This is a genomic window from Streptomyces hamibioticus (assembly GCF_047946815.1).
Classification (GTDB): domain Bacteria; phylum Actinomycetota; class Actinomycetes; order Streptomycetales; family Streptomycetaceae; genus Streptomyces.
Map to the genome: position 1 here is coordinate 4,308,674 of NZ_JBKKQY010000001.1, position 56,594 is coordinate 4,365,267.

At 72.3% G+C, this 56,594-nt stretch carries 51 protein-coding genes, 1 tRNA gene and 1 pseudogene (2 of these 53 running past the window's edge); 28 read left to right on the plus strand and 25 right to left on the minus strand.

The annotated features are described in order from the left end of the window. From ACLGIH_RS19465 to ACLGIH_RS19480, 4 genes and pseudogenes are all read left to right on the plus strand, one after another. A protein-coding gene (locus ACLGIH_RS19465; protein ID WP_416526514.1) for an MMPL family transporter crosses the window boundary here: on the plus strand, positions 1-610 show its end. It extends 1,628 nt beyond the left edge of the window; only the last 610 of its 2,238 coding nucleotides appear in the window; its start codon lies off the left edge, out of view; its stop codon occupies positions 608-610. A 142-nt stretch (positions 611-752) separates the two neighbouring features. Beyond that, a pseudogene (locus ACLGIH_RS19470) lies at positions 753-896 on the plus strand (YbaK/EbsC family protein); the annotation flags it as partial. 59 nt (positions 897-955) lie between these two features. Then, complete coding sequence (locus ACLGIH_RS19475; protein ID WP_416526515.1) at positions 956-1,231, plus strand: DUF1876 domain-containing protein; 276 nt, start codon at positions 956-958, stop codon at positions 1,229-1,231. Positions 1,232-1,361: 130 nt separating this feature from the next. Beyond that, positions 1,362-2,174 (plus strand): hypothetical protein, encoded by an 813-nt coding sequence (locus ACLGIH_RS19480; protein ID WP_416526516.1) that lies wholly within the window; start codon positions 1,362-1,364, stop codon positions 2,172-2,174. A gap of 3 nt (positions 2,175-2,177) precedes the next feature. On the opposite strand, the gene ACLGIH_RS19485 is transcribed toward ACLGIH_RS19480, so the two are convergent. From ACLGIH_RS19485 to ACLGIH_RS19505, 5 genes are all read right to left on the minus strand, one after another. After that, on the minus strand, positions 2,178-3,365 hold the full coding sequence (locus tag ACLGIH_RS19485) for a serine hydrolase domain-containing protein (protein ID WP_416529432.1): 1,188 nt from the start codon (positions 3,363-3,365) through the stop codon (positions 2,178-2,180). 96 nt (positions 3,366-3,461) lie between these two features. After that, on the minus strand, positions 3,462-3,599 hold the full coding sequence (locus tag ACLGIH_RS19490; protein ID WP_416526517.1) for a hypothetical protein: 138 nt from the start codon (positions 3,597-3,599) through the stop codon (positions 3,462-3,464). Beyond that, a complete protein-coding gene (locus tag ACLGIH_RS19495; RefSeq protein WP_416526518.1) occupies positions 3,596-4,354 on the minus strand; it encodes an energy-coupling factor ABC transporter ATP-binding protein in 759 nt (252 codons plus the stop codon). Before ACLGIH_RS19495 ends, ACLGIH_RS19490 begins: the two co-directional genes overlap by 4 nt. Continuing rightward, positions 4,342-5,103 (minus strand): cobalt ECF transporter T component CbiQ, encoded by a 762-nt coding sequence (cbiQ, locus tag ACLGIH_RS19500; protein ID WP_416526519.1) that lies wholly within the window; start codon positions 5,101-5,103, stop codon positions 4,342-4,344. The genes ACLGIH_RS19495 and cbiQ overlap by 13 nt, the downstream gene beginning before the upstream one ends. 1 nt (position 5,104) lies before the next feature. Beyond that, positions 5,105-6,169, minus strand: a complete 1,065-nt coding sequence (locus ACLGIH_RS19505) for an energy-coupling factor ABC transporter permease (RefSeq protein ID WP_416526520.1) — start codon at positions 6,167-6,169, stop codon at positions 5,105-5,107. A gap of 179 nt (positions 6,170-6,348) precedes the next feature. On the opposite strand from ACLGIH_RS19505, the gene ACLGIH_RS19510 reads away from it, so the two are divergent. After that, complete coding sequence (locus ACLGIH_RS19510; RefSeq protein WP_416526521.1) at positions 6,349-6,732, plus strand: SsgA family sporulation/cell division regulator; 384 nt, start codon at positions 6,349-6,351, stop codon at positions 6,730-6,732. Between the two features lie 34 nt (positions 6,733-6,766). Here the strand turns inward: ACLGIH_RS19510 and ACLGIH_RS19515 are convergent, their stop codons facing one another. The 3 genes from ACLGIH_RS19515 to ACLGIH_RS19525 all read right to left on the minus strand — a co-directional run bounded on the left by ACLGIH_RS19515 (position 6,767) and on the right by ACLGIH_RS19525 (position 12,037). Continuing rightward, complete coding sequence (locus tag ACLGIH_RS19515; protein WP_416526522.1) at positions 6,767-8,440, minus strand: penicillin-binding transpeptidase domain-containing protein; 1,674 nt, start codon at positions 8,438-8,440, stop codon at positions 6,767-6,769. Positions 8,441-8,516: 76 nt separating this feature from the next. Beyond that, entirely contained in the window at positions 8,517-10,154 is a 1,638-nt protein-coding gene (locus ACLGIH_RS19520) for a penicillin-binding transpeptidase domain-containing protein (protein ID WP_416526523.1), read from the minus strand. Positions 10,155-10,294: 140 nt separating this feature from the next. After that, the gene (locus tag ACLGIH_RS19525) at positions 10,295-12,037 is read right to left on the minus strand and encodes a dolichyl-phosphate-mannose--protein mannosyltransferase (RefSeq protein WP_416526524.1); all 1,743 of its coding nucleotides are present in this window, start codon (positions 12,035-12,037) and stop codon (positions 10,295-10,297) included. A 108-nt stretch (positions 12,038-12,145) separates the two neighbouring features. Between ACLGIH_RS19525 and rsmI the strand changes: the two genes are divergently transcribed. The 6 genes from rsmI to ACLGIH_RS19555 all read left to right on the plus strand — a co-directional run bounded on the left by rsmI (position 12,146) and on the right by ACLGIH_RS19555 (position 18,122). Next, positions 12,146-13,003: a 16S rRNA (cytidine(1402)-2'-O)-methyltransferase gene (rsmI, locus tag ACLGIH_RS19530; protein ID WP_416526525.1), complete on the plus strand. Its 858-nt coding sequence runs from the start codon at positions 12,146-12,148 to the stop codon at positions 13,001-13,003. 127 nt (positions 13,004-13,130) lie between these two features. After that, a complete protein-coding gene (locus tag ACLGIH_RS19535; protein ID WP_416526526.1) occupies positions 13,131-13,571 on the plus strand; it encodes a hypothetical protein in 441 nt (146 codons plus the stop codon). A 46-nt stretch (positions 13,572-13,617) separates the two neighbouring features. After that, positions 13,618-14,511: a TatD family hydrolase gene (locus ACLGIH_RS19540; protein ID WP_416526527.1), complete on the plus strand. Its 894-nt coding sequence runs from the start codon at positions 13,618-13,620 to the stop codon at positions 14,509-14,511. 100 nt (positions 14,512-14,611) lie between these two features. Then, positions 14,612-16,069 (plus strand): ubiquitin-like domain-containing protein, encoded by a 1,458-nt coding sequence (locus ACLGIH_RS19545; RefSeq protein WP_416526528.1) that lies wholly within the window; start codon positions 14,612-14,614, stop codon positions 16,067-16,069. Between the two features lie 275 nt (positions 16,070-16,344). Continuing rightward, on the plus strand, positions 16,345-17,232 hold the full coding sequence (rsmA, locus tag ACLGIH_RS19550) for a 16S rRNA (adenine(1518)-N(6)/adenine(1519)-N(6))-dimethyltransferase RsmA (protein ID WP_416526529.1): 888 nt from the start codon (positions 16,345-16,347) through the stop codon (positions 17,230-17,232). Beyond that, the gene (locus tag ACLGIH_RS19555; protein ID WP_416526530.1) at positions 17,229-18,122 is read left to right on the plus strand and encodes a 4-(cytidine 5'-diphospho)-2-C-methyl-D-erythritol kinase; all 894 of its coding nucleotides are present in this window, start codon (positions 17,229-17,231) and stop codon (positions 18,120-18,122) included. The genes rsmA and ACLGIH_RS19555 overlap by 4 nt, the downstream gene beginning before the upstream one ends. A gap of 11 nt (positions 18,123-18,133) precedes the next feature. Here the strand turns inward: ACLGIH_RS19555 and ACLGIH_RS19560 are convergent, their stop codons facing one another. Next, entirely contained in the window at positions 18,134-18,289 is a 156-nt protein-coding gene (locus ACLGIH_RS19560) for a hypothetical protein (protein ID WP_416526531.1), read from the minus strand. Between the two features lie 116 nt (positions 18,290-18,405). Here ACLGIH_RS19560 and ACLGIH_RS19565 point away from each other — a divergent pair, with 116 nt between their 5' ends. From ACLGIH_RS19565 to ACLGIH_RS19580, 4 genes are all read left to right on the plus strand, one after another. After that, positions 18,406-20,214 (plus strand): ABC-F family ATP-binding cassette domain-containing protein, encoded by a 1,809-nt coding sequence (locus tag ACLGIH_RS19565; protein ID WP_416526532.1) that lies wholly within the window; start codon positions 18,406-18,408, stop codon positions 20,212-20,214. 255 nt (positions 20,215-20,469) lie between these two features. Continuing rightward, positions 20,470-22,275: an outer membrane protein assembly factor BamB family protein gene (locus tag ACLGIH_RS19570; RefSeq protein WP_416526533.1), complete on the plus strand. Its 1,806-nt coding sequence runs from the start codon at positions 20,470-20,472 to the stop codon at positions 22,273-22,275. 96 nt (positions 22,276-22,371) lie between these two features. Next, complete coding sequence (locus tag ACLGIH_RS19575; RefSeq protein ID WP_416526534.1) at positions 22,372-24,288, plus strand: outer membrane protein assembly factor BamB family protein; 1,917 nt, start codon at positions 22,372-22,374, stop codon at positions 24,286-24,288. Positions 24,289-24,499: 211 nt separating this feature from the next. Next, complete coding sequence (locus tag ACLGIH_RS19580) at positions 24,500-25,186, plus strand: helix-turn-helix transcriptional regulator (protein ID WP_416526535.1); 687 nt, start codon at positions 24,500-24,502, stop codon at positions 25,184-25,186. A 171-nt stretch (positions 25,187-25,357) separates the two neighbouring features. On the opposite strand, the gene ACLGIH_RS19585 is transcribed toward ACLGIH_RS19580, so the two are convergent. Both ACLGIH_RS19585 and ACLGIH_RS19590 read right to left on the minus strand, forming a co-directional pair. Further along, positions 25,358-25,669 (minus strand): hypothetical protein, encoded by a 312-nt coding sequence (locus ACLGIH_RS19585; RefSeq protein WP_416526536.1) that lies wholly within the window; start codon positions 25,667-25,669, stop codon positions 25,358-25,360. Positions 25,670-25,690: 21 nt separating this feature from the next. After that, the gene (locus tag ACLGIH_RS19590; protein WP_416526537.1) at positions 25,691-27,370 is read right to left on the minus strand and encodes a sodium:solute symporter family protein; all 1,680 of its coding nucleotides are present in this window, start codon (positions 27,368-27,370) and stop codon (positions 25,691-25,693) included. A gap of 191 nt (positions 27,371-27,561) precedes the next feature. Between ACLGIH_RS19590 and galT the strand changes: the two genes are divergently transcribed. From galT to galK, 3 genes are read left to right on the plus strand one after another with little or no spacing between them, the layout of a single operon-like run. After that, positions 27,562-28,620, plus strand: coding sequence for a galactose-1-phosphate uridylyltransferase (galT, locus tag ACLGIH_RS19595; RefSeq protein ID WP_416526538.1), 1,059 nt, complete (start codon positions 27,562-27,564; stop codon positions 28,618-28,620). After that, positions 28,620-29,615 carry a UDP-glucose 4-epimerase GalE gene (gene galE / locus ACLGIH_RS19600; protein ID WP_416526539.1) on the plus strand — a complete coding sequence of 332 codons (996 nt, stop codon included), beginning with the start codon at positions 28,620-28,622 and terminating at the stop codon, positions 29,613-29,615. The genes galT and galE overlap by 1 nt, the downstream gene beginning before the upstream one ends. Beyond that, a complete protein-coding gene (gene galK / locus ACLGIH_RS19605) occupies positions 29,612-30,775 on the plus strand; it encodes a galactokinase (protein ID WP_416526540.1) in 1,164 nt (387 codons plus the stop codon). Before galE ends, galK begins: the two co-directional genes overlap by 4 nt. Before the next feature lie 21 nt (positions 30,776-30,796). On the opposite strand, the gene ACLGIH_RS19610 is transcribed toward galK, so the two are convergent. Continuing rightward, positions 30,797-31,252: a GNAT family N-acetyltransferase gene (locus ACLGIH_RS19610; RefSeq protein ID WP_416529433.1), complete on the minus strand. Its 456-nt coding sequence runs from the start codon at positions 31,250-31,252 to the stop codon at positions 30,797-30,799. A 253-nt stretch (positions 31,253-31,505) separates the two neighbouring features. Between ACLGIH_RS19610 and ACLGIH_RS19615 the strand changes: the two genes are divergently transcribed. Next, positions 31,506-32,288 carry a LuxR C-terminal-related transcriptional regulator gene (locus tag ACLGIH_RS19615; RefSeq protein ID WP_416526541.1) on the plus strand — a complete coding sequence of 261 codons (783 nt, stop codon included), beginning with the start codon at positions 31,506-31,508 and terminating at the stop codon, positions 32,286-32,288. On the opposite strand, the gene tamR is transcribed toward ACLGIH_RS19615, so the two are convergent. After that, on the minus strand, positions 32,247-32,744 hold the full coding sequence (gene tamR, locus ACLGIH_RS19620; protein WP_116150630.1) for a MarR family transcriptional regulator TamR: 498 nt from the start codon (positions 32,742-32,744) through the stop codon (positions 32,247-32,249). The two genes, ACLGIH_RS19615 and tamR, sit on opposite strands and share 42 nt — an antisense overlap. 106 nt (positions 32,745-32,850) lie before the next feature. On the opposite strand from tamR, the gene ACLGIH_RS19625 reads away from it, so the two are divergent. Continuing rightward, positions 32,851-33,702 carry a trans-aconitate 2-methyltransferase gene (locus tag ACLGIH_RS19625; RefSeq protein ID WP_416526542.1) on the plus strand — a complete coding sequence of 284 codons (852 nt, stop codon included), beginning with the start codon at positions 32,851-32,853 and terminating at the stop codon, positions 33,700-33,702. A gap of 39 nt (positions 33,703-33,741) precedes the next feature. On the opposite strand, the gene ACLGIH_RS19630 is transcribed toward ACLGIH_RS19625, so the two are convergent. Beyond that, complete coding sequence (locus ACLGIH_RS19630) at positions 33,742-34,419, minus strand: TetR family transcriptional regulator (protein ID WP_416526543.1); 678 nt, start codon at positions 34,417-34,419, stop codon at positions 33,742-33,744. After that, complete coding sequence (locus ACLGIH_RS19635; protein WP_416526544.1) at positions 34,416-35,426, minus strand: acyl-CoA desaturase; 1,011 nt, start codon at positions 35,424-35,426, stop codon at positions 34,416-34,418. The genes ACLGIH_RS19630 and ACLGIH_RS19635 overlap by 4 nt, the downstream gene beginning before the upstream one ends. 294 nt (positions 35,427-35,720) lie before the next feature. On the opposite strand from ACLGIH_RS19635, the gene ppc reads away from it, so the two are divergent. Next, positions 35,721-38,456: a phosphoenolpyruvate carboxylase gene (gene ppc / locus ACLGIH_RS19640; RefSeq protein WP_416526545.1), complete on the plus strand. Its 2,736-nt coding sequence runs from the start codon at positions 35,721-35,723 to the stop codon at positions 38,454-38,456. Positions 38,457-38,544: 88 nt separating this feature from the next. Here ppc and ACLGIH_RS19645 read toward each other — a convergent pair whose 3' ends face one another. The 7 genes from ACLGIH_RS19645 to ACLGIH_RS19675 form a co-directional block, all read right to left on the minus strand. Then, entirely contained in the window at positions 38,545-39,270 is a 726-nt protein-coding gene (locus ACLGIH_RS19645; RefSeq protein ID WP_416526546.1) for an LPXTG cell wall anchor domain-containing protein, read from the minus strand. Between the two features lie 170 nt (positions 39,271-39,440). Further along, positions 39,441-39,929 (minus strand): hypothetical protein, encoded by a 489-nt coding sequence (locus ACLGIH_RS19650; RefSeq protein WP_416526547.1) that lies wholly within the window; start codon positions 39,927-39,929, stop codon positions 39,441-39,443. Between the two features lie 64 nt (positions 39,930-39,993). After that, a complete protein-coding gene (gene pth / locus ACLGIH_RS19655) occupies positions 39,994-40,596 on the minus strand; it encodes an aminoacyl-tRNA hydrolase (RefSeq protein WP_416526548.1) in 603 nt (200 codons plus the stop codon). 70 nt (positions 40,597-40,666) lie between these two features. Then, positions 40,667-41,269 carry a 50S ribosomal protein L25/general stress protein Ctc gene (locus ACLGIH_RS19660; RefSeq protein ID WP_416526549.1) on the minus strand — a complete coding sequence of 201 codons (603 nt, stop codon included), beginning with the start codon at positions 41,267-41,269 and terminating at the stop codon, positions 40,667-40,669. 273 nt (positions 41,270-41,542) lie between these two features. Further along, positions 41,543-42,517, minus strand: coding sequence for a ribose-phosphate diphosphokinase (locus ACLGIH_RS19665; RefSeq protein WP_416526550.1), 975 nt, complete (start codon positions 42,515-42,517; stop codon positions 41,543-41,545). A 110-nt stretch (positions 42,518-42,627) separates the two neighbouring features. Further along, positions 42,628-44,076 (minus strand): bifunctional UDP-N-acetylglucosamine diphosphorylase/glucosamine-1-phosphate N-acetyltransferase GlmU, encoded by a 1,449-nt coding sequence (gene glmU / locus ACLGIH_RS19670; RefSeq protein WP_416526551.1) that lies wholly within the window; start codon positions 44,074-44,076, stop codon positions 42,628-42,630. Positions 44,077-44,209: 133 nt separating this feature from the next. Continuing rightward, positions 44,210-44,280 (minus strand) — tRNA-Gln (locus ACLGIH_RS19675). Positions 44,281-44,580: 300 nt separating this feature from the next. Between ACLGIH_RS19675 and ACLGIH_RS19680 the strand changes: the two genes are divergently transcribed. Beyond that, the gene (locus ACLGIH_RS19680) at positions 44,581-45,888 is read left to right on the plus strand and encodes a sensor histidine kinase (protein ID WP_416526552.1); all 1,308 of its coding nucleotides are present in this window, start codon (positions 44,581-44,583) and stop codon (positions 45,886-45,888) included. 12 nt (positions 45,889-45,900) lie between these two features. Here ACLGIH_RS19680 and ACLGIH_RS19685 read toward each other — a convergent pair whose 3' ends face one another. Continuing rightward, positions 45,901-46,395: an SUKH-3 domain-containing protein gene (locus tag ACLGIH_RS19685; RefSeq protein ID WP_416526553.1), complete on the minus strand. Its 495-nt coding sequence runs from the start codon at positions 46,393-46,395 to the stop codon at positions 45,901-45,903. Between the two features lie 59 nt (positions 46,396-46,454). Continuing rightward, positions 46,455-47,030 carry a YwqJ-related putative deaminase gene (locus tag ACLGIH_RS19690; protein WP_416526554.1) on the minus strand — a complete coding sequence of 192 codons (576 nt, stop codon included), beginning with the start codon at positions 47,028-47,030 and terminating at the stop codon, positions 46,455-46,457. Positions 47,031-47,281: 251 nt separating this feature from the next. Between ACLGIH_RS19690 and ACLGIH_RS19695 the strand changes: the two genes are divergently transcribed. The 4 genes from ACLGIH_RS19695 to ACLGIH_RS19710 all read left to right on the plus strand — a co-directional run bounded on the left by ACLGIH_RS19695 (position 47,282) and on the right by ACLGIH_RS19710 (position 53,086). Next, a complete protein-coding gene (locus ACLGIH_RS19695; protein WP_416526555.1) occupies positions 47,282-48,301 on the plus strand; it encodes an SMI1/KNR4 family protein in 1,020 nt (339 codons plus the stop codon). Between the two features lie 7 nt (positions 48,302-48,308). After that, positions 48,309-51,071 (plus strand): SUKH-4 family immunity protein, encoded by a 2,763-nt coding sequence (locus tag ACLGIH_RS19700; protein ID WP_416526556.1) that lies wholly within the window; start codon positions 48,309-48,311, stop codon positions 51,069-51,071. A 201-nt stretch (positions 51,072-51,272) separates the two neighbouring features. Then, positions 51,273-52,163, plus strand: coding sequence for a coiled-coil domain-containing protein (locus tag ACLGIH_RS19705; protein WP_416526557.1), 891 nt, complete (start codon positions 51,273-51,275; stop codon positions 52,161-52,163). 194 nt (positions 52,164-52,357) lie between these two features. Then, entirely contained in the window at positions 52,358-53,086 is a 729-nt protein-coding gene (locus ACLGIH_RS19710) for a Type 1 glutamine amidotransferase-like domain-containing protein (RefSeq protein WP_416526558.1), read from the plus strand. Positions 53,087-53,117: 31 nt separating this feature from the next. Here ACLGIH_RS19710 and ACLGIH_RS19715 read toward each other — a convergent pair whose 3' ends face one another. Further along, entirely contained in the window at positions 53,118-54,659 is a 1,542-nt protein-coding gene (locus ACLGIH_RS19715; protein ID WP_416526559.1) for an MFS transporter, read from the minus strand. 425 nt (positions 54,660-55,084) lie between these two features. Between ACLGIH_RS19715 and ACLGIH_RS19720 the strand changes: the two genes are divergently transcribed. Both ACLGIH_RS19720 and ACLGIH_RS19725 read left to right on the plus strand, forming a co-directional pair. Next, the gene (locus ACLGIH_RS19720; RefSeq protein WP_416526560.1) at positions 55,085-55,903 is read left to right on the plus strand and encodes an ABC transporter ATP-binding protein; all 819 of its coding nucleotides are present in this window, start codon (positions 55,085-55,087) and stop codon (positions 55,901-55,903) included. Then, positions 55,900-56,594, plus strand: partial view of an ABC transporter permease gene (locus ACLGIH_RS19725; RefSeq protein ID WP_416526561.1) — the beginning only. The gene runs 1,870 nt beyond the window's last position; 695 of the gene's 2,565 nt are visible here — the first part of the coding sequence; the start codon lies at positions 55,900-55,902; the stop codon falls past the right edge of the window. Before ACLGIH_RS19720 ends, ACLGIH_RS19725 begins: the two co-directional genes overlap by 4 nt.

The window sequence follows — 56,594 nt, forward strand, 5'->3', positions numbered from 1 at the left end:
GGTGGTGGGCCTGGCGTTCCTGCTGCTGATCGTGGTCTTCCGCTCGATCCTGGTCCCGCTGAAGGCGGCCCTCGGCTTCCTGCTGAGCGTCCTCGCCGCGCTGGGCGCCGTCGTGGCGGTCTTCCAGTGGGGCTGGCTGGCCGGCCTGATGGGCGTCGAGGAGACCGGTCCGGTCATGTCGATGATGCCGATCTTCATGGTGGGCGTGGTCTTCGGCCTGGCGATGGACTACGAGGTCTTCCTGGTCACCCGCATGCGGGAGGCCTACGTCCACGGCGAGACGCCCGGCCGGGCGGTGGTGACCGGCTTCAAGCACGGCGCCCGGGTGGTCACGGCCGCGGCGGTCATCATGATGGCGGTCTTCGCGGGCTTCATCGGCTCCAGCGAGGCCATGGTCAAGATGATCGGCTTCGGCCTGGCGGTCGCGGTCCTCTTCGACGCGTTCGTCGTCCGCATGGCCATCGTCCCGGCGGTGCTCGCCCTGCTCGGCAAGAAGGCCTGGTGGCTGCCGAAGTGGCTGGACCGCGCCCTGCCCAACGTGGACGTCGAGGGCGAGGGCCTGCGCTCCCAGGACGACCCGGAGGGGGAACGGGAGCTGGCGCGCACCTGACGCACCGCCGCTGACCGCAGACCGGCCGGTGAGGGCCCCGTGGGGACGGGGAGGCCCTCACCGGCTTCTCATTGCCGGGGCCCCCGACGGCGGCCCGGTGACCGGTCGCCTGCCGTCTGCACGGACCGCTGGCGTGCCCGGCATGACCACCACCGACAGCACCGCCGCGATCGGGTGCGAGCCGAACCAGATCTGCACGTCGCCGGTCTTCGTCGCCGACGGCGTTCCCGTGCTGGTCCTGATGGACGGGGCGTCGCGCGTCGACGTCGAGCGGGTACGGCGGGACGGGTGCGTGCGGCGCCTGCGAGGAGCACCCTGGAAGCAACGGTTCCGGAGGTGATCGTCATGATGCACACCGCTGTGGGATGGCACGTCGAGCTGGAGTTCAAGGAGGACGACCAGCACACCCGGGCGGCGGCGATGGTGCGCCTGCCCGACGGCACCGAGGTACGGGCACACGGCCACGCCAGTCGCCACCACTCCGACGCGAATCAGCCGCGGGTCGGCGAGGAGATCGCCGGGGCGCGGGCGCTGAACGAGCTGGCGATGCAGTTGCTCACCAAGGCGCACGGAGAGATCGACGAGGCGTCGGGCCGGATCTCCCACCCGATCCACGTCTGATCCGGCCGAGGCCCCGAAACGCGCCACCCGGGTGAACGTCGGCCCGCTCGGGAACGGGCTCCCGACGAGGCACCGCCCCGCCCGCTAGGAAGATCACCGACATCGGCGATCTTCGAGAAGGGCGGTACGGATGCGTACCACCATCAGGCGGGCGGGCGCCGCCGCCGTCACGGTCATGGCGCTGGCGGCGCCGCTCGGGACGGGGGCCGCGGCCGCCACGGGGTCCGAGCCGGGCGAGGCGGCCTGGGTCACGGTCGGCGCGGCGCCGCCCGGCAGCACCCTGGAGACCGTGCGCGGCACCAAGGACGAGGCCGGCAACTGCGTCTTCACCCTCTCGCTCACCCTCGCCCCGAAGGAGACCGCGGTCCGCGGCGATCAGGTGCGTGTCGACCGGTCCACCTGCGTCACCGAGGTGGCCCTCACCCGGGACGGTGCCGCCTCGGAGGCCAAGGCGTCCGACGGGGTCTCCGTCGAGACGGAGAAGGCCCGGCCCGCGCCCGACGGGCCCGCCTCCGACACGCCCCGCGACGGGCGGCGCCCCTACACCGAGTCCCGGGGTTACCTGCGCACCTCCTGGCGGGACCGCTCCGACGCGGACGCCAACGGGGTGCGCAACGAGGTCGACTGGTACTGGAACGGCCAGAACTGCCTGGTGCCCGAGTGGGGCCAGTACGCCTACGACTGGGCGTCGGCGCGCGGCTGGCGGCTCGGGCGGCACGACTGGCGGAACATCTACAACTGCTCCCGGCAGACCTCCAGCTCCGCCGCCCACTTCCACAACGACGGGGTGTTCTGCCCGGGCCTGGCCACCGACGTCCACTACGACCGCAACACCGTCCAGGGCACCTGGGACGGCAGGCTCCTCGGCGAGTGGCGCACCTGGGTCTCCGGCGGCTGCACCGGCGACCTCTCCTTCCACTACGAGCTGCGCCGCACCCTGTGATCCTCAGCCGGCGGCCAGCGCCGTCCGCACCGCCCGGACCAGCGCCTGCGCCCGCGGATCGGCCGTCACCGTCTTGCGGAACCCGTTGGTGACATAGCCGAAGGCGATGCCCGACTCCGGGTCGGCGAAGCCGAGGGCGCCGCCGCGGCCCGGGTGGCCGAAGGAGCCTGGGCCGAGGAACGGGGACGCGCTGCCGTGCAGCATGTAGCCGAGGCCGAAGCGGGTGCCGACCACCAGGACCCGGTCCGGGCCCGCCGACTCCTCGGCCCGGGCCAGCTCCAGCGTCCGCGGCTCGAACAGCCGTACGCGCCGGTCCGGGGCCGCGTCGACCTCGCCGATCAGGGCGGCGTAGAACCGGGCCAGTCCGTCGGCCGTCGCGACGGCGTTGGTCGCGGGCAGGGCGGCCGCCCGGTACGCCGGGTCGTTCTGGTCGGGGAACGGCGTGATCGCGGCGAAGGCGCGGCGGGTGAGGGAGGCGGGGTCCTCGTAGGCCTCGGTGACCGAGCGCTTGGGGCGCAGCCGGAGACCGCCGGAGGGTACGGGGTCGTCGACCCGGCCCACGCGCCCGGCCCGGCCCGCCGCCTCCTCGGCGGCCGGCAGCCCCAGCCACAGGTCCAGGCCGAGCGGACGGGCGATCTCGTCCGCGATCCACTCGCCCGTGCTCCGCCCGCCCGTCACCCGGCGCACCAGCTCGTCCAGCAGCCAGCCGTAGGTCAGCGCGTGGTAGCCGTGGTCGGTGCCCGGCTCCCAGACGGGGGCCTGCGCGGCGACGGCCTCCGGGCCGCGCGCGGCATCCAGCGCCTCCTCCGGCGTCAGCGGCGCATCGAGGACCGGCAGTCCGGCCCGGTGGTTCAGGACGTGCCGCACCAGCACCTGGTCCTTGCCGTGCGCCTTGAACTCCGGCCAGTAGCTGCCGACCGGCGCGTCCAGGTCCAGCTCCCCGCGCTGGTGCAGCAGCAGCGGTACGGCGGCGGCGACCCCCTTGGTCGCCGAGCGCACGACCTGGGCGGTGCCGCGCTCCCAGGGGACCGTGCCGTCGATGTCGCGGGTGCCGGCCCACAGGTCGACGACCTTGCGCCCGTCCCGGTGGACGGCGACCGCCGCGCCCCGGTCCCCCAGCGCCGTGAAGTTCCGCACGAACGCGTCCCTGACCGGCTCGAAGCCCTCGGCCACTGTGCCGTGCACGTCCACGTCCACGCCCTGCTCTCCTTCGGCTCGCCTGCGACAGTGGTTGCAACACCCGCCCTTCGCCTGCGATTCCTGGGCGCGGCCGGCCGGGCACGATCGTTACATCGACGTTGCCGCGCGCGCGTCGCCTCCGAGTCGTGCCGCGTACAGCGCGCAGCACGGCTGGTCGTCCAGCAGCGGCGAGCCCTCGGCCGGCTCGCCCGGCCCGCCCGCCGAACCGGTCTTCCCGTGGCTCACGCCCTCGTTCCCGCGGAGCGCGGATCGAAGCCGAAGGGCAGCTCCAGGCGGTGGGCGCGCATCAGCTCCTCGTCGGCGAGCAGCTCACCGGTCGGGCCGTCCGCCGCGATCACCCCCTCGCTCAGCACGAGCGAGCGGGGGCACAGCTCCAGGGCGTAGGGCAGGTCGTGGGTGACCATCAGGACCGTGACGTCCAGGGAGCGCAGGATGTCGGCCAGCTCACGGCGGGAGGCCGGGTCGAGGTTGGAGGACGGCTCGTCCAGCACCAGGATCTCCGGCTCCATGGCCAGCACGGTCGCCACGGCCACCCGGCGGCGCTGGCCGAAGGAGAGGTGGTGCGGGGGCCGGTGCTTGAACTCCAGCATGCCCACCCGGTCCAGCGCCCGGTCCACCCGCTCCTCCAGCTCCGGGCCCTTCAGCCCGGCCGCCGCCGGGCCGAACGCCACGTCCTCCCGCACGGTCGGCATGAAGAGCTGGTCGTCGGGATCCTGGAAGACGATGCCGACCCGGCGCCGGATCTCGGCCATGTGCGCGGTGCCCACCGGCAGCCCGGCGACCGTCACGGTGCCCGTGCCGCCGGTCAGGATGCCGTTGAGGTGGAGCACGAGGGTCGTCTTCCCGGCGCCGTTGGGGCCCAGCAGGGCGACCCGCTCGCCGCGCGCGACGGAGAAGTCGACGCCGAAGAGGGCCTGGTGGCCGTCGGGGTAGGCGAAGGCGAGGCCCGAGACCTCGAGAGAAGCTGTCACAGCGACCATCCCAGCAGACAGACCACGAGCGCGGCACCGGGCAGGGCGAGGGCGTACGACCACTGCGCCCGGGACGCGGTCACCTCGTCGATCACCGGCATGGCACCGGAGTAGCCGCGGCTGATCATGGCCAGGTGGACCCGCTCGCCGCGTTCGTAGGAGCGGATGAACAGCGCGCCCGCGGACTTGGCCAGCACCCCCCAGTGCCGCACGCCCCGCGCCTCGAAGCCGCGCGACCGACGGGCGATCCGCATCCGCCGCATCTCGTCGGTGATCACGTCCCCGTACCGGATCATGAACGACGCGATCTGCACCAGCAGCGGCGGCAGCCTCAGGCGTTCGAGGCCGAGCAGCAGCGCGCGCAGCTCCGTGGTGGCGGCCAGCAGCACCGACGTGGCGACGCCCAGGGTGCCCTTGGCCAGCACGTTCCAGGCGCCCCACAGGCCGTTCACGCTCAGCGACAGGCCGAGCACCTCGATCCGCTCGCCCTCGGCCACGAACGGCATGAGCACGGCGAAGGCGACGAACGGCACCTCGATCAGCAGCCGCTTCAGCAGGAAGCCGGCCGGGACGCGGGCCGCGACCGCCACCGCCGCGAGCAGGACGGCGTACAGGCCGAAGGCCCACACGGCCTCGCGCGGCGTCGACACCACGACCACCACGAAGGCGAACGCGGCGGCGAGCTTGGTGTGCGGCGGCAGCCCGTGCACGGGGGAGTTCCCGTGCCGGTAGAGCCGGTGGGCGTGGCCTGCCCCCACGTCAGACGCGCTCCGCGGTCTCGGTCGAGGCCGGCGAGGTGTCGTCGGAGCGCCGCCTGCGCACCGCCCAGAACACCGCGCTGCCCGCCACCACCGTGACGCCGACGCCGATCACGCCCGCCAGGCCGCCGGAGAGACGGGCGTCGTCGATGTCCTTGACGCCGTAGTCGGCGAGCGGGGAGCCGGCGGTCGCGTGCTCCTCGGTCTCGGCGTCGATGCCCTTGTCGGCCGCGACCTTCTCCAGCCCGTCGGGGTCGGCGGAGGCGTAGAAGCTGACGAACCCGGCCAGCACCAGGGAGGCGGCCAGGCCGGCCGCCCACACCTTGCGGGGGGAGCGCGCGGCGGCGGACGCGGGGGCCGCCGGCTCGGAGTCCGGGGCGTCGACCAGTTCGCCGCCCACGCGCAGCTTCAGGCGCTGCTGCATCCCCCGGGCGCCGTGGACCAGGTCCGGGCGTACGGCGATCACGGCGCCGACGGTCAGCGCGGTGATCACCGCCTCGCCGATGCCGATCAGGATGTGCACGCCGACCATGGCGGTGGCGACCTTGCCGATCGCGACGTCCGTGGTGCCGCCGATCCAGTACAGCAGCGTGAAGGCCAGCGCGGCGGCCGGCACGGAGACCAGGGCGGCGACGAAGGCCGCGGCGGTCACCGAGCGGCGGGAGCGCGGCAGTACCTTCACCAGGCCCCGGAAGAGGGCGTAGGCGACGACCGTGCCGACGATCGCCATGTCGGTGATGTTCACGCCCAGCGCGGTCAGGCCGCCGTCGGCGAAGAGGACGCCCTGCATGAGCAGGACGACGGAGATGCAGAGCATGCCGGTGTAGGGGCCGACGAGTATCGCGGCCAGCGCTCCGCCCAGCAGATGCCCGCTGGTGCCGGCCGCGACGGGGAAGTTCAGCATCTGCACCGCGAAGATGAACGCCGCCACCAGCCCCGCCAGCGGGGCCGTCCGCTCGTCCAGCTCCCGGCGCGCACCGCGCAGACCGACCGCGATGGCGCCCGCGGCGACGACACCGGTCACGGCGGAGGTCGGGGCGTTGATGAATCCGTCAGGTACATGCACGGTTAGATGGTGGGGCTTGTTGCAACCACTTTGCAAGAGCCAAGCCCAAGCCTTTACCTGCCACTTATCTCACATCTGGTATCCGCCCCGAGGGGCAGGAACCGGGAAGTGTGCGACATTGGAGTGGGGGTGGGACCTTCAGCTCTCCCGCAGGTGGCACAGCGTAAAGGGGCCATCCGATGTCCGTAGTCGAACAGTACGCACGAGCCCACATCCTCACCGACACGGACGTCCCGGACCAGGACGACGGCGGTGCCGTACCGGTCGTCCTGCGGTACGACCCCGAGGACGACCCCCGCTCCGTGCGGATGGGCATACCCGTACGGCAGCCCGGCGCCGCCCCCCGCTCCCGCGAGTGGATCTTCGCGCGGTCCCTGCTGGAGCAGGGGCTCAGGGCCCCGGCCGGCACCGGTGAGGTGCGGGTGTGGCCGTGCGGCCGGGTGCAGGCCGTCGTCGAGTTCCACACCCCGCAGGGCTGCTCGGTGGTGCAGTTCGAGACGAAGTCGCTGCGCCGCTTCCTGCGCCGGACCTACGCGGCGGCGACCCACCCGGTCCCGCACTAGGGCTTGTCCGACACGCCCCGGCGGTCCGTGCGGCTCAGCCGCCCGCCTTCAGCAGCGCGGCCACGATCGGGCCCGCCGTCTCGCCGCCGTGCCCGGCCGCCTGGACCACGCCCGCCGCGGCCAGGTCCCCCCGGTAGGCGGTGAACCAGCCGTTGGGCTTCTCCTGGTTGTCGACCTCCGCCGTACCGGTCTTGGCGCCGACGTCACCGCTGACCCCGGCCATCGCCCCCACCGCCGTACCGGCGGACGCCGTGTAGGACATCAGCTCGCGCAGCTGCGCCAGCGTCTGCGCGGACATCGTGCGCCGGGCCGTGGCGAGCTCGCGGCCGTCCACCGACGGGGAGACGAGATACGGCTGGTGGAAGGTGCCGGACTTGACGGTCGCCGCCACCGAGGCCATGTTCAGCGGGTTCATCCGCACCCCGCCCTGCCCGATGAGGGAGGCGGCCATCGGGGCCGCGCTCTGCACCGGCACCGCGCCGTCGAAGGTGGGCACGCCGACCGACCAGTTGTTCATCGCCAGGCCGAAGACCTCCTGGGCCTGCTTGGTGAGGTCGTCGTTCTTCAGCTCGGGCGCCTGGCTGATGAAGGCGGTGTTGCAGGAGCGGGCGAAGCTGGCCTTGAAGGTGCCGCCCTTGATCTCGAACTTGTCGTCGTTGTGGAACTTCCAGCCGCCGTAGCTGAAGTACTTCGGGCACGGGTGCTGCTCGTCCATCGACGCCAGGCCCTTCTCGATCAGCAGCGACGAGGTGATGACCTTCATCGTCGAGCCGGGGGCCAGCGAGCCCTGGAAGGCGGTGTTGAAGCCGTGGCCGCTGTTGGCCACGGCGAGGATCTCGCCGGTCGACGCACGCGTGACCACGACCGACGCCCGGGCCTTCTTCGCCACCTGCTCCTCGGCGGCGGCCTGGAGCTTCGGGTCCAGCGTCGTCTTCACGGTGCCGGGCGTCCCCTTGCTCAGCTGCAGCAGGGTCTTGTCGGACAGCTTCCGCTTCTTCGACTCCTCGCCGCGCAGCACGCGCAGCTCGATCCCCGGCGTGCCCCCGGCCTTCTCGCCGTACTTGTCGCGCAGGCCGTCCAGGACCGAGCCGAGCGAGGGGTACTCGGCCGTGGTCAGCTCACCGCCGTCCCGGTCCAGCGCCTTCACCGGCGGGTCCCCGGCCTCCCCGGTGACCAGCTTGTCGCCGTCCTCCAGCTCCGGGTGGACGACGGAGGGCCGCCAGTCGACGCGCGGCGTGCCGTCGCCGGGGGCGCGTACGACCGTCAGGGCGCTGTCGTACGTCAGCGGCTTGCGGGCGTCCTCGTGCACCACCGTCGCCTTGACGGAGAAGGGGACCTTGTCGCCGGCGGGGGCGGCGGGGGTGAGGGTGACGTCCTCGATGCCGGCGTCCTTGCCGTAGCCGGTGAGCAGGGCCGCGGCGGCCTTCGCGTCGTCGGTGAGGGCGGCCGCCTCGGCGACGTCACCCTGCTGCCAGGCGCTGAGGAAGCGCCCGGCCGTCCCGGTGACCTCGGCCTTCGTCAGCGGGCCGGTGCGCGGCTGCTCCCCGGCCGCCGTGGACGCCGTCCGGCTGCCGTCCTCGGAGCCCGGGCCGCCGTACAGCGCGTAGGCACCGACTCCGGCGCCGCCGGCGACGACCGCGGCGATCACCCCGCCGATCACGGCGGGTCTGGTGTTCCGTCGCACGGCGACGCGTCTTCTGTTGCCCACAGCTTTCCGTTCCCTCGCTCGCCCTCACGCTCTCAACGACGGGACTCACAGTAGGGTCCCGGCGGTTGCAGTGGGATCAGCCACCGGCCCGCAGCACGTCCGCCACGATCGGGCCGGCCGCGTCGCCGCCGTGACCGGCGCCCTGGGCCATCGCCGCCGCCGCGACGTCGCCCCGGAAGCCGGTGAACCAGCTGTCGGACACGGCCTTCCCGTCGACCTCGGCCGAGCCGGTCTTGGCGCCGATGTCGCCGCCGAGCCCCGACATCGCCTGCTGCGCGGTGCCCTGCGTGGCGGTCAGCCGCATCATCTGCTTCAGCTGGGCGGCGGTGCTCTGCGGCAGTCCCCTGGCGGTGGCCAGCTGCCGGCCGTCCAGGTCCGGGGAGACCAGGTAGGGCTGGCGGAAGGTGCCGGTGATGGCGGTCGCCGTCACCGAGGCCATGTTCAGCGGGTTCATCTGCACCTGCCCCTGCCCGATGGCGTTCGCCGCCCGGTCCGGGCCGCTGACGGCGGGCACACTGCCGTCGAAGGAGGTGACGCCGGTCTTCCAGTCGTTCCGGCCGAGCCCGAACCGCTCCTGGGCCTCCGCCGTCAGCGAGGCGTCGGTGAGCGGGGCCTCGTCGATCAGCTTGATGAAGGCGGTGTTGCAGGACCGCAGGAAGCTGTTGGCCAGCGTTGCGCCCTCGTCGGGCTGCATACCGGTGAGGTTCTTGAAGGTCTGGCTCTGCCAGGTGGCCGTGTCGGGGCAGGGCGCCGGACCGTTCATGGCGGTCACGCCGTTGTCGATGAGCATCGCGGCGGTGATGATCTTCATGGTGGAGCCGGGCGCGACCGCGCCCTCGAAGGCCGCGTTGAAGCCGTCCGGCCGGTTGTTCGCCACGGCGAGGATCTCGCCGGTGCTCGGCTTGACCGCCACCACCGACGACCTGTCGTACCGCTTCACCGCCCGCTCGGCCGCCGCCTGCACGTTCGCGCTGAGCGTGGTGCGCAGCCTGCCGGGCTCGCCCTCGGCCAGGGTCAGCAGCGGGGTGTCGGCGGCTCCGTCGGCCGCGTGCCGGATCACCAGCTCGACACCGGGCTCGCCGCCCGCCCGGTCGCCGTACTTCTGGCGCAGTGTGTCCAGGACCGGGCCGAGCGAGGGGTACTTCTCCCTCGTCAGCACGGTGCCGTTCCGGTCGACGGCCTCGACCGGCGGGCTCGCCGACTCCTCGGTGACCAGGGTGTCGCCGTCCTTCAGCTGCGGATGGACGACGGACGGCTGCCAGTCGACGAGGGCCCGCCCGGTGGTGATCCCGCGTACGACGGTCAGCTCGCTCTTGTACGTCAGCGGCTCGGACTTCCCCTCGTACGACACCGTCGCCTTCACCGTGAAGGGCACCTTCGTGCCGGTCGCGGTGCCGGGCGTGACGGTCACGTCCTCGATGTGCGCGTCCTCGCCGTAGGCCGCGAGCAGCGCCTCGGCCTCCGTGCCGTTGTTGGTGTACCCCGCCGCCTGCGCGGCCTGGCCCTTCGACCAGGCCGCGAAGAACTTCTCCGTCGTCTGCCGCACCTCGTCCCGGCTCGGCGGCCCGGACTTCTTCGTCTCGGCCCCGCCCGCGCTCGCGCCGGAACCCCCGCCGTTCACCGCCGAGACGATGTTGAAGGCGCCGTACCCGGCCCCGCCCACCATCACGGCGAACACTCCGCCTATGACGGCGGCCTTGACCCCCCTGGCCATCAGTGGATCCCTCCCCTTGGGCCTCCTGCCCGCCCCCGATCTCTTGAACGCGTTCAGAAAGCAGTTGTGTCATGCACTCTAGGCGCAGGGAGTGACCGGTGGTACGGCCGTTATCCGTTTGTTGGCCGAACGGAGACCGCTCAGACCCACGTGTCCAGCCACATCCGCGACCGCCAGTCGTCGATGGGGATGGCGGTGCCGGTGTACAGGGGCCAGAAGTAGATGAAGTTCCAGGCGATCAGCAGCACCAGTACGCCCGCGCCCGTCGCTCCCGCCACCCGCCGGGCGTCGCCGGCGCCGGGCCGGCCGACGATCGCCCCCAGCAGCATCGCCACCGCCAGGCACAGGAACGGCAGGAAGACGACGGCGTAGAAGAGGAAGATCGTGCGCTCCTGGTACAGGAACCACGGCAGATAGCCGGCCGCGAGGCCGCAGGCGATGGCGCCCGCCCGCCAGTCCCGCCGGAACGCCCAGCGCCACAGGACGTACAGCAGCGCGAAGCAGCCCACCCACCACAGCAGCGGCGTGCCCAGCGCCAGCACCTCGCGGGCGCACTTCTCGGCCGCGTCCGCCGGGCAGCCGTCCGTGCCGGGCGCGGGCGACTCGTAGAAGTAGGAGACCGGGCGGCCCAGGACGAGCCAGCTCCACGGATTCGACTCGTAGGTGTGCGGCGAGGTCAGACCGGTGTGGAACTCCAGCACCTGCGACTCGTAGTGCCACAGGCTGCGCCACCAGTCCGGGAACAGCCAGGACCAGGCGCTGTCCTTGCCGTCGGTGCCCGCCCAGTTGCGGTAGTAGCCGCCGGTGCCGTCGGCCGGGGAGAAGATCCACCCGGCCCAGGACCAGACGTAGGTGACGAGCGCGACCGGGACCGTCGCCAGGAACGCCCAGCCGAGGTCGCGCTTGAGCACGGCCAGGTGCGGCCGGTGGGCGCCCGCGACCCGGCGCGCGGCCACGTCCCACAGCACGGTCATCACGCAGAACGCCGCCATGATGTACAGGCCGTTCCACTTGGTCCCGATGGCCAGCCCCAGCATCAGGCCCGCCGCCCAGCGCCACGGCCGCCACCCGATGCGGGTCGTCTCGGCGATGTGCGCGTCCGGGCGCACCCGGCCGTCGGCGTCGACCGGGAGCGCGGCGGCGAGCTTCTCGCGCGCCCGGTCGCGGTCGACCAGCAGGCAGCCGAACGCGGCCAGCACGAAGAACACCAGCACGCTGTCCAGCAGCGCGGTCCGGCTCATCACGAAGGCCAGCCCGTCCACCGCCAGCAGCGCGCCCGCCAGGCAGCCCAGGAACGTCGAGCGCAGCAGGCGCCGCCCGATCCGGCACAGCAGCAGCACCGACAGCGTGCCGAGCAGCGCCGTCATGAACCGCCAGCCGAACGGGTCGAAGCCGAACATCAGCTCGCCGAGCCCGATGACGTACTTGCCGACCGGCGGATGCACGACGTACGCCGCGTCCGTCGGGATCGGCACGTCGCCGCCCGAGTTCAGGATCAGGTCGTTGGCGTTCTTGTCCCAGTTGACCTCGAAGCCGCGGTGGATCAGCGCCCACGCGTCCTTGGCGTAGTACGTCTCGTCGAATATCACCGCCTTCGGGCTGCCCAGGTTCCAGAACCGCAGCACGCCCGCCAGCAGCGTCACCAGCAGCGGCCCGAGCCACCCCGACCAGCGCACGACCCGGTCGGCCAGCGGCTCGGACAGGCCGAAGAAGACCCACAGCCGCGGGCCCGGCCGGGTGTACGGCGGCACCAGCCGGTCGCGGACGTCGCCCTGGGGCCCCGCCGTGTATCCGAAGCGGCGCAGCCGTTGCTGCCAGGCAGGCCGCTGGTCGTGCGGTGCCTGGTCCTGCCGGGTGTCCATGGAGGACGCGGTACTGGTCACCGCGCCATCGTAGGGAACCCGTCTGTACGAGTCCCGCCGTTGCCCCTGCGCGGATCGGAAAAGGTGCCCTGTGGGGGGTTCGCCGGGCGGTGCTGGGAGGATGGAGAGGTGACAGTGGCACCCGGAACCCTGGTCCTCGCCGGCACCCCCATCGGGGACATCGCCGACGCCCCGCCCCGGCTCGCCGAGGAGCTGGCCGGCGCCGACGTCGTCGCCGCCGAGGACACCCGGCGGCTGCGCCGGCTCACCCAGGCCCTCGGCGTCACCCCGAAGGGCCGGGTGGTGTCGTACTTCGAGGGCAACGAGTCGGCCCGCACCCCCGAGCTGGTCGAGGAACTGGTGGGCGGCGCGCGCGTGCTGCTGGTGACCGACGCCGGGATGCCGTCGGTGTCCGACCCCGGGTACCGGCTGGTCGCCGCGGCCGTCGAGCGGGACGTCCGCGTCACCGCCGTGCCCGGTCCGTCCGCGGTGCTCACCGCGCTCGCCCTGTCCGGGCTGCCGGTCGACCGCTTCTGCTTCGAGGGCTTCCTGCCGCGCAAGGGGGGCGAGCGGCGTTCGCGGCTGCGCGAGGTCGCCGGGGAGCGCCGCACCCTCGTGTACTTCGAGGCCCCGCACCGGCTCGACGACACGCTCGCCGCGATGGCCGAGGTGTTCGGCGAGGAGCGGCGGGCCGCCGTCTGCCGGGAGCTGACCAAGACGTACGAGGAGGTCAGGCGCGGCCCGCTGGGCGAGCTGGCCGCTTGGGCGGCCGAGGGCGTGCGCGGCGAGATCACCGTCGTGGTCGAGGGCGCACCGGACACGGGACCCGAGGAGATCGGCGCCGAGGAACTGGTGCGCCGGGTGCGGGTCCGCGAGGAGGCGGGGGAGCGGCGCAAGGAGGCGATCGCCGCGGTGGCCGTCGAGGCGGGGGTGCCCAAGCGCGAGGTGTTCGACGCGGTGGTGGCGGCGAAGAACTCCGCGGGGTGAACGGCGGGGCAGGTCCGCCCCATGGGCCGGCAAAGACACCGGGCGCTGTGGCAAACGATGCCCAAATCGGCGCCAATTGTTTGACAGGTCCGGTGCTTTCGGGCCGGTCGAGGAGTCCACTGGACGTATGGACGAGACCGCAGGAACCGACGCCGTGGTGCACGAGTCGTACTCCTTCGCCTGCATGCGCTGCGGGTACGGCTGGGAGCAGTCCTACGCGATCGAGCACCACACGGACGCCGAGGGCAGGGAGGTCGTGCGGTACCTGGCGGACGGCCGGATCGTGCCCTCCCCGCTGACCCGGCCCACCTGCCAGAACTGCGACGGCCATGTGGTGCGGATCATGCGGCCCGGGCGGGTGGCCTCGGTGCGCGGCGCCGCCCACCAGCAGCGCCGGGTGCCGCCCGCAGGGCCTGTGGAGGTGCCGCAGGTGCCGGGGCAGGCGCAGGCGCCGGGGCGGACGGGGGCGCCGGGCCGGACGGGTGCCTCGCGCCGGGCCGGCGATCGGCACCACTGGCACCTGTCCGACCTCCTCCAGGCCCTCCACCTGCACCGCAGGGCGGGCTGACCGCTCCGGAGGGCCGCCGCGCCCGCCCCTTTCGTAGGATCGGGGCATGTCTTCGAACGCCCCGGCCTGCAAGCGCGACAAGCACGAGTCGCCGCCGCTCCCCGACCCCCTCCGTGTGCCGGTCGCCGACTCGCACACCCACCTCGACATGCAGTCCGGCACGGTCGAGGAGGCCCTCGCGAAGGCCGCGTCGGTCGGGGTGACGACGGTCGTGCAGGTCGGCTGCGACGTGAAGGGCTCGCGCTGGGCGGCCGAGACCGCGGCGGCGCACGGCAGCGTCCACGCCACCGTCGCCCTGCACCCGAACGAGGCGCCCCGCATCGTGCACGGTGACCCGGACGGCTGGTCCCGGCAGGGGGCCCGCGAGCCCGGCGGGGACACGGGGCTCGACGAGGCCCTCGCCGAGATCGACCGGCTGGCGGCCCTGCCGCAGGTCAAGGGTGTCGGCGAGACGGGACTCGACTACTTCCGCACCGGGGACGAGGGCAAGGAGGCGCAGGAGCGCTCCTTCCGCGCCCACATCGAGATCGCCAAGCGGCACGGCAAGGCCCTGGTCATCCACGACCGCGACGCCCACGCGGACGTGCTGCGCGTGCTGAAGGAGGAGGGCGCCCCCGAGCGCACCGTCTTCCACTGCTACTCGGGCGACGCCGAGATGGCCGAGGCCTGCGCCCGCGCCGGGTACTTCATGTCCTTCGCCGGCAACGTCACCTTCAAGAACGCCCACAACCTGCGCGACGCGCTCGCCGCGGCGCCGCTGGAGCTGGTCCTGGTGGAGACCGACGCGCCGTTCCTGACGCCGGTGCCCTACCGCGGCCGGCCCAACGCGCCCTATCTGGTGCCGGTCACGGTGCGTGCGATGGCCGCCGTGCGGGGCATCGACGAGGACGCGATGGCGACGGCCCTCGGGGCGAACACGGCACGGGCTTTCGCCTATTGACGCACGCTGTGTAGCCGCGCCGCTTTGGAGAGTGACGATCGCTCGGCTAGGTTCTGGGGGCCCGATCCGGAAAGCCTCTGGACCGCTGGAGCGTGTCGGCGTGAGCAAGTCGCAGTTCGAGACGTACGAGACGTACGAGACGTACGACCAGACGTACGGCGAGAAGTACGGCGAGACCTATGGGGCGTACGGGGCCTATGAGACCCACCAGGCACACGACGCTCACGGCGCCTACGGGGCGCACGCGCGCTACCAGCCGCCGTACGAGCCGCCGTACGAGCCGTATGACGTGCACTCCGCGCCGACGCTGCCCTACGCCGACACCTACCGGCCCGCCTACGAGTCGCCCGAGTGGCCGCGGCCGCCCGCGCCGACGGAACCGGTGCTGCCCCGGCAGAGCGCTCCACTTCCCGAGCCCGGTGGACGCGGTGCGCGCCGGCGCAGGGCGCGGTACGCCGAGCGCGCGGACGGCTCCGTACGCCGGCTGCTGCCGCGGGCGCTGGTCGTGGCGTTCCTCGCGGGCGGCACCACCGCCTTCGTCGCCGAGGACAAGGCGGTGCGGCTGACCGTCGACGGCGAACCGCGCACGCTGCACACCTTCGCCGACGACGTGGGTGAGCTGCTCGCCGAGGAGGGCGTCCAGGTCGGCGCCCACGACATGATCGCCCCTGCTCCCGGCGCCGAGCTGACCAGCGGCGACGAGATCGCCGTCCGGCACGGCCGTCCGGTGCTGCTCACCCTGGACGGCAGCCGGCGCCAGGTGTGGACGACGGCGGAGACGGTCGAAGGGGCGCTCCGGCAGCTCGGGGTGCGCGCGGAGGGCGCGTACCTGTCCACCTCGCGCTCCCGGCACATCGGCCGCGAGGGCCTCGCCCTGGACGTGCGCACCGAGCGGGTCGTCACCGTCATGGCCGACGGCCGCGCCCGCACGGTCCGCACCAACGCGGCGACCGTGCGGGAGGCCGTCGAGGAGGCCGGGGTGTCCCTGCGCGGCGAGGACACCACCTCCGTCCCGCCCGGCAGCTTCCCGCGCGACGGGCAGACCGTGACCGTGCTGCGGATCAAGGGCGAGAAGAAGGTCCACGAGGAGGCCATCCCGTTCCCGGTGCGGCGCATGCAGGACGCCTCCCTCTACCGGGGCACGGAGGTCGTCCGGCAGGCCGGGCGGCCGGGACTGCGGCGGACGACGTACGCCGTGCGCACCGTCAACGGGGTCCGGCAGAAGCCGCGCCGGATCGAGACCGAGGTGGTGCGCGAGCCGCGCGCCCAGGTGGTGCACGTCGGCACGAAGCCGCGACCGACGTCCGTGCAGGGCGCCGACCATCTGAACTGGCAGGGCCTGGCGGCGTGCGAGTCCGGGGGCCGGCCGGACGCGGTCGACCCCTCGGGGACGTACGGCGGCCTGTACCAGTTCGACACCCGGACCTGGCAGAGCCTCGGCGGCCAGGGCCGCCCCGAGGACGCGCCGGCCGCGGAGCAGACGTACCGGGCGAAGAAGCTGTACGTGCGCCAGGGTGCGAGCCCCTGGCCGCACTGCGGCGCCCGGCTGCACGGATGACCTCGCACGAGCGGGTGCCCCACCCACTCGCCCCGACCACCCCACGGCTGCCGCGGACTGCTTCGGGGTGTGGGTTGCGGTGGTCGCCGATTGCTCCGGGTCGCGGGCCGTGGCTGCCGCGGACTGCTTCGGAGTGTGAGCTGCGGCCGCCGCCGACCGCCCCGGGTCGCGTGCTGCGGCGGCCGTCGGCCGCTTCCGGCCGTGAGCCGTGGCCGCCGTCGGCCGCCCCCGGTGACCTGGCGCCACCCCCGTCCGCCCCCGGCTACCCTTGCGGGGTGAGCAGCCCCACCCCGCACGATGCCCTGCTGGGCCCCGCCGATGTCCGTGAGCTGGCGGCAGCCCTCGGCGTCCGCCCCACCAAGCAGCGCGGCCAGAACTTCGTGATCGACGCGAACACCGTCCGGCGGATCGTCCGCACCGCCGACGTCCGCCCGGACGACGTCGTGGTCGAGGTCGGGCCGGGGCTCGGCTCGCTCACCCTGGCGCTGCTGGAGGCCGCCGACCGGGTCACCGCCGTGGAGATCGACGACGTCCTCGCCGCGGCCCTGCCCGCCACCGTCGCCGCCCGCATGCCCGAGCGCGCCGAGCGGTTCGCGCTCGTCCACTCCGACGCCATGCACGTCACCGAGCTGCCCGGCCCGGCGCCGACCGCGCTGGTCGCCAACCTGCCCTACAACGTGGCCGTGCCCGTGCTCCTGCACATGCTCGACACCTTCCCGACCATCGAGCGCACCCTCGTCATGGTCCAGGCGGAGGTCGCCGACCGCCTCGCCGCTGGCCCGGGCTCCAGGGTGTACGGCGTGCCGTCCGTGAAGGCGAACTGGTACGCCGAGGTCAAGCGGGCCGGTGCCATCGGCCGCAACGTCTTCTGGCCGGCGCCGAACGTGGACAGCGGGCTGGTGTCGCTGGTCCGCCGCACCGAACCGATCAAGACGACCGCCTCCAAGAAGGAGGTCTTCGCCGTTGTCGACGCCGCGTTCGCGCAGCGTCGCAAGACCCTGCGGGCCGCGCTCGCCGGGTGGGCCGGGTCGGCCCCCGCCGCGGAGGCCGCGCTGGTCGCCGCCGGGGTGTCGCCGCAGGCGCGGGGGGAGTCCCTGACCGTCGAGGAGTTCGCGCGCGTCGCCGAACAGCGCGGCGCCGCACCCGAGGAGTCCGCCACGTGAGCGTCACCGTCCGCGTCCCCGCCAAGGTCAACGTCCAGCTCGCGGTGGGCGCCGCCCGCCCGGACGGCTACCACGACCTGGCCAACGTCTTCCTCGCCGTCGGCCTGTACGACGAGATCACCGTGACCCCGGCCGACGAGCTGCGCGTCACCTGCGCGGGCCCGGACGCCGGCCAGGTCCCCCTGGACCGCACCAACCTCGCGGCCCGCGCCGCCCTCGCCCTCGCCGAGCGCTACGGCCGTGAGCCCGCCGTCCACCTCCACATCGCCAAGGACATCCCCGTCGCCGGCGGCATGGCGGGCGGCAGCGCGGACGGCGCCGGCGCGCTGGTCGCCTGCGACGCCCTGTGGGGCACCGGCGCCCCCCGCGACGAACTGCTCGCCCTCTGCGCCGAGCTGGGCAGCGATGTGCCGTTCAGCCTGATCGGCGGGGCGGCGCTGGGAACCGGCCGCGGCGAGAAGCTGACGGAGCTGGAGGTGGGCGGCACCTTCCACTGGGTGTTCGCGATGGCCCGGCACGGGCTGTCCACGCCGGCGGTCTTCCGCGAGTTCGACCGGCTGGCGCAGGGGCAGGACATCCCCGAGCCGGCCGCCGCGCAGCCGGTGCTGGACGCGCTCGCCGAGGGCGACCCCGGCGCCCTCGCCGTCGCCGTCTCCAACGACCTCCAGCCCGCCGCGCTCTCCCTCTTCCCCGAGCTGTCGGACACCCTCGCGGCGGGCCGCGCGGCGGGGGCGCTGGCCGCGCTGGTCTCCGGCTCCGGCCCGACCACGGCCTTCCTCGCCGCGGACGCCGAGTCGGCGGCCGAGGTGGCGGCGGTGCTCCGGGCGTCGGGCACCTGCAAGTCGGTGCGCACGGCGGAGGGGCCGGTACCGGGGGCGACGGTGGTCTGAGCGGGCTCGGGTCAGAGTTCGTCGACGGCGGTCAGGCCGATGCCGATGGAGTAGGGCTTCCCGACCTTGAGTCCGGCGGGCAGTCCCGTGCGCAGACCCCACACCAACAGGTCGATGACGTTCGCGTGGTTCCTCCCAGGGACGGGATCCTGCTGCCTGTCCTGCACGGTAGCGGGACGGTCCGACATGCGTCACTACGAAGAGTGACGTCCCCCGTCCGCGTCACCCCGCCCCCCGCAGGGCCTACGCTTGAAGGCTGATCGATCCCCCAGGCAGGAGAGAAATGGCCGTCAACCTGGTCAATGTCGAGAACGTCAGCAAGGTGTACGGCACCCGTGCCCTGCTCGACGGGGTCTCCCTCGGAGTCTCCGAAGGCGACCGCATCGGCGTCGTCGGCCGCAACGGCGACGGCAAGACCACGCTGATCCGGATGCTCGCCAAGCTGGAGGAGACCGACACCGGCCGGGTCACCCACTCCGGCGGGCTCCGCCTGGGCGTGCTCACCCAGCACGACTCCCTCGACCCGGAGGCCACCGTGCGCCACGAGGTCATCCGGGACCTGGCCGACCACGAGTGGGCGGGCAACGCCAAGATCCGCGACGTACTGACGGGGCTGTTCGGCGGGCTGGACCTGCCCGGGTTCCCGCAGGGGCTGGACACCGTCATCGGACCGCTCTCCGGCGGTGAGCGGCGCCGCATCGCGCTCGCCAAGCTGCTCATCGACGAACAGGACCTCATCGTCCTGGACGAGCCCACCAACCACCTCGACGTCGAGGGCATCGCCTGGCTCGCCCGGCACCTGCGCGAGCGGCGCTCCGCGCTGGTCTGCGTCACCCACGACCGGTGGTTCCTGGACCAGGTCTGCACCCGCATGTGGGACGTGCAGCGCGGCGTCGTCCACGAGTACGAGGGCGGCTACTCGGACTACGTCTTCGCCCGCGCCGAGCGCGAGCGCATCGCCGCCACCGAGGAGGCCAAGCGGCAGAACCTGGTCCGCAAGGAGCTGGCCTGGCTGCGGCGCGGAGCGCCCGCCCGCACCTCCAAGCCGCGCTTCCGCGTCGAGGCCGCCAACGAGCTGATCAAGGACGTGCCGCCGCCCCGGGACAGCAGCGAGCTGATGAAGTTCGCCTCCTCCCGGCTCGGCAAGACCGTGTTCGACCTGGAGGACGTCACCGTCCAGGCCGGTCCCAAGGTGCTGCTGAAGCACGTGACCTGGCAGCTCGGCCCGGGTGACCGGATCGGCCTCGTCGGCGTCAACGGCGCCGGCAAGACCTCCCTGCTGCGCGCCCTCGCCGACGCCGCCGTGAGCGACGGGGAGCAGCAGCCCGCGGGCGGCCGGGTCCGCGTCGGCAGGACCGTGAAGCTGGCCTACCTGTCGCAGGAGGTCGACGAACTCGACCCCCGCTGGCGGGTGCTGGAGGCCGTGCAGCGGGTCCGCGAGCGCGTCGACCTCGGCAAGGGGCGCGAGATGACCGCCGGGCAGCTGTGCGAGACGTTCGGCTTCGGCAAGGAGAAGCAGTGGACGCCGGTCGGCGACCTGTCCGGCGGTGAGCGGCGCCGGCTCCAGCTGCTGCGCCTGCTCATGGCCGAACCCAACGTCCTCTTCCTCGACGAGCCCACCAACGACCTCGACATCGAGACCCTGACCCAGCTGGAGGACGTCCTCGACGGCTGGCCCGGCTCGATGATCGTCATCTCCCACGACCGGTTCTTCATCGAGCGCACCACCGACCGCGTGTTCGCCCTGCTCGGCGACGGCACCCTGCGGATGCTGCCGCGCGGCATCGACGAATACCTGGAGCGGCGCCGGAAGATGGAGGAGGCCGCCGCGGCGAACGTCCCGGCGGCCAGGCCGGCCGCGGAGACGTCCGAGAAGAGCGCCGCCGACCAGCGCGCCGCCAAGAAGGAACTCCAGAAGATCGAGCGCCAGCTGGACCGGATCTCCGAGAAGGAGAGCAAGCTGCACGCGCGGATCGCCGACAACGCCACCGACTTCGCGAAGGTGGCGGAACTGGACGCCGAACTGCGGGAACTGACCGGGCAGCGCGAGGAGCTGGAAATGCGCTGGCTGGAACTCGCGGAGGACGCCTGAGCCCCGAAGGCGAGGACGTCCGGGTCCTGCGTGCGGGGCGCGCGTGGCGTGAAGGGGGCGTGAAGGCGCGTAACGAGGGCATCACGGGCGGGTCCTCCCTTGGGTACAGGGGCGGACGCGGCCCGGTGTGCCCTCGATGCCGGGTGATAGAAAGGGCCGGCAGAGCACCGCGCTCGTAACTGCCCGAGTCGTCTCCAAGACGACTGCGTACCACAGGGCGTGGCTAAAAATCAGTGAGTAAGGGGGAACGCGCTGATGACTCAGCCGCCCAACCAGCCGCCGCAGCCCGGTGGCTTCGGAGCACCGCAGGATCCGCCACCGTCGGGGGGCTTCGGAGCCCCGCAGCCCCCGCCGCCTCCGCACGGCGCGCCGGGCACTCCGCCGCCTCCGCAGGGCCCGCCGGGCACTCCGCCGACCCCGCCGGCCGGGGCGCCGCAGCCGGGGTACGGGTACCCGCAGCAGCCGGGGCCCTACGGCGCGCCGCAGCAGCCCGGCCCGTACAACTCCGGTCCCTACGCCCAGCCCCAGCAGCCCGGCCCGTACGGGCAGCAGCCCGGTTACGGCTATCCGCAGCAGCCCCAGTTCCCCGGCGCGCCCGGCACCCCGCCGCCCGGCTCCGGCCCCGGCGGCTGGTTCAAGGGCAAGCCCGCCATCGCCATCGGCGCGGCCGTCGCGGCGCTGCTGGTCATCGGCGCCACGGTGTGGGCGGTCACCGGCAGCGGCGACGACGGCAAGGACAAGAAGCCCGTCGCCCAGCAGAGCGACGACGCCAAGCCGTCCGAGCCCGGCAGCGACCCGGTCAACCCCGGTGACGGCGACGGTGACGGCGGCGAGGACCCGGACGACCTCAACGAGGGACGCCAGGCCGGCGAGGCCAAGGTGCTCTGGTACAAGGAGGCGCCCGACGCGCCCGGTTCCGGCGCCGACGCCCCCGGCATGTGGATCACCGACAAGACCGCGGTGAAGGCGGCGTACAAGCAGCTCTTCGCCTACAACGTCGGGGACGGCAAGCCCACCTGGGACGCCATCACCTTCCCGCAGAAGATCTGCGCGGTCACTCCGGAGAAGACCGCCGACGACAAGATCGTCGTCGCGTACATGAGCGGCTCCAGCGACCGCGCCGAGTGCAACCAGCTCCAGGAGATCGACCTCGCCACCGGCGAGAAGGGCTGGAAGGAGGAGGTCGCGGACGGCGAGCTGTTCGACTCGACCCTGTCCATCGAGATGACGGTCGTCGACGACGTCCTGATGGTCGGCCGCTCCCAGTCCGGCACGGCGTACGACGTGACCAGCGGCAAGAAGCTCTACGACAAGAAGCGGTACGGCGACGCCTGCTTCCCCGCCGGGTTCGCCGGCGGCAGTGGCAAGCTGATCCAGGTCGCCTCCTGCGGCGCCGGCGGCACCAACGAGCACGACGAGATGCAGGGGCTCGACCCGAGGACCGGCAAGGTCCAGTGGACGTACAAGTACGACAAGGGCTGGCGGATCGGCCGGACCTACTCCGTCGATCCGCTGGTCGTCTACGCCACCAACGAGGACAAGAAGGTCTGGAACATCTCCACCTTCGAGCGTGGCAAGGTCACCTCACAGGTCGATGTCGACGAGGACTTCGCCCCCGAGTGCGGCTGGGCCATCCTCGACCGCGACCTCCAGGGCTGCCAGGGCGTCGCCGTCGACGACGACACCCTCTACCTGCCCACCAAGGCGACCACCGGCGCCAACGAGATCGTCGCGATCAACCTCTCCAACGGCAAGGAGAAGTGGCGGGCGAAGTCGCCTGCGGAGGAGTCGATGACGCCGATGCAGGTCGAGGGCGGCAAGCTCATCGCGTACGTGCAGCCCTCCTACGACGCCGGCGGCCAGGTCGTCTCCATCCCGACGGGCGGCGGCAGCCACGAGCCGACGAAGCTGCTGCAGAACCCGCAGGGGGCCGCGCAGGTCGAGAACAGCTTCTTCTCCGCGGACATCGCGTGGGTCGACGGGCGCTTCTACCTCTCCAGCACCCGGCTGACCGGCAACGACGACACGAAGGAGAAGTTGATGCTGGCCTACGGCAAGTGACCTTCCTTCCGGTCTCTCCGGTCTCTCCGGTCCTCTTCCTCTCCTTCTCCTCTTCTTCTTCTCCTCCTCCGAGTTCTTCCGCGAGGTACTCACGTCATGACCCAGCCGCCGCCTCCGCCGCCCAACCAGCCGCCGCAGGGGGGAGGTTTCGGTCCGCCCCCTGAACAGCCGCCGCAGCAGCCGGCGCCGCAGCAGCCTGCGTCGCCCGAGGGCGGGCCGGACCTCGCCTTGCCCCAGCCGGGTTACGGCTACCCGCAGACGCCCCCCGCGCCGCAGGGCGCGCCGGCGGCTCCGCCCACCCCGCCGGCCGGGGCACCGCAGCCCGGGTACGGCTACCCGCAGACGCCGCCGGCTCCGCAGCCGGGGTACGGCTACCCGGGGCAGCCGCAGCCGGGCGGGTACGGCACGCCCCAGCCGGGCGCGTACGGCACGCCGCCGTCCGGGCCCGGCGGGTACGGGACGCCGCCGTACGGCCAGCAGCCGCCCGGCCCCGGGTACGGCTATCCGCAGGCCACGGTGCCGATGGCGCCGCAGCCCGGCCCGGGCGGCGGGCGGAAGATCAACGCCCAGGTCGCCATCATCGTCTCGGCCGTCGTCGCGATCGCCCTGATCATCGGCACCGGTGTGTGGTACGCCAACTCCTCCGGCAAGGACGGCGACAAGAACAGCAGCGCCGACTCCGGTGGCGGGGACGAGAAGAACGGCGACGGTGGCGGGGACGGCGGCAAGACGGCGGGCGGCAAGGAGAAGGCGCCGTCCGACCCCGGTGCCAAGGTGCTCTTCCAGGTGCCGGCGCCCGCGGTGAGCAAGGACCTCCGCAGCGTCGTCGTCTCCGGGTCGTGGCTCACCGACAAGGTGTACGCCAAGAGCGGCATCGCCGAGATCGTCGGCTACGACCCCGAAAAGGGCAGCGAGCTGTGGAAGCTGCCGCTGGACGGCCCGGTGTGCACGGCCACCGATCACATCACCGACGACAACAAGACGGTCGTCGTCTACCAGCCGGACATGCCGACCAAGGCCAAGAGCCACCACGGCTGCAGCCAGGTCGCCGTGATCGACCTCGACACCGGCAAGAAGCTGTGGACGAAGACCGGCAAGACCGGTGACCGGCCGATCTCCGTCGACAACGTCACGATCAGCGGCAACACGGTGGCCGCCGGCAGCACCAGCGGCGGGGTCGCCTGGGACATCGACTCCGGCGACCAGCTGTGGAGCCCCAAGCCGACCGACACCTGCTACGACGCCGGCTACGGCGGCGGCGAGAAGCTGGTCGCGGTGCGCAAGTGCGGCTCCTACGACGCCCGTCAGCTGCACATCCAGACCGTCGACCCGAAGTCCGGGAAGGTGATCTCGGAGTACAAGATGGCCAAGGGCATCGAGTACGCGGGCATCGTGTCGACCAACCCGCTGGTGGTCTCCGCCGACGTCGGCGACTCCGCCGGGGACGGCAGCGGCATCTCGGACTTCTTCTCCATCGACAACAAGACTGGCAAGCTGCGCGCGCGCATCTCCGCGCCGGGCGAGGAGTTCGCGGCCCGCTGCGACAACATCTCCCGAGTCGAGCACTGCTCGGGGCTCGCGGTCGGCAACGACCGGCTGTACATCCCGACCGAGGAGCACGAGGGCAGCGGCGAGGGCTACAGCCGGACCAACGAGGTCGTCGCGTTCGACCTGGCCACCGGTAAGCAGACCGGGCAGCGGGCCGACGCGGGCGAGGGCTACACGATCATTCCGCTGCGGATGGACGGCGGCAATGTGCTGGCGTACAAGCGCCCGCCCTATGACAAGGGCGGGCAGGTCGTGAGCATCGACGGCGGGTCGTTCAAGCAGACGACGCTGCTGGAGAACCCGGCGACGGAGCAGGTGCGCGACGTGGAGACCAGCATGTCGCCGGACTACTCCGAGCTGCTGTACGGGCAGGGGCGGCTGTACATGTCGCAGGTGTACGCCAGTGAGCTGACCAGCGGGGACGACAAGGAGTATCTGGCGGTGGCGTTCGGCACGAACGGCTGAGCGGCACCGGTACGTGTGTGCGGGTCACGGCCCCGTCCCTGAGCAGGGACGGGGCCGTGACGCGTGACGCGTGACGCGAGGAATCTCGGCGATCCGGGGCAGTTCTTACCGGTAGGGAGAGCGCGACGCCGAACGAGCGTGTAGCTTCCGGGCATCGCGGATCAGGCGTCGCGGATCAGGGACCGGGGATCGGGGACTGGGGGGTTGCTCGATGGGAGTGCGGCTGATGGTGGTCGACGACCACCGATTGCTCGCCGAGGCGCTGGCCTCGGCGCTGAAGCTGCGTGGACACCGGGTGCTGGCCGCGGCGGCGCCCGCCGCGGGTGCGGCGGAGCTGGTGATCACCCGGGCGCCGGAGGTGTGCCTGCTGGGTACGGCGATGCCGGCCGAGCCGGGGATCTTCGACCCGGTCGTGAAGATCAAGCGGGAGCGTCCGCAGGTGGCGGTACTGGTGCTGGGGCCGGTGCCGAGTCCGCGCGGCATCGCGGCGGCGTTCGCGGCCGGGGCGTCGGGATATGTGCGGCACGACGAGCGCATCGAGGGGGTCGAGCGCGCGATCATGAAGGCGCGGGCGGGGGAGGCGGCGGTGGCGCCGGGGTTGTTGCAGGGGGCGTTCGGGGAACTGCTGAACCCGGTGGCGCAACCGGACGACGAGGGGCAGCGGCTGTTGCAGATGCTCACGCCGCGGGAGGTCGAAGTACTGGTGCGGGTCGCCGACGGGGAGGACACCCGGCTGATCGCGGCGGGCATGGGCATCGCGCCTTCGACGGCCCGTACGCACGTTCAGCGGGTCCTGATGAAACTGGGGGTCGGGTCCCGCCTGGAGGCAGCGGCCCTGGCGGCCCGCACGGGCCTGCTGGAGCGGGCGGGTCCGGTACGCCGGGGCGTCACCGACTGAGGTGTGTTGTGCGGCGGGTGCGGCGTGGTGGGTGGATGCCTGCGGCGCGAACGGGGCGACTGCGGGCAGCGCCCCGGCCAGTCGCCCCATGCGCGCCGCGGGCGGCACCCCGTTCCGCCGGGCTGCGCGACGCCCCGCCGTCAGCCGGGCCGCGCGGTCACCGGCTCGGCGCTACTCGTCCCGTTCCTCCGGTACCGGAGCCGGTGGCGGTGGGGCCGTGGGCCTCAGCTTCAGCCACAGCAGGAACAGCAGGCCCAGGAGCAGCATCCCCAGCCCGGTCCACAGGTTGATGTTCACGCCCTCCGCCTTGGCGATGTCGGCGTCGGACGCCGTGAATCCCGCGATGGTGACGATGACGCCGTAGATGACGAACAGGCCGCCGATGATCCGCCGGATGTCGAACAGCTTCGCGGCCGTCGCGGACTTGGTCTCCAGCTCGGAGACCTCCCGCTGGACGTCCTTCTCGGAGTAGAACTCGGACATACTCTCTCCATCCTCCCGCAATCAGAACGAGAACGGGATGTAGCAGGCGGCGGCCAGCACCACCGCACCCCACCCCAGCAGCGCCGGCTTCCGGTACCACGCGTCGTCGCCCTCGGCCGGCGGCTCGGCCATGCCGGGCGAGCGGGTGCCGTAGACCAGGCCCTGGAGTTCGGAGGCCGGCTTGGGCTTGGTGAACAGGGTCACGCCGACCATCACCACCGCGCCGGCCACGAACCCGGCGATCGCGGAGACGAAGTTGGCGCCCTGGTCGGACGGGATGTCGATGATCCCCTGCTCGTAGATGACGAAGTAGTTGACCATCGCGGCGGTGGTGCCCGCGAGCAGGCCCCAGAAGCCGGACTTCATGGACGCCCGCTTCCAGAACATGCCGATGATGAAGACCACGAACATCGGCACGTTGAAGAAGGAGAACAGCGTCTGGAGGTACGCCATGATGTTCGAGAAGGACGACGCCAGGAACGCCGTGCCGATCGACGCCAGCACCCCGATCGCGGTGATCAGCCGGCCGAAGCGCACGTAGTAGTCGTCCCGGCGGCCCTTCGCCACGTACCTGGACCAGATGTCGTTGGTGAAGACCGTGTTGAAGGCGGAGATGTTGGCCGCCATGCCCGCCATGAACGCGGCGAGCAGACCGGTCACCGCGATGCCGAGCACACCGTTGGGCAGCAGCTGCTGCATCAGGTACGGGATGGCGTCGTTGTACTGGTAGCCCGACCCCGGTGTGCCGAACCGGGGGATCAGCGCCGCGGCGACCAGGCCCGGGATCATCACCAGGAAGACGATGAAGACCTTGGGGAACGCCGCGATGAGCGGGGTCCGCTTGGCCGCCGAGAGGTTCCTCGCGGACAGCGCGCGCTGCACCTCGGCGAAGTTCGTCGTCCAGTAGCCGAAGGACAGGACGAAGCCGAGGCCGAGGACGATGGTCAGCCAGTTGGCGCCCAGCGGGTTGTCGCTGCCGATGCCGGTGCCGCCCCAGGCGGTCATGAAGTTGTCGCCGCGCTGCGCGGTCAGGGTGTCGGACAGGCCGTCCCAGCCACCGACCGACCGCAGGCCGAGGATCGTGATCGGGATGAGGGCGGCCATGATCACGAAGAACTGGAGAACCTCGTTGTAGATCGCCGAGGAGAGGCCGCCGAGGGTGATGTAGGCGAGCACGAAGAAGCCGGCGACCACGATGGCCACCCACTGCGGCCAGCCGAGCAGTGCCTCGACGACGATCGCGAGGGCGTAGAGGTTCACCCCGGCGATCAGGATCGAAGCCGCGGCGAACAGGATCGAACTCAGCAGGTGGGCCGCCTTGTCGAAGCGGAGGAGGAGGAACTCCGGGACCGAGCGGACCTTGCTGCCGTAGTAGAACGGCATCATCACCAGGCCGAGGAAGACCATGGCCGGGATGGCGCCGATCCAGTACCAGTGCGTGGTGTAGACGCCGTACTGGGCACTGTTGGCGGCCATGCCGAGGATCTCGGTGGCACCCAGGTTGGCGGCGATGAACGCCAGGCCGGTCACCCAGGCCGGCAGGGAGCGTCCGGAGAGGAAGAAGTCCAGGCTCGTCTTGACCGAGCGGCGGGCGGCGAATCCGATGCCGAGGACGGCGACGAAGTAGATCCCGAGGATCACATAGTCGAGCCAGTTGGTCGGGAGCCGAAGCTCCGCGGCCAGATATGTGGGGGTTTCCATAAGCACTCGCTTCGTTGCGCGAACTGGTCCAGAGCGGAACCTACGCCTCCGTGTTCAGTAATTGAACACTTCTGATGGTGAGCTTTGTTGGATCGTGATGCGATCACGTCGCTGGTGGATTGTGATGTGTTATGTTTGGTTGTGTTGAGTGAATGGGTGTGGCGGATGTAGCGGCGCAGAGGAGCCCGGCAGTGAAGAAGACCTCGACCCGACTGGCCGACGGTCGCGAGCTCGTCTACTACGACCTGCGCGACGACACGGTGCGCGAAGCGGTCGACCGCCGGCCGCTGGAGCGGACGGTGACCACCTCCGAGATCCGCCCCGACCCGCTGCTCGGTGACGCGGTCGCCGTCGCCTCGCACCGCCAGGGCCGGACGTATCACCCGCCCGCCGACGAGTGCCCCCTGTGCCCGTCCGCGGGCGACCGGCTGAGCGAGATCCCCGATTCCTCGTACGACGTCGTGGTCTTCGAGAACCGCTTCCCCTCCCTGGCCGGCGACTCCGGCCGCTGCGAGGTCGTCTGCTTCACCTCCGACCACGACGCCTCCTTCGCCGATCTGAGCGAGGAGCAGGCCCGGCTCGTCCTCGACGCCTGGACGGACCGGACGTCGGAGCTGTCGCATCTGGCCTCCGTTGAACAGGTGTTCTGCTTCGAGAACCGCGGCGCCGAGATCGGTGTGACACTGGGTCACCCGCACGGGCAGATCTACGCCTACCCGTTCACCACGCCGCGCACCGCGCGGATGCTCCGTTCACTCGCGGCCCACAAGGAGGCCACCGGCGGGGAGAACCTGTTCGACGCGGTCCTGGAGCGGGAACTGTCCGGCGAACGGGTGGTCCTGGAGGGTGAACACTGGGCGGCCTTCGTGCCGTACTCCGCCCACTGGCCGTACGAGGTGCACCTGTACCCCAAGCGGCGGGTGCCGGACCTGCTCGGGCTCGACGAGGCGGCCCGCACGGAGTTTCCCCAGGTCTATCTGGAACTCTTGAAGCGCTTCGACCGGATCTTCGGCACCGGTGAGCCTCCGACGCCGTACATCGCGGCCTGGCACCAGGCCCCGTTCGGGCAGCTGGAGGAGTTCGACGGGGTGACGCGGGACGACTTCGCGCTCCACCTCGAGCTTTTCACCATCCGCCGGACGTCCGGCAAGCTGAAGTTCCTCGCGGGCTCCGAGTCCGGCATGAACGTGTTCATCAACGACGTGCCCCCGGAGCGCGCGGCCGAGCGACTGCGAGAGGTAGCGAGTTGATGAGCGGGAAGTACCTGGTGACGGGCGGCGCGGGCTACGTCGGCAGCGTCGTCGCCCAGCATCTGCTTCAGGCCGGCCACGAGGTCACGGTCCTCGACAACCTCTCGACGGGCTTCCGGGAGGGCGTCCCGGCCGGGGCCTCCTTCATCGAGGGCGACATCCGCGACGCCGCCGAGTGGCTGGACGCGTCGTACGACGCCGTGCTGCACTTCGCCGCCTTCTCCCAGGTCGGCGAGTCGGTGGTGAAGCCCGAGAAGTACTGGGACAACAACGTAGGCGGCACCATGGCCCTGCTGGCGGCGATGCGCACGGCGGGCGTCCGCAGGCTGGTCTTCTCGTCGACGGCGGCGACGTACGGCGAACCGGAGCAGGTCCCGATCGTGGAGTCCGCCCCGACCCGGCCCACGAACCCCTACGGCGCCTCCAAGCTCGCCGTCGACCACATGATCACGGGCGAGGCGGCGGCGCACGGACTGGGCGCGGTCTCGCTCCGGTACTTCAACGTGGCGGGCGCGTACGGCGACTGCGGCGAGCGCCACGACCCGGAGTCCCATCTGATCCCGCTCGTGCTCCAGGTGGCGCAGGGCCGCCGGGACGCCATCTCCGTCTACGGCGACGACTATCCGACGCCGGACGGCACCTGCGTCCGCGACTACATCCACGTCGCCGACCTGGCCGAGGCCCATCTGCTGGCCCTCGGCGCGGCCACTCCCGGCGAGCACCTGATCTGCAACCTCGGCAACGGCAACGGCTTCTCGGTCCGTGAGGTCGTCGAGACCGCCCGCCGGGTGACGGGCCATCCGATCCCCGAGGTGGTGGCCCCGCGCCGGGGCGGCGACCCGGCGGTCCTGGTCGCCTCGGCCGGCACGGCCCGCGAGAAGCTGGGCTGGCGCCCCTCCCGCGCGGACCTCGCCGGGATCGTCGCGGACGCGTGGGAGTTCGCGCAGCGGCGCGCGAAGCAGACATACGACCGAGGTCAGGGGAACAGGGCATGAGCGAGGCTGTCGCGCAGCGGGTCGCCGAACGATTCGGCGAGCTCTACGGGCACGGCCCGGAAGGGGTGTGGGCGGCCCCGGGCCGGGTCAACCTCATCGGCGAGCACACCGACTACAACGACGGCTTCGTCATGCCGTTCGCCCTGCCGCACACGGCGGTGGCGGCGGTGTCGCGCCGCGAGGACGGCGTACTGCGCCTGCACTCGGCGGACATCGACGCCGGCGTGACGGAACTGCGGGTGACGGACCTGGCCCCGGACACGGACAAGGCCTGGACGGCGTACCCGGCGGGCGTGGTCTGGGCGCTGCGGGAGGCCGGCCACGAGGTGACCGGCGCCGACATCCACCTGGCCTCGACGGTCCCGGCGGGCGCGGGCCTGTCCTCGTCGGCGGCCCTGGAGGTCGTGGTGGCCCTGGCGCTGAACGACCTGTTCGGCCTGGGCCTGCGCGGCCGGCAGCTGGCCCGCCTGTGCCAGCGCGCGGAGAACGTCTACGTCGGCGCCCCGGTCGGCATCATGGACCAGACGGCCGCCGCCTGCTGCGAGGCCGGCCACGCCCTGTTCCTCGACACCCGCGATCTCTCCCAGCGCCAGATCCCCTTCGACCTGGCGGCCGAGGGCATGCGCCTGCTGGTCGTCGACACGCAGGTCAAGCACTCCCACAGCGAGGGTGAGTACGGCAAGCGCCGCACGGGCTGCGAGAAGGGCGCGGCCCTGCTGGGCGTGGACGCCCTGCGCGACGTCCCGTACGCCGGACTGGAGGCGGCGCTGGAGCGGCTGGGCGACGAGGAGGAGGTGCGCCGCCTGGTCCGCCACGTGGTGACGGAGGACGAGCGGGTGGAACGGGTGGTGTCGCTGCTGGAATCCGGCGACACCCGTGCCATCGGCCCGGTCCTGGTGGAGGGTCATGTGTCGCTGCGGGACGACTTCCGCATCTCCTGCCCGGAACTGGACCTGGTCGTCGACACCTCCCTGGCCGCCGGCGCCCTGGGCGCCCGCATGACGGGCGGCGGCTTCGGGGGCTCGGCGATCGTCCTGGCGGAGGCCGCCGACGTGGAGCCGGTCACGAAGGCGGTGGAAGAGGCCTTCACGACGGCGGGTTTCACGGCTCCGCGCGTGTTCGAGGCGGTGGCTTCGGCGGGGGCGCGGCGGTTGCGGTGAGCGGCGGGCGGCGCCGGCGCGTCAGCCCAGCCGTTTCGTCAGCGTGTACTCCGTGATCCCCGGCGGGTAGTCCGGAATCACGCACACCACCTCGTACCCCTGCTTCTTGTAGAACCCCGGCGCCTGGAAGTCCCACGTCTCCAGGCGGACCGCCGTGCAGCCCCGTTCGGCGCGGGCCGTGCGCTCCGCCCGGGTCAGCAGGGCGGAACCGAGGCCGGTGCCGCGGTGGGGGGCGTCCACCCACAGGTAGGTGACGTGCAGCCAGGTCGTCCAGGTGTGGCCGACCAGGCCGCCCGCCACCGCGCCCGTGTCGTCCAAGGCCCAGACGTGCAGCGGGCGTTCGCGTTCGTGAGGGGTTCCGCGCAGGGCGCGCAGGGTGGGGGAGGCCGCCGTGTTCGTCTCCCGCAGGCGGGCGTGCAGCAGATCGCGACGTGCTTTGTCGACTTCTGTAACAAGGCGAAACATGCGGCTCACCATAAACGCGGCGGAGCGCAAGTTCTGCAAATTACCTTCCCCTCCCGGCGCTCGTCCGTACCCTGATGAACAGCACCGGTGGGGGCCGGTGCCGATCAGGGGGCGAATTCACGGTCCGTCCAGGGTTCAGCCGAGTACAAGGTTCGAGATCCGAGATCCACCGGTGGATACGGGCCCGCGGGCGCCGTACCCGTACCGGTGTCGTCCTTTGAGAGGGGTATCCCCTGCTCTTCGGGAGCGAGGGGAAGGGGGTTTCGTGGTTCGCATCCGAGTCCTGGTCGTCGACGACCACCGCATCTTCGCCGAGTCACTCGCCGCTGCCCTGGCCGCCGAGCCCGACGTCGACGTCTCCGCGGCCGGCAGCGGCCCGGCCGCGCTGCGCTGCCTGGAGCGGGCCGCCGCCGAGGGGCGCCGGTTCGACGTGCTGCTCGCCGACGCCGACCTGGCCGACCTGGGGGGACAGGCGCCCGGCGCGCGACCGGCCGCGCCCGTGCCGCTGCGGGACGGCGGCGAGACGGGACTCGTCGACGGCCTCTCCCTGGTCGCGGGGGTGCGGTCCGCCCAGCCCGGGGTTCGGATCGTGGTGCTCGCCGAGAAGGACGATCCGCGGCGCGCCGCGCTCGCCCTGCAGGCCGGGGCCTCCGGGTGGGTCGCCAAGGACTGCTCGCTGTCCCGGCTGCTCACCGTCGTCCGGGGCGTGCTGCGCGACGAGACCCATCTGCCGCCCGCCCTGCTGACGGGCGTGCTGCGCGAACTGACCGCCGCCCGCAAGCACCGCACCGAGAGCGAGCGGCTGGTGGAGTCGCTGACGCCGCGCGAGCGGGAGGTGCTGCGGTGCATGGTCGCCGGGCTGGGGCGCAAGGCCGTCGCCGAGCGGCTGTACCTGTCCCCGCACACCGTGCGGACGCACATGCAGAACGTCCTGGGCAAGCTCGGCGTCCACTCCACGCTGGCCGCCGTCGCCCTCGCCCGACGGGCCGGCGTGGGGCCCGTCGACCTAACCGGGGATGTTGTCGAACGGGGCGGTCAGCTGGCGTAGCAGGGCCGCCAGTTCGCCGCGCTGGGCGCGGGACAGCTCCGCGAGGATCGCGCGCTCCTGGTCGAGCAGGCCGGCCAGGGCCTGGTCGGCGCGGTCGCGCCCTTCGTCCGTGAGGCGGACCAGGACGCCGCGCCGGTCGCTGGGGTCGGGCAGGCGTTCCACCAGGCCCTTCTTGGCCAGGCGGTCGATGCGGTTGGTCATCGTGCCCGAGGTGACCAGGGTCTGGGTGAGCAGCTGCCCCGGGGAGAGCTGGTAGGGGGTGCCCGCGCGGCGCAGCGCCGTCAGCACGTCGAACTCCCACGGCTCCAGCTGGTGCTCCGAGAAGGCCAGCCGGCGTGCGCGGTCCAGGTGCCGGGCCAGCCTGCTGACCCGGCTGAGCACCTCGAGTGGTTCCACGTCGAGGTCCGGGCGCTCCCGGCGCCACGCTGCGACCAGCCGATCGACCTCGTCCTCCATGACGATCAGTGTAGTGGTTGTGTCGACGTGAAGTCTCTTGACATCAAGAGAAATGCTGTCCGACGCTGGGTACCCGTCCCGTACGGTCACCTGCCCGGGAGGCCCCATGCCCACCGCCGAGCCCAGCTGGAACCCCGACCGGTATCTGCGCCACGCCGGCCACCGCACCCGCGCCTTCGCCGACCTGCTCGCCCGCGTCCCCGGCCTCCCGACACGACCGCCCGCCGGGCGGCCCCGCATCGCCGACCTCGGCTGCGGCCCCGGCAACGCCACCGCCCTGCTCGCCGACCGCTGGCCCGCCGCCCGCATCACCGGCTACGACAACGCGCCCGAGATGCTCGCCCGGGCCGCCGGGCACGCCGGTCCCACCCCGGGCGGCGGACGCCTCGACTTCGCGCCCGCCGACGTCCGCACCTGGGCCCCGGACGGCCCCTACGACCTGATCGTCAGCAACGCCACCCTCCAGTGGGTGCCCCGGCACACCGATCTGTTCGCCCGCTGGATCGACGCCCTCGCCCCCGGCGGCACCCTCGCCTTCCAGGTCCCCAGCAACTTCGACGCCCCCAGCCACCGCCTGATGCGTGACCTCGCCGGCGCCCCGCGGTGGCGCTCCCGCCTGGCCGGCGTCCTGCGCCACGACGACGCCGTCCTCGCCCCCACGGCCTACCTCGGCCACCTCACGGCCCTCGGCTGCACCGCCGACGTGTGGGAGACGACGTACATCCATCTGCTGACGGGCGAGGACCCGGTCCTGGACTGGGTGACCGGGACGGGGCTCAGGCCCGTTCTCGCGGCCCTCGGCGCCGACCCCGAGGAGCGCGACGCCTTCGTCGCCGAGTACCGGGACGCCCTGCGCACCGCCTATCCGCTCGGCCCGCACGGCACCCCGTTCCCGTTCCGGCGGGTGTTCGCCGTGGCCCGCAGGGACGGTCCCACGGCGTCCGGCCAAGGTGGGTGACGAGGGTGCGGAACACGTCGTCGCCGACGACGTACCCGTTCAGCTCTTCCGGTGCCCTATCAGCCGCGGCCTCGGCTCCAGCCCGTCCAGGCCGTGCCACGCCAGGTTGACCAGGTGCGCCGCCACCTCCGCCTTCTTCGGCTTGCGGACGTCCAGCCACCACTGGCCGGTCAGCGCGACCATGCCGACCAGGGCCTGGGCGTACAGCGGGGCCAGTTTCGGGTCGAAGCCGCGGCTCTTGAACTCGCGGCCCAGGATGTCCTCCACCTGGGTGGCGATGTCCGAGATGAGAGAGGCGAAGGAGCCCGTGGACTGGGGGATGGGGGAGTCACGGACCAGGATGCGGAAGCCGTCCGTGTACTCCTCGATGTAGTCCAGCAGTGCGAACGCCGCCTGTTCGCACAGTTCACGCGGATGGCCGGCGGTCAGCGAACTGGTCACCATGTCCAGCAGCCGCCGCATCTCGCGGTCCACCACCACCGCGTACAGGCCCTCCTTGCCGCCGAAGTGCTCGTACACCACCGGCTTGGACACCCCGGCCTTCGCGGCGATCTCCTCCACCGAGGTGCCCTCGAAGCCCTTCGCGGCGAAGAGGGTGCGACCGATCTCCAGCAACTGCTGGCGGCGCTCGGCACCGGTCATCCGGGTGCGACGGGCGCGCCGCGGCTTGTCGTTGCTCGGGGTACTGCTGGAGTCGGTCGCCACGGCGTCAATCATGCCGCCTTCGCCGTCTCCTTCCGGCGCCGGGCGCCGTTCTCGTCGGTGTTACGGCGGGAATCGATACGCGAGCGTGACGGCCACCGCACGTCGTACGCCCACCCCAGCTGCTCGAACCAGCGGATCAGCCGCGCCGAGGAGTCCAGCTGGCCGCGCTCCACACCGTGCCGCGCCGAGGTCGGGTCGGCGTGGTGCAGGTTGTGCCACGACTCCCCGCAGGACAGGATCGCCAGCCACCACACGTTGCCCGAGCGGTCCCGCGACTTGAACGGCCGCTTGCCCACGGCGTGGCAGATGGAGTTGATCGACCAGGTCACATGGTGCAACAGCGCCACCCGGACGAGTGAACCCCAGAAGAAGCCGGTGAAGGCGCCCCACCACGACATGGTGACCAGGCCGCCGATCACCGCGGGCAGCGCCAGGGACAGCATCGTCCACAGGACGAACTGGCGGGAGATCGCGCGCAGCGTCCGGTCCTTGACCAGGTCGGGCGCGTACTTCTCCTGCGACGTCTGCTCTTCGTCGAACATCCAGCCGATGTGCGCCCACCACAGGCCCTTCATCAGGGCCGGGACCGTGTCGCCGTACCGCCAGGGCGAATGCGGGTCGCCCTCCGCGTCGGAGAACTTGTGGTGCTTGCGATGGTCGGCGACCCAGCGGACCAGCGGTCCCTCGACCGCCATGGAGCCCGCGATCGCCAGCGCGATCTTCAGGGGCCGCTTCGCCTTGAAGGAACCGTGGGTGAAGTGACGGTGGAAGCCGATGGTGATTCCGTGGCATCCCAGGAAGTAGAAGAACACCAGCAGGCCGAGGTCCAGCCAGCTCACGCCCCATCCCCACGCCAGCGGCACGGCCGCGAGCAGCGCGAGGAACGGAACGGTGATGAAGAGCAGCAGCGTGATCTGCTCGATCGAACGCTTCTGCTCGCCGCCCAGCGTCGCGGAGTCGGTGGAGATGTCGTCGGGCGCCTTCGGAGCGTCTGCGATCACATCGGAGCTTGAGGTCATGCGCGTCCCCTGTGGGGTCGAGGGTTTGAGGCCGATGCCGGGCTGCGGAAACCGGCACTGCTTCCTACGGTTCCGTAACCTACGGCGTCGTAAGTATGGCAGTGCCTTGCCCGGCGGCAAGAGCCCGCGGACCTGCGCGTCCCGGCCGGCACCTATCCTGGAAGCCGGTCGGACAGCGCGGTCCGCTCTGAAGTTTTCTTCCCGGACTGTCCGGCCCGCAAGCGGTGCCAGCCGCCGAGACGGTGGTCCGGGTTCCCTCCCAGACGAGCTTCAACACTGCAAGGAGCCGCACCTGTGAGCAGTGCCGACGACCAGACCACCACGACGACCAGCACGGAGCTGCGTGCCGACATCCGCCGGCTGGGTGATCTCCTCGGCGAGACCCTTGTCCGGCAGGAAGGCCCTGAGCTGCTGGACCTCGTCGAGAAGGTCCGCCGCCTCACCCGCGAGGACGGCGAGGCCGCCGCCGAGCTGCTGCGCGGCACCGAGCTGGAGACCGCGGCCAAGCTGGTCCGCGCCTTCTCCACCTACTTCCATCTCGCCAATGTCACCGAGCAGGTCCACCGCGGCCGCGAGCTGCGCGCCCGGCGCTCCGCCGAGGGCGGACTGCTCTCCCGTACGGCCGACCGGCTCAAGGACGCCGACCCCGAGCACCTGCGCGCCTCCGTCAACAACCTCAACGTCCGCCCCGTGTTCACGGCCCACCCCACCGAGGCCGCGCGCCGGTCGGTACTGAACAAGCTCCGGCGCATCGCCGCGCTCCTGGAGACCCCGGTCATCGAGTCCGACCGGCGCCGGCTGGACATCCGCCTCGCCGAGAACATCGACCTCGTGTGGCAGACCGACGAACTGCGCGTGGTGCGCCCCGAGCCCGCCGACGAGGCCCGCAACGCCATCTACTACCTCGACGAGCTGCACGCGGGCGCCGTCGGCGACGTCCTGGAGGACCTCACCGCCGAGCTGGAGCGGGTGGGCGTCAAGCTCCCCGACGACACCCGGCCGCTCACCTTCGGCACCTGGATCGGCGGCGACCGCGACGGCAACCCCAACGTCACCCCCCAGGTGACCTGGGACATCCTCATCCTCCAGCACGAGCACGGCATCAACGACGCGCTGGAGACCATCGACGAGCTGCGCGGCTTCCTGTCCAACTCCATCCGCTACACCGGCGCCACCGAGGAACTGCTGACCTCCCTCCAGGCCGACCTCGACAACCTCCCCGAGATCAGCCCCCGCTACAAGCGGCTCAACGCCGAGGAGCCCTACCGGCTCAAGGCCACCTGCATCCGGCAGAAGCTGGAGAACACCAAGCAGCGCCTCGCCAAGGGCACCGCGCACGAACCCGGCCGCGACTACCTCGGCACCAGCCAGCTCCTCGCCGACCTGCGGATCATCCAGACCTCGCTGCGCGAGCACCGCGGCGGCCTCTTCGCCGACGGCCGCCTCGCCCGCACCATCCGCACCCTGGCCGCCTTCGGCCTCCAGCTCGCCACCATGGACGTCCGCGAACACGCCGACGCCCACCACCATGCCCTCGGCCAGCTCTTCGACCGGCTCGGCGAGGAGTCCTGGCGGTACGCCGACATGCCCCGCGAGTACCGCACCAAGCTGCTCGCCAAGGAACTGAGGTCCCGGCGCCCGCTCGCCCCGACCCCGGCGCCCGTCGACGCGGCCGGCGAGAAGACCCTCGGCGTCTTCCAGACCGTCAAGAAGGCCCTGGAGGTCTTCGGGCCCGAGGTCATCGAGTCGTACATCATCTCCATGTGCCAGGGCGCCGACGACGTCTTCGCCGCCGCCGTCCTCGCCCGCGAGGCAGGCCTCATCGACCTGCACGCCGGCTGGGCAAAGATCGGCATCGTGCCGCTGCTGGAGACCACCGACGAGCTGAAGGCCGCCGACACCATCCTGGAGGACCTCCTCTCCGACCCCTCCTACCGGCGCCTGGTCGCCCTGCGCGGCGACGTCCAGGAGGTCATGCTCGGCTACAGCGACTCCTCCAAGTTCGGCGGCATCACCACCAGCCAGTGGGAGATCCACCGCGCCCAGCGCCGGCTGCGCGACGTCGCCCACCGCTACGGCGTCCGGCTGCGCCTCTTCCACGGCCGCGGCGGCACCGTCGGCCGCGGCGGCGGCCCCTCCCACGACGCCATCCTCGCCCAGCCCTGGGGCACCCTGGAGGGCGAGATCAAGGTCACCGAGCAGGGCGAGGTCATCTCCGACAAGTACCTCGTGCCGTCCCTGGCCCGGGAGAACCTGGAGCTGACCGTCGCGGCCACCCTCCAGGCCTCCGCCCTGCACACCGCCCCCCGCCAGTCCGACGATGCCCTCGCCCGCTGGGACGCCGCCATGGACGTCGTCTCCGACGCCGCCCACACGGCCTACCGCAAGCTGGTCGAGGACCCCGACCTGCCGACGTACTTCCTGGCCTCCACGCCGGTCGACCAGCTCGCCGACCTGCACCTGGGCTCGCGGCCCTCCCGCCGCCCCGGCTCGGGCGTCTCGCTCGACGGACTGCGCGCCATCCCGTGGGTGTTCGGCTGGACCCAGTCCCGGCAGATCGTCCCCGGCTGGTTCGGCGTCGGCTCCGGACTCAAGGCCCTGCGTGAGGCCGGCCTCGACACCGTCCTGGAAGAGATGCACCAGCAGTGGCACTTCTTCCGCAACTTCATCTCCAACGTCGAGATGACCCTGGCCAAGACCGACCTGCGCATCGCCCAGCACTACGTCGAGACCCTCGTCCCCGAGGAGCTGCGGCACGTCTTCGACACCATCAAGGCCGAGCACGAGCTGACCGTCCGCGAGGTCCTCACGGTCACCGGCGAGAAGGAACTGCTCGACGCACAGCCCGTGCTCAAGCAGACCTTCACCATCCGCGACGCCTACCTCGACCCCATCTCCTACCTCCAGGTCGCCCTGCTCAAGCGCCAGCGCGACGCCGCCGCCGCGGGCGAGCAGCCCGACCCGCTGCTCTCCCGCGCCCTGCTGCTCACCGTCAACGGCGTGGCGGCCGGCCTGCGCAACACCGGCTGACGGCCGACCGCGCGTTCCTCCGCGCACACGACGGCGCCCCCACGCTCGGCACGAGCGTGGGGGCGCCGTTTCGCGCGACGCCGTCGCGTCAGCCCTGCTGGGCCTTGCGGCGGCGCATCAGCAGCCAGCCGCCCGCGGCGACCAGCGCGGCGGCGACGCCGGCCAGCAGACCCACGGGGGCGCTGCTGCCGGTCTCGGCGAGGTCTCCCTCGACGCTGCCGCCCTGCGCGGACGGAGCGGCGGACCCGGACGGAGCGGCCCCGCCGCCTTCGGAGGCGCTCGGGGCGGCGGCCCCCGGGGCGCTCGGGGAGGCGTCCCCGGAGGGAGCCGCGGAGGGGGCCGCGGAGGCGCCGGACGACTCGGACGGCGCGGCCGACGGCGTCGTACCGGGCTGCCCGCCCTCGTCCTCCTCGCAGTCCGTCCAGAACACCTTGTGCTTGGCGGCGCCCTTCTCGCCGTCGAAGTTCCAGAAGAGCTTGTAGTGGCCGTCGGGCAGGGTGAGGTCGTCCGTACGGCCGTGGCCCTCGGCGTCCAGGGACAGGGAGCCGGACTTCACCGTCTCGCCCTTGGTGCCGGCCGTCGGGGCCCAGGCCTGGATGTACCAGTCGATCTGCTGGCCCGCGTCGAAGCCGAACGCGTCCAGGTAGAAGGTGCAGACGTGCGGCTCGTTCTTGCGCAGTTCGTCGCCGGTGGTGGCGTCATGGATCTTGACGGTGCCGTTGTCACCGGGAGCGGTGGCGTGGGCGGCGGGGGACAGCAGCAGGGCAGCCGCGGCGACGGCGGACACGGCGCCGGCGCGAGTCAGGGTTCGCATGAGACAGTCCATCTTCGAGTGACCAACGGGGAAGATGTGGAGGGGGCGGCTCAGCTTGCGGCAAGTCCCGGTGACGGATCAAGCACGAGCAGGCGACGAACCGGATCTCCACAGAAAAGACAACTGTGTGATGCGGTCAGGCGTCATCGGTCGATCGCACGAACACGGTGTCAGAGAGCCAGGAACGCCGCGGTCATCAGCGTGACCCCCGATCCCGCCAGCACCCACGCCACCCGCGTCCGCCGCAGCCCGCCCGCCACCACCACCGACGCCAGCAGCAGCGCACCGCCCAGCGGGACCCACGCGTACAGCACCCCGGCCGGGCCCGAACGCACCACGTGATCGCTACTGGGCTTCACCACCACCGTGTACGTCTGTCCCTCGGTGACGGCGACCGAGTCCTCGAACACGACCTTCGCGCGCGCCTGCGACCCCGCCGACAGCGGCGCGTACGGCCCGCTGCACGCCCCCGCTTCGCACCGCGTCACCTCGACCGTGCCGCGCTCGCGCCCCTTGGTCAGCAGCACGTGCTGCGCGGTCCCCCAGGACGCCCACACACCGGCGATCAGAAGGAGCACCGCGACCGTGCCCATGGCCGCGATCCGCCCGATGGTCAGCACGGCGTACGTGGCCCGAGAGGAGGTGACCGCAGAACGCATGGCGGCGATCCTTGGCCATGTCTGCACGCTCGGTCAACTCACCCGGGTGCCAGAGAAGGACAAATCAGGAGTTGTACGAACTCTGCGCCCGCTCCAGCCCCTCGATCACCAGGCACTCCACCGCGTCCGCCGCCCGGTCCACGAAGTAGTCCAGCTCCTTGCGCTCCGCCGGCGAGAAGTCCTTCAGCACGAAATCCGCCACCGGCATCCGTCCCGGCGGCCGCCCGATCCCGAACCGGACCCGGTGATAGTCCGGACCCATCGCCTTCGACATCGACTTCAGCCCGTTGTGACCGTTGTCCCCGCCGCCCAGCTTCAGCCGCAGCACCCCGTAGTCGATGTCCAACTCGTCGTGGACCGCCACCACATGCGCCGTCGGCACCTTGTAGAAGTCCCGGAGCGCGGTCACCGGACCGCCCGAGAGATTCATGTACGACATCGGCTTCGCCAGCACCACCCGCCGGTTCCCCGGCCCCGGCGGACCGATCCGGCCCTCCACCACCTGCGCCTGAGCCTTGCCGTGCCGCTTGAACCGGGCACCGATCCGTTCCGCCAGCAGATCCACCACCATGAAACCGACGTTGTGCCGGTTCCCCGCATAACCCGGCCCCGGGTTGCCCAGACCGGCGATCAGCCAAGGGGCGGCCGCGTCCGTCGTCACGTCCATGTCTCCTTCATACGCGTCGGCCGCTGCCCCGCACGGGAACAGCGGCCGACGGACCGATGGGATCCGGGGATCAGGCCTCGGCGGAAGCCTCTGCGCCCTCGCCCGCCTCACCCTCGGCCGGCGCCTCCTCGGCCTGCGCGGCCAGCACCTGGAGAACCACCGTCTCCTCGTCCACCGACAGCGTCACGCCGCTGGGCAGCGCGATGTCCTTGGCGCGGACCGAGGCACCGGCCTCCAGGCCCTCCACGGACACGGTCACCTGCTCCGGGATGTGCGTCGCCTCGGCCTCGACCGGCAGCGCGTCCAGCACGTGCTCCAGCAGGTTGCCGCCCGGGGCCAGCTCGCCCTCGGCCACCACCGGGATCTCGACCTGGACCTTCTCGCCACGCTGGACCAGCTGGAGGTCGACGTGCTCCAGGAAGCCCTTCAGCGGGTCACGCTGCACGGCCTTCGGGATCGCCAGCTCGTTGGTCTTGCCGTCGATGTCCAGCGCGATCAGCACGTTCGGCGTACGCAGCGCCATCAGCAGGTCGTGACCCGGGAACGTCAGGTGCAGCGGGTCGGAACCGTGCCCGTACAGAACGCCGGGAACCTTGTCGTCACGACGGATACGACGCGCGGCACCCTTGCCGAACTCGGTACGCGTCTCGGCGGAGATCTTCACCTCGGACATGATCACTCCTCGTAGAGCTATCTGGGAACGGACGTGGTCACCCGGCCACGAACGGCCTGCTACGAAGAGCGCGTCGATAACGGACAGCCGAACCCGCACTTCCTGCGAAGACGAGCTACGGCCTCCCTCGCCGAGCAACTGCAGCAGTCTACTCGGCGAGGAAGGCCGTACCCAAAACGATCTCGGAACGCTGGCGGCGAACGCCCGTGCAGAACGGTTACTGCCCGGCGGTCACCGTTCGCCGGTCACCGCCCGGCCGTCACCGAACGCCGGTCACTGCTCGTCGAACAGGCTCGTCACCGAACCGTCCTCGAACACCTCGCGCACCGCACGCGCGATCGTCGGCGCGATCGACAGAACCGTGATCTTGTCCAGCTCCAACTCGTTCGGCGTCGGCAGCGTGTTGGTGAACACGAACTCGCTCACCTTCGAGTTCTTCAGCCGGTCCGCCGCCGGACCCGACAGCACGCCGTGCGTCGCCGTCACGATCACGTCCTCCGCACCGTGCGCGAACAGCGCGTCCGCCGCGGCGCAGATCGTGCCACCGGTGTCGATCATGTCGTCGACCAGGACGCAGATCCGGCCCTTCACATCACCGACCACCTCGTGCACCGTGACCTGGTTCGCCACGTCCTTGTCACGCCGCTTGTGCACGATCGCCAGCGGCGCACCCAGCCGGTCGCACCAACGGTCCGCGACCCGCACCCGGCCCGCGTCCGGAGACACCACCGTCAGCTTGTCCCGGTCCAGCTTCGCGCCCACGTAGTCCGCGAGCAGCGGCAGCGCGAACAGATGGTCGACGGGTCCGTCGAAGAAGCCCTGGATCTGGTCGGTGTGCAGATCCACCGCCAGAATCCGGTCGGCACCGGCCGTCTTCATCAGGTCCGCGATCAGCCGCGCCGAAATCGGTTCACGTCCGCGGTGCTTCTTGTCCTGCCGCGCGTAACCGTAGAACGGCACGATGACCGTGATGGAGCGGGCGGACGCGCGCTTCAGGGCGTCGATCATGATCAGCTGCTCCATGACCCACTTGTTGATCGGAGCAGTGTGGCTCTGGATCAGGAAGCAGTCGGCACCACGCGCGGACTCCTGATAACGCACGTAGATCTCGCCGTTGGCGAAGTCGAAGGCCTTCGTCGGGACGACCCCGACACCCAGCTGGTGGGCGACCTCCTCGGCAAGCTCGGGGTGGGCGCGGCCGGAGAAGAACATCATCTTCTTCTCGCCGGTCGTCTTGATCCCGGTCACAGCAACTTCTCCTCAGAGGTGTCTCAGCTGGTGCGGAGCGGACGTCCCAGCCAGTGGGGTGCGGATGTGCACTTATCACGGTACGCCGACTTCGACGCACCGGTTTCCGGTCAGCCTTCGCCGTCCGACTCCCGGGATGCCGCCTCGGCCGCCTTCGCCGCCGCGCTCCCGGGACGCTTACGGGCCACCCAGCCCTCGATGTTCCGCTGCTGACCACGGGCCACCGCCAGCGAACCGGGCGGCACGTCCTTGGTGATCACCGAGCCGGCGGCGGTGTACGCACCGTCCCCGACCGTGACAGGCGCCACAAACATGTTGTCCGAGCCCGTACGGCAGTGCGATCCGATGGTGGTGTGGTGCTTGTCCTGTCCGTCGTAGTTCACGAAGACGCTCGCGGCACCGATGTTGGAGTACTCACCGATCGTCGCGTCACCCACGTAGGAGAGGTGCGGCACCTTGGTGCCCTCCCCGATGGCGGCGTTCTTCGTCTCGACGTACGTACCGACCTTCGACTTGAGACCGAGCCGGGTCCCCGGCCGCAGGTACGCGTACGGCCCCACGGTCGCCTGCGGGCCGACGTCCGCGCCGTGGGACACCGAGGTGTCGACCCGGGCGCCGGCACCGACACGGGTGTCGGTCAGCCGGGAGTTCGGCCCGACCTCGCAGCCCTCGGCGAGGTGGGTGGAGCCGTGCAGCTGGGTGCCGGGCTGGACGATCACGTCCTGCTCGAAGGTCACGGTCACGTCGACCCAGGTGGTCGCCGGATCGACGACCGTCACGCCCGCCAGCATCGCCCGCGTCAGCAGCCGGTCGTTGAGGATCCGGCGGGCCTCGGCGAGCTGCACCCGGTTGTTGATGCCGGCGATCTCCCGGTGGTCGCCGGCCACGGAGGCCCCGACCCGGTGACCGGCCTCGCGCAGGATCCCCAGGACGTCGGTGAGGTACTCCTCGCCCTGGCTGTTGTCCGTCCGCACCTTGCCCAGCGCATCGGCGAGCAGCCGGCCGTCGAACGCGAACACACCCGAGTTGATCTCGCGGATCGCCCGCTGCGCCTCGGTCGCGTCCTTGTGCTCCACGATCGCCGTCACGGCGCCCGAGGCCCCGTCCCGCACGATCCGGCCGTAACCGGTCGCGTCCGGCACTTCCGCCGTCAGCACGGTCACCGCGTTGCCGTCGGAGGCGTGCGTGGCGGACAGTTCCTTGAGCGTCCCGGCGGTCAGCAGGGGCGTGTCCCCGCAGACCACGACCACGGTCCCGTCGACGACGCCGCCCAGCTCCTCCAGCGCCATCCGCACGGCGTGCCCGGTGCCGAGCTGCCGTTCCTGCACGGCGGTTCGGACGCCGGGGGCGGCCTCGGTGAGATGCGCGGTCACCTTCTCGCGGGCGTGCCCCACGACGACGACCAGGTTCTCGGGGTCCAGTTCACCGGCGGCGGCGAGCACATGGCCCACCAGGGAACGGCCGCAGAGCTCGTGCAGGACCTTCGGTGTGGCCGACTTCATACGGGTGCCCTCACCCGCTGCGAGAACGACGACGGCTGCCGGGCGGTTGGCGCTCACGGGATGCCCTTCGGCTGTGGGGTGGGGGTGGACATCCGCAGGATACCGGGGGTGTTTTCAGGGGGCATGGGTGCGGGTCCCGACGGGGCGGGGTGCCGGCCAGGACCCGAACCCGGCTTGCCTGTGCTGTGAGCTCCCGGAGAAGGATTCGAACCCTCATTCAACGGACCAAAACCGTTTGTCCTACCCTTAGACGATCCGGGATGGATTGCGTGCCATGTCCGATTCCTGTGATCGGTGGCGCGCGCGGACTCCACTATGCCGCACCGGGCCCCTTCGATGCGACGGTACAAAACTGTCCCTTTCGGGACCTTGACGACCAGGCGGCCGCGGCAGGCGTCGCCGGCGTACCTGCCCGGTGGGTGTGCCGTGGGCGCGCCGTCTGGCCGGAATCTTTCGTTCCGGACGTGGGCGGGCGGACGTTCATCCGTTCGCGGGGTATCGCGTCACATCGCTTTCGAAACTCCCCGGAAATGCGCCCCCGTGCGCCCGTAGGCTGGAGGCATGACCACGACGGGGGAAGACCACGTGACGGCCCGGGGCGGGCCCTGGTGGTGGGGGAGGCGGCGCAGCGCGGCACTCGACGTGAGCCTGGCGGCCGTGTCCGCGGTGGAGTGCGCGGTGGAGGGGGTCCCGTTCGCGCGGGACGCCGGGATCCCGGTGGCGGCGGGGGTCGTCTTCGGGGTGCTGGCCGGTTCCGTGGTGCTGGTGCGGCGCAGGTGGCCGATCGCCGTCGTGCTGGTGTCGATCGCCATCACTCCGGCCGCGATGGGTGTCCTGATGGGCATCGTCGGCCTGTATTCGCTGGCCGCGTCGGACGTGCCGCGCCGGATCATCGGTTCGCTGGCCGGGATGCAGCTGGTGGGGACGATGATCGTGATGTTCGTACGGCTGCGGCAGGACGTCGCGCGGGAGGACCTGGCCGTCGGTGACTGGATCGTGCCGTTCGCGTCGATCACCACCGCACTGGGGATGACGGCGCCTCCGTTGCTGCTGGGGCTGTACGTGGGGGCCCGGCGGCGGCTGATGGAGAGTCTGCGGGAGCGGGCGGACAGCCTGGAGCGGGAGCTGCAACTGCTCGCGGAGCGCGCGGAGGAGCGGGCGGAGTGGGCCCGGAACGAGGAGCGGACGAGGATCGCCCGGGAGATGCACGACGTCGTCGCGCACCGGGTGTCCCTGATGGTCGTCCATGCCGCCGCGCTCCAGGCGGTGGCGCGGAAGGACCCGGAGAAGGCGGTGAAGAACGCCGCGCTGGTGGGGGACATGGGGCGGCAGGCGCTGACGGAGCTGCGCGAGATGCTCGGCGTGCTGCGCAGCAGCGTCGAGGAGCGCCGGGAGCGGGCGGCCGTGCCGCTGGCGGCGGTCGGGGTGGCCGCGGCCGCGGCGGCCACCCGCGCGGCGTCGGACGAGGGCGAGGGGCCCTGTCTGGCCGAGCTGGACGAACTGGTCGGGCAGTCGGCGGCGGCGGGGATGGTGGTCGACCTGTCGGTCCAGGGGGATGCCCGCTCGTATGCGCCGGAGGTGGAGCAGACGGCGTACCGGGTGGTGCAGGAGGCGTTGACGAACGTCCACAAGCACGCGGCGGGTGCGAAGACGTATGTGCGGCTGGCGCACCGGGTGTCGGAGATCGCGATGCAGGTGGAGAACGAGCCGCCGCCGGAGCCGGCTTCGGCCGCGTCGGCCCGGCTGCCGTCCGGTGGCAATGGCCTGGTGGGGATGGAGGAGCGGGTCTCGGCGCTGGGCGGGGTGTTCGTGTCGGGGCCGACGGACGCGGGGGGCTTCCGGGTGTCGGCGGTGATTCCGGCGACCTAGCGCCCGCGGTGGTCAGCCGACGGTGAGGCGGGCGGGGGTCGTACCGGACACGAGGGCGGCGAGGGCCTGGTCGATGTCGGGGCCGAGGTACCAGTCGCCGGTGTGGTCGAGGGCGTAGACGCGGCCCTGGGAGTCGATGGCGAGGAGTGCGTGGGTGTCGGTCTCGGCGCCGAGGGGGCACAGCTCGGTGCCGAGGGCGCGGCCGAGGTCGCCGAGGGTGCGGGCGAGGTGGAGGCCGTGCAGGGGGTCGAGGTGGACGGCGGCGGGGGCGACCTGCCGGCCGGGACCGGTGGGGCTGAGGTGCAGCCCGCCGAATTCGGCCCAGGCCTCGACGGCGGCGGGGAAGACGGTGTGGCGGTGTCCCGCGGGCGAGGTGTGCTCGCGCAGGGTGTCGGCCCAGATCTCGGCCTGTTTGATGTCCCAGCGTCCGGGTTGCCAGCCGGCGGCGCGCAGGGCGGCGTCGACGGGTACGGGGAAGCGGGTGGTGGAGGTGCGGTCGGCGTGCATGTGCCTTCGTTCGTCGTCCGTGTCGAGGGTGTGACCGTGTCGGCGGTGGGTGGGCGCGGTCAGCCGTCTGTCGCCGTCGGGTCGACGATGCGGACGCCGAAGTGGGCGCTGAGGGCGGTGCAGGCGCGGCAGGGGGCGGCGAAGCTGCCGTGCAGGGGGTCACCGTCCTCGCGGATGCGGCGGGCGGTGAGTTTGGCGTGTTTGAGGGCTTTGCGGGCTTCGCCGTTGGTCATGGGTTTGCGTGCGGCGCGTTTGCTGCGTGCGGCGTCGGCGGCGGTGATGTGCCGGGAGATGAGGATGGTCTCGGCGCAGCGGCCGGTGAAACGGTCGCGTTGGGCACTGGTGAGGGTGTCGAGGAAATCCTGCACGAGATGGTGCAGGGCGGGGGGTGTGTCGCCGCGGGCGGCGGTGCCGGTGAGGGTGGCGCCGCGGACGGAGAGCGCGGCGGCGACGGTGGGGAGTATGCCGTCGCGGCGGTGGCGGAGAGCGGGCGCGTGGGTGGCGTCGGCGGCGCTCCAGCCGATGCGCGGATCGCCGGTGCGCGGGTCGGTGCCCGGGGCGCTGCGGGGATCGACGCGCGGGTCGTCCGGGCCGGCCGGATGTGGCCCCGTCTGTGTCGCACTCATGATCATCATCCCCTCCTGAGCATCCCCCCGAAGGTCACAGACTGCCAAATCCCGTGGCTGCTGCGGAAGCTGGGGCGGCGCGACACGCCCGGGAGCGGGCGGTCCGTCACGGTGGGGTGACGGCTGGTCACGGTGTGCGGAGGGGGTGTGACCTGTGCCGGTGACCGGTGTCGGCGCACCGCATAGGCTGTCGGGCACCGCGACGCGAAGCGGTGAACCAGACAGTTGCAGACAGACTTACGCCGCAGGGGGCAACCGCCATGACGACAGGTCGGCTCGGGCTGGGGGCGCCTCCCGGCCGCCAGGCCGGGGGACAAGCCGCGCCGCCGAACGCGGCCTACGCCGGGCAGGTCGTGCATTTCCCGGACCCGGTCAGGGCGGCCCGTCACCCGAGAGGGGTACGGGTGGACGAGCGCGGTTTCCCCGACTTCTCGCCGTACGCCCGGGCGGCGGCGGAGATCGCGGACCCTCCGGAGGGTTTCGGCGTCGACGAGTTGCGGCTGACGGACTACGTGTCGGCGAACGCGGCGCTGGCGGCGTCGGGGCACGAGCTGTGGGACACGGTGCCCGTGGTGGCGACGCCGCACGGCTGGACGTGGCACCACGTGGCGGGGACGCGGCGGCTGGAGCTGGTACCGGTCGAGGTGAAGGCGCTGCTGCGGCACCACGGCGGGATCGCGACGGCTGCGGTGGACCAGGCCAAGCGCGGGACGCGGCCGTTGCAGGAGACGCGGCCGGCGCACTTCGGGCTGCCGAAGTCGGGCGTCGCGGTGACCGAGCAGCAGGTGCTGGGCGTCGAGGAGGACCTCGGGTACCGGCTGCCGGGTGCCTACCGCGCGTTCCTGAAGGCGGCCGGTGGCTGCGCCCCGGTCGGGACGGCGCTGGACGCGGAGCTGGGGCTGCTGGTGGACCAGCCGTTCTTCACGGTGCGTGAGGAGGCGGCGGTCAACGACCTGGTCTACGTCAACAAGTGCCTGCGGGATCACCTGACGAAGGACTATCTGGGGGTCGCGTTCATCCAGGGCGGTCTGCTGGCCGTGAAGGTGAAGGGTGAGCGGGTCGGTTCGGTGTGGTTCTGCGCGTACGACGACGCGCGGGACGTGGACCCGTCGTGGCCGCCGGCGGAGCGGGTGGAGCGGTTGCTGCTGCCGTGCGGTGAGGACTTCGACGCGTTCCTGGCGCGGCTGGCGGGTTCGCCGCCGGAGCTGGAGACCGTGGCGAACCTGATGGTGGACGGCGGTTTCGCGCGTGCGGTGCCCGTGTCGTCGGTAGGGGAGTGAGCTGACCGTGGTGACGTTCGCGCAGGCGCAGGAGCGCGCCGAGGAGTGGATCAACGGGGATGTGCCGTCGTACCAGCACCGTGAGGTGCGGGTGCGGGAGTTCGACCTGGGCTTCGTGGTCTGGGCGGAGGACCGGGCGGACGGGCCGCGTTCGGACGGCGGTGCGCAGCGGCTGGTGATCGCGCGGGACAGCGGCGAGGCGACGCTGTGGCCGTCGCTGCCGGTGGGCGAGGTGATCCGCCGGTACGAGGAGGAGTACGGCCGTCCGGACCCGGCCGCGGCTCCGGCGGCGGCGCCCGCGGAGCGGGTGGACCTGAACCAGACGTCGTTCTTGTTGTCTCCGCCGGAGTGGTTGCAGGAGGCGGCGGACAAGCTGGGCATTCCGGATCGGCGGCGCGGGGACGGCGAGGCCGGGGACTCCGGTGCCTCGGCGCTTCCGGAGACGCAGGGCGGGGTTCCCGTGGACGCCGCGAGCGCCGCGGGCGGGGCGGCTGTCCCCGGTGTTTCGGGTGCTTCCGGTGCTTCGGGTGCCTCGGAGGGCTTCGGCGCCTCGGGGGCTTCCGGTGGCGCCTCGTCGGGCGGTGGTACGGCGTGGCCGGCCGCCGGGGGGAGCGGCACGGCCGGCTCCGGGACGGGTGGCGGCGGTGCGTCGCCCTCCGGGCCGGGGACGCCGGGGGCGCCGGGCGCCGCGCGGCCTCCGGGAACGTCCGGTTCACCGGGCGCGCCAGCGGGGGCGACGCCCTGGGCCGGGACCGACACCAACGCGGATGCCGGGGAGGACCGTTCGGTACCGCTGCCCGAGACGGTGTTCGCACCGCCGCTGAGCGATGCCGACGACACTCCGCCGCCCTCGACGACGCCGGACGCCAAGACGGCGCTGATGTCGGGCGGCAGTCAGCTTCCGCCGACGGCGGTCGCACCGGCGATCGACGAGCCGGGCGCGCCGGTTCCGGGACCGGGCGCCCCGTCGGCGCCGAGTGCGCCGCAGCCGCCGGCCGCCGGTCCCGGTACGCCGCCTCCGCCGGCCCCGGGTCCGGCCACGCCGGCGCGGCCGCTCGCGCCGGACGCCGGGGACATCGCCGACGCCGCGACCAGCAAGGCGACTCCGCCGCCGCGCCGGGGCGGTGATGCCTCCACGCCGCCTCCGCCGCCTCCGCCGGGGGCGCCCGGTACGCCGGGTGCGTCCGGTGCGCGGCCGGGGGCCACTCCTCCGCCGCCCGCCGGGCCGGGGGCGTCGGCGGGCGGCTATGTGCCGACGCAGTTCGCACCGGCCCTCGACGGGACGAACGGGCCGGGTACGCCGCCGCCGGGCGCACCGCGGCCGCCGGCGTCCGGGCCGGGTACGCCGCCGCCGGGCGCTCCCCGGCCTCCGGGCGCTCCGAACCCACCCGGTACTCCCAACGCCCCCGGTGGGACGCCCCCGGGCGGCGTGCACCATGCCGCGACGATGCTGGCCGACCCGGGTCGGCCGGGCGCCGCTCCACCGCCGCCGCAGCCCCCCGGCGTCCCGGGCGCTCCGAATGCGCCGCAGCCTCCTGGTGCCCCCGGCGCTCCGCAGCCTCCGGGCGCCCCCGGCACGGCAGGCGGCGGGCGCGGTGCCGTGCACCACGCGGAGACGATGCTGGCCGCGCCGCCGGCCGGCGGCCCCGGCGCACCCCCTCCGCCTCCGGGCGCCGTACCGCCTCCGGGCATGCCTCCCGGTGCCCCTGGTGCGCCCGGCGCCCCTAGTGCGCCTGGTGCCGTACCGCCCCCCGGGCAGCCCCCGGCGTACGGCTACCCGCAGCAGCCCACCGGTCAGCCGATCGTGGGCCCCGGCTACCAGGCCGTGCTGCGCTACCGCGCGCAGGACGGTTCCGAGGGGCAGCTGATCCGGCGTTCCGCGCCGGGCACCCCGCACCCGGAGTGGCAGATCTTCCACGAGCTGCGCGCCATGAACGTGCCGCCGGACCAGGTGCTGGAGCTCCACACGGAGCTGGAGTCGTGCGAGCTGCCGGGCGCGTACTGCGCGCGGATGATCCGGGAGCAGTGGCCGCAGGCGCGCATCACGTCGATCGCGCCGTACGGCACGGATCACGCGAGCCGGCAGCAGGGCATGCAGCAACTCCTCGCCCATCAGGGCGAGTTGCACCAGGTGGCCGACGGGCCGGCGCGTCCGGCGCCGGTACGCGCGCCGCTGCCGCAGGTGCAGCCCGTGCCGCCGATCCCGCCGGAGGGCATCGGGCAGGAGCTGGCGGCGGCGTTCGGTCCCGGCGTCTTCCGGTTCGAGCAGGCCGCGGTGTCCCGGCAGGGCGTGCCGCCGGTGGTGGCGCACACGCTGATGGCCGCGGGGCTGCCGATGGACATGGGCCCGTTCTTCTGGGCGCAGGCGCAGCCGGGGCGGCCGGTGCCGACGCTGGCCGAGCTGGCGGCCGAGCGCGGAGCGCAGCCGGCCTCGGACGCGGGCTCGTACCTGGTCGTGGGCAGCGACTTCGGCAAGGCGCTCTGTGTGCAGTACGGCACCGCGCACATCGTCGCCGTGCCGGTGGAGGCGGGGCCGGGCGGCGCTCCCGTGCCGCCGCAGTTCGTGAACTCCGGGCTGCCGGAGTTCGCGCGCTGTCTGGCGCTGCTCGGCCGGATGTGGCGGCTGAGGTACGGGCTGAACCAGGAGCAGGCGGGACGCTGGACCGTCGACTTCCAGGCCCAGTTGGCCGCCCTCGACCCGGCGGCGCTGGGCTCGCCGGAGAGCTGGTGGTCGGTGCTGCTGGAGCAGATGTGGGACGGTCTGCTCTGACGCGGGACCGCCACTGACGGACACGACGGGCGGGGCCCGGTCGGCCTACGGGACGACCGGGCCCCGCCCTTTGTCTGCGCGACAGCCCGTGTTCCCCTATGCGGCCTTTGAACGGTGTGTCGCATTATGAGCCCTTACGCCTGATCCATAAAGTCGGTTAAGTCCATTAAGTGCGGCAGGCTCACCACAGGGGTGTTCAGCATGAGCAGCGCATCGGCGTCTCCCCACGGCTTCGTGACCGTACGCGGGCGCGCTCGCGGCTACCGTCCCGAACAGGTCGAGGCGTGTGCCGCGGCCCTCTCCGAGGAGCGGGACGCCGCCTGGGAGCGGGCCGCGCGGCTCACCGTGCTCGCCCGGGAGATGGCGGAGGAACTGGCGGACCTGCGGGAGGCGGTCGCCCATCTCGCCCCGCAGGACTACGAGGTGCTCGGGGAGGGCGCGCAACGCCTGTTCCGGCTCGGGCAGGAGGAGGCCGCCGCCGTACGGGAGGACGCGCGGCGTGCGGCGGAGCAGTGGGCCGAGGAGGCCCGGTCCTACGAGGCCCGCCTGCGCCAGGCCGCCCGGGAGTACGCCGACACCGTGCGTGCCGAGGCCGACGACTGCGCCCGGCGGCGACTGCTCGCGGCCCGCGCGGAGGCCGACGACCTGCGCATCGCCGCCCGGCGCGAGGTGAAGGCGAGCCGCGGCGAGGCGCTGGGCGCGCTGCGCGAGATGCGGCAGCGCACCTCAGGGATGCTGACCGACCAGGCCAAGGAGCACGCCGAACGGTGGGCCGAGGCCGAACGGGAGGAGACGGAGCGGGCGGCGGCGCTCGACGCACACCACGCCGAACTGCTGGCGCGCGCCGAGGAGGGCCTGGCCGAGGCGGAACGGGCCCTGGCCGACGCCCGGGAGGCGGCGCTGCGCCGCCCGGAGGAGGCCCGGGCCCGGGCGGCGGAGGTCCTCGCCGAGGCGCGGGCGCGGCAGGAGCGCATCGCCCGGGAGACGGAACGGGTGCTGCGCGAACACGGGGAGCGCTGGGACGACGTGCAGGCCCAGATGGACTCCGTACGCAGCAGGCTCAGCGCGCTGACGGGCCGGGCGGTGGAGTGACCCCGGCGGCCACCGCCTCGCACGGGCACCGCTGTCCCTCTCGGCTCACCCCGCCCGTCCAGCACCGCGCCCAGCCGCCCGCGGGCGAAGCCCGGTGACTGCGGCGTTCGTACGGAAAAGCGCTTGCGCGCGCGGGCCGGGGCACGGCAGTGTCCCCGGCGTCCGCATGTCCCGCCGAGGACGAGGAGCCGCCCGTGCCACGACGCCTGGCCCTGCTCGGCGGCGGCTTCTCCACCGACGACGACGGGCTGCTGGACGACTGGGCGCTCGGCCACGCGCGCACGCCCCGGCCCAAGGTGTGCTTCCTCCCCACGGCGAGCGGCGACGCCCCCGCCTACATCGAGCGGTTCCTGGCCGCGTTCCGGACGCGGGACTGCGTGCCGTCCGTGCTGCCGCTGGTCCGGCGGGAGCTCGGCGCCGACGCGCTCCGGGCGTTCCTGCTCGACCAGGACGTCGTGTACGTCGGTGGCGGCAACACCGCCAACCTGCTGGCGGTCTGGCGCGTCCACGGCGTCGACCGGCTGCTGCACGAGGCGCACGGCCACGGCACGCTGCTGTGCGGGATCAGCGCGGGCGCCAACTGCTGGGCCGAGGGCTCGCACACCGACTCCTTCGGGCCGCTGACCCATCTGCCGGACGGGCTGGGCATGTTGCCGGGCTCGGTGTGCCCGCACTACGACGGCGAACCGGGCCGTCGCCCCTCCTACCGGGCGGCCGTGGCCGACGGCAGCCTGCCCGCCGGGTGGGCCCTGGAGGACGGCACGGGCGCCCTGTTCACGGACGGCCGGCTGACCGAGACGGTGACCCGGACGCCGGGCTCGCGCGTGTACCGCGTCGCGGCGGACGGGACCGGGGGCGCCACCGAGGAGGCGCTGCCGTGCCGGCCGCTCGGCGCCGTAGCGGACGGGCGCGTCAGGTCTTGAGCGCCGGTCGTGCGGCGGTCGGTGAGGTGGGTCAGTCCTTCAGGGCCGGCTGCTCCGTGCCCTGTGCGGTGCCGCCTTCCTGGAGTACCGGGAATCTGCGCGGTGCCAGTACCAGCAGCACCACGAACGCCAGTGCCGCCGCCCCCGCCGCGCCCAGGTACACCGCGTGCACCGCGTCCGCGATCGCGCGCCGGACGGACTCGTCCGCCGTGCCCGCGTCCAGCGCCCGGGTCACCGAGTCGAGGTCGCTCGCGCCGCCGAGCCGCGCTGCCAGCACTCCGTTGGCGATCGCGCCGAACAGCGCCGCACCGAGGGTCTGACCGGTCTGCCGGCAGAACAGCACCGACGCCGTCGTCGTGCCCCGCTCCGCCCAGTCGACCGTCGACTGCACGCCGACGATGAGCGGCAGTTGGAACAGCCCGAGCGCGGCGCCGAGCAGCAGCATCAGCAGCGTCGGCTGCCAGGCCTCGCCCGGATAGGGGAGGAACGGGAAGGCGCACAGCAGCAGGGCCGCCGTGCCGATGCCCAGCATGGCCGTGTTGCGGAAGCCGATCCTGCGGTACACGTGCTGGCTCAGCGCCGCCGACACCGGCCAGCTCAGCGTCCACACCGACAGCACGAAACCGGCGGCCACGGGGGCCAGGCCCAGCACCGCCTGCGCGTACGTCGGCAGGAACACCGCCGGCGCCACCATGAGCAGGCCCAGCGCGCCCAGCGCCAGGTTGACCGCGGCGATGGTCCGGCGCCGCCAGACCCACCCGGGCATGATGGGGTCCGCCGCCCGGCGTTCGATCACCACCACGACCGCCACCAGGACCAGTCCGGTACCGAACAGCGCGAGCGAGGGCGCCGACAGCCACGGCCAGGCCACCCCGCCCTGCACCAGTGCGGTGAGCAGCACCCCGCCGCAGGCGAACACCGCCAGCGCGCCCGCCCAGTCGACACGCGCGCGCGTGCCGGACGCCGGCTCCCGCGCGGGCTCGTGCAGATGACGCACGATCAGCCACAGGGCGACCGCGCCGATCGGCAGGTTGATGAGGAAGATCCAGCGCCAGTCGGCGTACGCGGCGAGCACCCCGCCCAGGCCCGGCCCGGCCACCGCCGACACCGCCCACACCGTCGACAGCTTGGCCTGGATCTTCGGCCGGTCCTTGAGCGGGTACAGATCGGCGGCGAGGGTCTGCACCGTGCCCTGGATCGCGCCGCCGCCCAGGCCCTGCACGATGCGGAAGGCGATGAGGGCGGCCATGTTCCAGGCCAGCGCGCACAGCAGGGACCCGAGCAGGAACACCGCGGCGCCCGCGACCAGGACCGGTTTGCGGCCGTAGGTGTCGGAGAGCTTGCCGTAGACGGGCAGGGTGACGGTGACGGCCAGCAGATAGCCGGAGAACAGCCAGGAGAAGACGGAGAAGCCGCCGAGATCGCCGACGATCTGCGGTACGGCGGTGGAGACGATGGTCGCGTCCAGCGCCGCCAGCGCCATCGCGAGCATCAGCGCGGCGACGACGGCGCCGCGCCGCTTCGTGCCGGCGCCCTGTGCGGCCTGGCGAACCGCCGATCTGGAGCTGCCCACCCCGGTGCCCTCCCTGTCGTTTCCCTGTCGTTTCACCCTGCATCCATCTGCCGGGAATCAGCTTCCCACTTGACCCTGAGGTCGCGGGAGGGCGGAGGCTGGATGCGTCCGGGGGAGGAGCCGACCCCGAGGGACGCTCCGCCGAAGGGCGGACTGCCCCTAGGGGTACCTCCGTACTACGGATCGGGGAGGGTTCGTACCGCCGGAGGACGAGCCGGTGCCGGTGCCGTCCTTAACCTGGCTTTACGCCGCTGGGGGGCGGCGCACCGCAGTCGTGGGGGTGGGGTTTTCCCCAGCGGAAGAGTGCGCTGGGCCCCAGCGCGCCCGGGCTCCGGTTCCACCAGACTTTCCGGCACCACCAGTACCGCTGACGCACTTCCGCCGGCACCGGCGGCTCATCTGATGACCGACATAGGAGACTTGCCATGACATCGGCCGTGACCATTCCCCGACACGGGAGCACCGGCGGGCGTACGGCCGTTGCCGCGAGGGCGCGGCAGGTGGTGAAGGCGTACGGGACGGGCGAGACCCGAGTCGTCGCCCTCGACCACGTCGACGTGGACATCGACCGCGGCCGGTTCACCGCGATCATGGGCCCCTCCGGCTCCGGCAAATCCACGCTGATGCACTGCCTGGCGGGCCTGGACACCGTGACGTCCGGCCAGATCTTCCTCGACGAGACCGAGATAACCGGCCTGAAGGACAAGAAGCTCACGCAGCTGCGCCGGGACCGGATCGGCTTCATCTTCCAGGCGTTCAACCTGCTGCCGACGCTCAACGCGCTGGAGAACATCACGCTGCCCATGGACATCGCCGGCCGCAAGCCCGAGAGGGCGTGGCTGGACCAGGTCGTGGAGACCGTCGGCCTCGCCGGGCGGCTCAAGCACCGGCCGACCCAGCTCTCCGGCGGCCAGCAGCAGCGCGTCGCGGTGGCGCGGGCGCTGGCGGCCCGGCCCGAGATCATCTTCGGTGACGAGCCCACCGGCAACCTCGACTCCCGCGCGGGCGCCGAAGTCCTGGGCTTCCTGCGCCGGTCCGTCGACGAGCTGGGCCAGACCATCGTGATGGTCACCCACGACCCGGTGGCCGCCGGCTACGCGGACCGGGTGCTGTACCTGGCCGACGGCCGCATCGTCGACGAGATGCACAAGCCGACCGCCGAAACCGTCCTGGACCGTATGCTGTGCTTTTCTGGGGGGAACCCCCAGACCCCCGACTTCGACGCCCGGGGGCGCACGTCATGACCGTCCTGAAGACCTCGATGCGCAATTTCTTCGCGCACAAGGGGCGCATGGCGCTCTCGGCGGTGGCCGTGCTGCTGTCGGTGGCGTTCGTGTGCGGCACGCTCGTGTTCACCGACACCATGAACACGACCTTCGACAAGCTCTTCGCGGTCTCCTCCGCGGACGTGACGGTCAGCCCGAAGGACGCCAAGGCCGAGGACACCCCGCAGAACGGTGTCCCGGCCTCGCTGCCGGCCGCCACGCTGGAGCGGGCCCGCTCCGCCGAGGGTGTCAAGTCCGCCGAGGGCGCGGTCAGTTCGATGAACGTGACCGTCGTCGACGGCGCCAACGACAACGTGGGCGCCACCAACGGCGCCCCCACCATCGCCGGCAACTGGACCAGGAACGACCTGCGCTCCATGGAGATCACCTCCGGGCACGCCCCGCGCGGGCCCACCGAGGTGATGGTCGACGCCGACACCGCCGACAAGCACGGCCTCAAGCTCGGCGACGAGCTGCGCACCATCGCGCAGACCGGTGACTTCACGGCGAAGATCGTCGGCGTCGCCTCCTTCACGGTGACCAACCCCGGCGCCTCGGTCTTCTTCTTCGACACGCCCACCGCCCAGCGCGAACTGCTCGGCGGCACGGGCCGGTTCAGCCAGCTCTACGTCACCGCCGCGGACGGCGTCTCGGACGCTCAGCTGAAGCA

Excerpts from the sequence above, each read along its gene's own strand:
- ACLGIH_RS19635 (WP_416526544.1), bottom strand. The coding sequence starts at position 35,426 with ATGACCTCAAGCTCCGATGTGATCGCAGACGCTCCGAAGGCGCCCGAC.
- ACLGIH_RS19510 (WP_416526521.1), top strand. The coding sequence starts at position 6,349 with ATGTCCGTAGTCGAACAGTACGCACGAGCCCACATCCTCACCGACACG.
- ACLGIH_RS19685 (WP_416526553.1), bottom strand. The coding sequence starts at position 46,395 with ATGCACGCCGACCGCACCTCCACCACCCGCTTCCCCGTACCCGTCGAC.
- ACLGIH_RS19610 (WP_416529433.1), bottom strand. The coding sequence starts at position 31,252 with ATGGTGAGCCGCATGTTTCGCCTTGTTACAGAAGTCGACAAAGCACGT.
- ACLGIH_RS19690 (WP_416526554.1), bottom strand. The coding sequence starts at position 47,030 with ATGATGATCATGAGTGCGACACAGACGGGGCCACATCCGGCCGGCCCG.
- ACLGIH_RS19695 (WP_416526555.1), top strand. The coding sequence starts at position 47,282 with ATGACGACAGGTCGGCTCGGGCTGGGGGCGCCTCCCGGCCGCCAGGCC.
- ACLGIH_RS19580 (WP_416526535.1), top strand. The coding sequence starts at position 24,500 with ATGGGAGTGCGGCTGATGGTGGTCGACGACCACCGATTGCTCGCCGAG.
- ACLGIH_RS19645 (WP_416526546.1), bottom strand. The coding sequence starts at position 39,270 with ATGCGAACCCTGACTCGCGCCGGCGCCGTGTCCGCCGTCGCCGCGGCT.
- ACLGIH_RS19570 (WP_416526533.1), top strand. The coding sequence starts at position 20,470 with ATGACTCAGCCGCCCAACCAGCCGCCGCAGCCCGGTGGCTTCGGAGCA.
- ACLGIH_RS19535 (WP_416526526.1), top strand. The coding sequence starts at position 13,131 with ATGGACGAGACCGCAGGAACCGACGCCGTGGTGCACGAGTCGTACTCC.
- ACLGIH_RS19585 (WP_416526536.1), bottom strand. The coding sequence starts at position 25,669 with ATGTCCGAGTTCTACTCCGAGAAGGACGTCCAGCGGGAGGTCTCCGAG.
- ACLGIH_RS19520 (WP_416526523.1), bottom strand. The coding sequence starts at position 10,154 with ATGGCCAGGGGGGTCAAGGCCGCCGTCATAGGCGGAGTGTTCGCCGTG.
- tamR (WP_116150630.1), bottom strand. The coding sequence starts at position 32,744 with ATGGAGGACGAGGTCGATCGGCTGGTCGCAGCGTGGCGCCGGGAGCGC.
- ACLGIH_RS19660 (WP_416526549.1), bottom strand. The coding sequence starts at position 41,269 with ATGTCCGAGGTGAAGATCTCCGCCGAGACGCGTACCGAGTTCGGCAAG.
- ACLGIH_RS19575 (WP_416526534.1), top strand. The coding sequence starts at position 22,372 with ATGACCCAGCCGCCGCCTCCGCCGCCCAACCAGCCGCCGCAGGGGGGA.
- ACLGIH_RS19680 (WP_416526552.1), top strand. The coding sequence starts at position 44,581 with ATGACCACGACGGGGGAAGACCACGTGACGGCCCGGGGCGGGCCCTGG.
- ACLGIH_RS19590 (WP_416526537.1), bottom strand. The coding sequence starts at position 27,370 with ATGGAAACCCCCACATATCTGGCCGCGGAGCTTCGGCTCCCGACCAAC.
- ACLGIH_RS19495 (WP_416526518.1), bottom strand. The coding sequence starts at position 4,354 with ATGGTCGCTGTGACAGCTTCTCTCGAGGTCTCGGGCCTCGCCTTCGCC.
- ACLGIH_RS19480 (WP_416526516.1), top strand. The coding sequence starts at position 1,362 with ATGCGTACCACCATCAGGCGGGCGGGCGCCGCCGCCGTCACGGTCATG.
- ACLGIH_RS19565 (WP_416526532.1), top strand. The coding sequence starts at position 18,406 with ATGGCCGTCAACCTGGTCAATGTCGAGAACGTCAGCAAGGTGTACGGC.
- ACLGIH_RS19650 (WP_416526547.1), bottom strand. The coding sequence starts at position 39,929 with ATGCGTTCTGCGGTCACCTCCTCTCGGGCCACGTACGCCGTGCTGACC.
- ACLGIH_RS19625 (WP_416526542.1), top strand. The coding sequence starts at position 32,851 with ATGCCCACCGCCGAGCCCAGCTGGAACCCCGACCGGTATCTGCGCCAC.
- galE (WP_416526539.1), top strand. The coding sequence starts at position 28,620 with ATGAGCGGGAAGTACCTGGTGACGGGCGGCGCGGGCTACGTCGGCAGC.
- ACLGIH_RS19705 (WP_416526557.1), top strand. The coding sequence starts at position 51,273 with ATGAGCAGCGCATCGGCGTCTCCCCACGGCTTCGTGACCGTACGCGGG.
- ACLGIH_RS19475 (WP_416526515.1), top strand. The coding sequence starts at position 956 with ATGATGCACACCGCTGTGGGATGGCACGTCGAGCTGGAGTTCAAGGAG.
- ACLGIH_RS19540 (WP_416526527.1), top strand. The coding sequence starts at position 13,618 with ATGTCTTCGAACGCCCCGGCCTGCAAGCGCGACAAGCACGAGTCGCCG.
- pth (WP_416526548.1), bottom strand. The coding sequence starts at position 40,596 with ATGGACGTGACGACGGACGCGGCCGCCCCTTGGCTGATCGCCGGTCTG.
- ACLGIH_RS19630 (WP_416526543.1), bottom strand. The coding sequence starts at position 34,419 with ATGATTGACGCCGTGGCGACCGACTCCAGCAGTACCCCGAGCAACGAC.
- ACLGIH_RS19720 (WP_416526560.1), top strand. The coding sequence starts at position 55,085 with ATGACATCGGCCGTGACCATTCCCCGACACGGGAGCACCGGCGGGCGT.
- galK (WP_416526540.1), top strand. The coding sequence starts at position 29,612 with ATGAGCGAGGCTGTCGCGCAGCGGGTCGCCGAACGATTCGGCGAGCTC.